The following is a 56,880-nucleotide window of genomic DNA, read 5'->3' as shown; positions in this document are numbered from 1 at the left end:
CGCTCCGCCTTCATGCGATCTCCTCCGAGCAGGGGTCAGAGCAAGGCGTAAGCCACCCTCCGCGATCGGCCTTCTCCCGGGCAACTGTCGATGTTCTGGTTTATTCCCCGGCAAAATGTCGCCTCCGCGCGGAGGCCTTTGTCAACGTGACAGGGCGGCCGGCGACGGCGCGACGACTCGGCGGCGCGCGCGGGCCCCGGGCCCCGGGCGCGCGCGGGCATGGCTCGCATGCGGCGGGCCGCGGCTCGCAAGGCGGCGGGCGGCCGCTGGTGGCCGCTGGTGGCGATGGGGGCGACGGGCTTGCGCGATGCGCGCGGCAGCCGCGCGCGGGCACGTCAGAGCTGTGGTAGGAGAGCAGCGCCGCCCCGCACCGCCGCGCCCGCCATGCAGCCCCTCACCGCACCGCCCAGCGACGCGCCTCCGCCGGGCACCGTCGAGCGCTGGGCCTGGGACTACATCCTCTCGACCGACCTCGAGCACAAGCTCGCTCCGCCGCCCGTGCCTTCCGCCTGGGAGTCGGACGCCGCGCCGCCCCCGCCGCGCCGCATCGAGCGACCTGGACGGCCCGCCACGCTGCGCATCTCGGCGCGCGCCCAGAAGAGCCCGGGGCCCGAGGCGCTGCGCAACCCCGCGCGCCGCGCGCAGCTCTTCCATGCGTTCCTGCACCACGAGCTCCAGGCCGCGGAGCTCATGGCCTGGGCGGTGCTCGCCTTCCCGGAGACGCCGCGCGCCTTCCGCGGCGGCCTCGTCCGGATCGCCCTCGACGAGGTGCGCCACATGCAGCTCTACGCCCGCTACCTCGCCGCGCTCGGCCACCGCTTCGGCGAGTTCCCCGTACGCGACTGGTTCTGGTCGCGGGTGCCCGCCGCCGCGTCGCCCGCGCAGTTCGTGGCGGTGATGGGGATGGGCCTCGAGGGAGGCAACCTCGACCACACGGCGCGCTTCGCCGAGCGCTTCCGCGCCATCGGCGACGTCGAGGGCGCCGCGCTCACCGAGCGGGTCTGCGCCGAGGAGATCCCGCACGTGCGCTTCGGGGTCCGCTGGTTCCGCCGCTTCACGCAGGCGAGCGGGAACGCCGCGCGCGGGGCGCCGCCGGGGCAGAGCGAGGGCGCGCCGGCGAACAGCGAGGGCGCGCCGCGAGACCCGAGCGAAGGCTCGCCGCGGGGCGGCCCGATCGACTTCGACACCTGGGTCCGCCACATCCCGCCGCCCCTCTCGCCGCTGCTCATGCGGGGCGAGCCGATGAACCGCCGCGACCGCAGCCGCTCGGGGCTCCCCGAGCCGTTCCTCGACGCCCTGGCCTCATGGACCGAGCGAGCGCCTGGGTCCTGAACTTCGACGCCGACGAGGAGCTGGCGCGCCCCGCGGGGTACACCCCGCGCGCCGCGGTCTCCGGCCGCGCCCCGGAGCTCGCCGGCCGGGTCTCGGCCTTGCTGCGCCCCGGCGACGTCGTGCTCAGCCCTGCCCTGCCCTCGCCGCTCGTGCCGCCGGCCCCGCCCGGGGTCCCGCTCGTCGGCCGCGCGTGGTGCCCCACACCGCGCGCCCTGCGCCTCCTCGGCCGCGCCGGCGTCGCCGCGGCGGAGGCGCCGGCGCTCGACGTGCTCCGTCGCGTCAACCACCGGAGGTTCTGCGCGGACCTCGGCCAGACGCTGCCCGGGGCGCGTTACCTCGTATCCATGACCGAGCTCGAGGTCGCCATCGCGGAGCCCACGCCGACGGGCCACTGGCTGCTCAAGCGGCCGTTCGGGTTCGCCGGACGCGGCCGGCGCCGGGTCGCCCGCGGCGCCCTGCCGCCCGACGCGCGGCCCTGGGCCGTCGCGTCGCTCGACCCCGCCTCCCCGGACAGCGGCCTGCAGGTCGAGCCCTGGGTCGAGCGCCGCGGCGACTTCTCGCTGCACGGCCACGTCGCCCGCGGCGGCGCGGTGCGCCTCGGCGCCCCGTGCGTCCAGCGCTGCGACGGAAACGGCGCGTACCTCGGGGCCGCCCTCGCCGAAGGCGGCGATCTCGACGGCGACGAGCGCCGGCGGCTCGTCGAGGCCGCGCTCGAGTCGGGAGAGGCGCTCGCCGGCGCCGGCTATTTCGGGCCCTTCGGGATCGACGCCTTCCGCTGGGAAGACGAGCGCGGCGCGCTGCGCTGGAACCCTCGTTGCGAGATCAACGCGCGCTACACGATGGCGTGGGCCATCGGCATGGGCAGCCTGCGGCCCGACATCGACTGACCCGATGAGCGGGGCGCGCGGCGATCGCCTCGTGGCGGCACGCACCCGCGGTCGACGCAGCGCCCTCCGACGAGCATCGCTCGCCAGCGCCCCCGCGCACCTCATGGCCACATCGCCGACTGGCACTCAGCGCGAAGTCTCCGCCCCTGTCCCGACACCGACTTGTTGCACACCCGGGCGGCCGCTTCCTCTATAGCGGTGCCCAGACGAGAACGACACGAGCCGGGCCTGGGGAATCCCCTCATTCTGCAGCCATTTCCAGCGGAGAAATTGAACAGGGAGGCGGGGAGACGGGGAGGATTTTGAAGATTTCACTCCCCGTCTCCCCGCCTCCCTGTGAATTTTTCCGAGAATTTGAGGGGATGCCTCGGGAGCCGGGCACCAGGGACTCCAGGAGAGCCGTCAGCTAGCTTCTCTTTCCCTTTCTCTTTGCTCATTCTCCTGGCGTCCCTGGCGTCTTGGCGTCTTTCTCGATCCGGTTCGCTGTACCCGTGCAGGGAGCAGAGAAGACTCGAGAGACGCGGCGCCGCTCCCGCGCGCGGTCCTGCGCTGTCCGGGCTCGGCCGATGATCGTGTGTGCGTGAGAGGAGGAGGAGGCATGAGCCTGCCGGCGAGGAGAGAGAGGCGACGGTCAGCGCGGCACCACGAGAGGCACCGGAGCAGGCACGGCGCGGCGGCGGTCGCGGGCGCCGCGGCCCTCGCCGCGCTGCTCGCGGCGTGCGGTCCAGGCGATGGCGCGGAGGGATCCGCGGAGCCTGGGTCGTGCGGCTCGGAGACGTGCGCCGCGGACCAGTACTGCGTCTACCCGCCGGGCGACTGTGGCGAGGGAGGCGTCGTCCCCGGGAACTACGGTGTGTGCCAGCAGCGCCCCGCGTCGTGCGACACGGCCACGCCCACGCAGGTCTGCGCCTGCGACGGGCGCGTCTACCCGAACGCCTGCGAGGCCGCGCGCGCCGGCGTGAGCATCGGCGGCGGCGAGGAGTGCGCCGGCGCCGCGCCGCCCGGGACATCCGCCTGCGGCAGCTATTTCTGCAGGTCGGACGTCGAGTATTGCCGGATCGTCGAGGATCCTCACGTCGAGCTCTTCAAGATGCCGACGCAGCGGTCGTGCAAAGAGATACCGTCGTCCTGCGTGGCAGAGCCGTCCTGCGACTGCGTGACCCTGGCGGCCAGCGCCCCTGGCAAGGGCGGGTGTTCCAGCGCGCCGGCCTGCGCGCGAGACGCCTCGGGGAGCTTCGCCGTCGAGTGCACAGGAGATCTCTACTGAGACGCCGCACGCGCCGCGCGCGCCCCTGACCCGCGCGGGCCCCACAGACTCACCTCCTCCCCTTCCGCTTCCCTGTCGCCGCTCTCGCCGGCGGCCGCGCCGTCCCTCGCCCTCTCCCCCTTGCTTCATGACACCAGCGCCGCGCCGCTCGGGACTCGATGCTCCCCGGGCGGCCTGGTCACCGGCGTCGACGGCGCGGACAGGTCATCTCCGTCGCGGCGCTGCGACGCCGCGACCATGGGAAAGAAACAGAATCATCACCGAAACGTGGGGTTTGCTCAGCAGCTCTTCCCATAGCTTGCTCGCGCAACGCTCACCTCAACGTCCGACTCCAGAAGAAAGAAGGCACGCATTCATGCAGAATTCGCGCGCGCGAGCTGAATCACCCGTACACGAGCGGCTCATGACGGGCTGGTCCCGGCTGTCGAGGGGCGTCCTCTGCGCCGCCCTCCCGGCGATCGCGGTCGTCAACGCCTGCGGAGCAGAGGACGACCTCGAGGAGGTCTCGGAGGCGCAGCAGGCGCTGACCACGGTCTCCTTCCAGCAGGGGTCGCTCCCGAGCTCGTCGTACGCCGGCTCCACCGACGCGACGATCAAGCAGGGCGCCGCGACGACGAACTTCGGCGCCGCGACGACGTGCGAGGCCGACGGCGACGACGGCTCGGGCGTGGACAAGTCCTGCCTGCTGAAATGGACCCTCTCCGGCATCCCCGCGGGGAGCACCGTCCAGTCGGCGTCGATCACCCTCCAGGCCACGGACGGCTCCTCGAACACGTACAACCTCTACGAGGTGAAGCGCGCGTGGAGCGAGTCCGCGGTCACCTGGAACAACGCGACCGGCACGACGACGTGGGCCACCGCGGGCGCGCTGGGCGCGACCGATCGCGGCAGCCTCGTCGGCAGCGTCACCGGCAGCGCCGGCTCGAAGACGATCACGCTGAACGCGGCCGGCGTGGCGCTCGTCCAGGCGTGGGTCAACGGGACGTCCAACGAGGGCATCCTCATCGCGAGCCCGTCGAACACGGACGGCATCGACTTCGCCTCCTCGGAGCACGCCACCGTGGCGCAGCGGCCCAAGCTCACGATCACCTACGGCGAATCGAGCGGCACCGGCCCCTCGACCGACCCAGGGCTCCTCGTCGCCTTCATCGGTGACCAGGGGAACAACAGCAACGCGGATGCGGTCCTCGAGCTGATCAAGGACGAGGGCGCCGTCGCGACAATCCACAACGGCGACTTCGATTACGCCAGCAACCCGGCCGCCTGGGAGAGCCGCATCAACGCAATCCTCGGCGCGAACTACCCCTATTTTGCCGTCATCGGCAACCACGACGCCGCGGCGTGGGGCGGCGCCAGCGGGTACGCCAGCTACATCCAGGCGCGCCACGCGCGCGTGCCGGACATGAACTGCACCGGCGAGCTCGGCGTCAAGGCGACGTGCAACTTCCGCGGGCTGCACATCGTCGAGTCCTGCATCGGGACGGGCGAGCTCCGCTCGACCTGCGCCGCCAACGCGTCCGACCAGGTGAACTTCATCCACGACTCGCTCGCCAACGACAACTCGATCTGGTCGGTGTGCGCCTGGCACAAGAACCAGCACGACATGCAGGTCGGCGGGAAGTCGAACGAGGTCGGCTGGAGCGCTTACCAGGAGTGCATGAGCGCCGGCGCGATCGTCGCGACAGGGCACGAGCACTCCTACTCGCGCACGCTGACCCTCACCGACGTGGGCAACGCCGGGACCGGCCACGGCAAGACCGGCGCCTTCAACCTGGTGGAGCTCGCCCCGAACCGGAGCTTCGTGTTCGTGTCGGGCCTCGGCGGCGTGGGCCTCCGCGACTACGAGGCGGCCAGCCACGACGACGACACCTGGTGGGCATCGTACATCGCGAGCAACAAGTGGGTGAAGAACGGAACCTTGATGTCGGGCACCGCCGACTACGGCGCCCTGTTCATCCGGTTCAACGTCAGCGGGGACCCGAAGCGCGCGACAGCGTACTTCAAGGACGTGGACGGCCGCCTCGTGGACGAGTTCACGATCCAGGTCCAGTAAGGCGACGCGCGCCATCGCGCCGGCAGGCCCAGAGGCCGCGGAGTCCGCTCTCCCTCTCGGCCCAGCCCGGTGCCGCGGCGACGGCGCAGCCTCGCCGTGGTCACCGGCTGCGACACGTACCCGGACGCGCCCCCGGTCGTGCTGACGTCGGCCGGCGGCGTGGCCGACTCGTCCTGGATGGCATTCGGCCCCGCTCCCCCACGATGCATCTATTCGGGAGTGAGCGCCCTTCTAATCCATTGACCACCCACTGACTCGCGCTCTGCCTCGGCTTGGTCGGGCAGATCAAGCGTGCCTGTTAGCGTTGAACCAAGTGCGCGAAGCCTGGTGAGCCGGACGAATCGCGGACGAAACCGGCGGACCCGCGGACGGTGCTGCTCGGCCAGCTCGCGGAAGGCATGCGGGCGGCGCTCGCCGCGGGCGACGTCGAGGCGGCTCGCATCGCCCACGAGACGATCGGGCGGCTGCTCGGTGCGCCCTCGAGCGCATCCCGGTGCACGTGCACGCGCTCCGACGTCACGCTCCCTGACCGAGGACCCTCGTTCAGCGGAAGCCGAAGCGGTCGACCGTAATCTTGTAGCTGAGTTGTTCGCCGCGCTCGATGCGGCCACCGAGCGATATGTTGTGCTCCTCGCCGCTCGTCGCCACGTACTTCGCGTCGGCCGCCACGAACGTGCACGCACCCTCGATCGGCTGCGGGCGCTCGAAGAGGCAGCCGTAGCCGTCCTCGGCGACGGGGCGACAGATGCGGGTGTCGATCTTCAGCGCCTCGACCTCCTCGCGCGAAAACAGGCGCTCCTCGTAGGTGATCTTCATGGGCTTCTCGCAGCGAACGTAGATGGGCAGGTACTGGTGCTGCGCGTCCCTGTACACGACGCCGTCTTTGATCTCCTCGCGCGTGCCCGCGGCCACGTCCAGATAGCCCTTCAGGCGGACCGGCGCCTCGACCGCGGCGGGGAGACCCTCGGCGGGCATCGCCTCGGCGTGCGGGTGATCGCCGGCGTAGACGAGGACGTTGAGGAAGCGTTGCCGCGCGCCGTCCCCGGCGGGGTCGAAGATCTCGCTGACCGCGTCGCATCGTGCGGCCTGCTCGGCGGAGCGGCTCTCCATGTTGTCCCCGCTCGACTCGAACCCGAGCTCGTAGACGCCCACGCTCGCTCCCCAGCCATTGTCGTTCTTGGACGCGGCCATGCCGGCGGCGTCGTTGTCTGGGGCGATCCAGAGGTTGTTGGTGGTGAGCGCGGGGACGTGCGTCAGCGAGCGAACGAGGGAGCCGTTGTCGCCGCAGCCGCGCCCGATCTGTTCATAGGTGGTGTCTACCTCCGCCGGAGTCGACGGGGTTGCCGGCGCCGCGGTGGGCTCGGCGATCGTGTCGCCGTCCGATCCGCCGCAGCCCGCGACGAAGATGAAAGGAGCCCCCACGAGAACCAGCGAACGAAAGTAGTTACTCATGACGGCGGTGGGAAGCAAAGCACGTACCTCCCCCGATCCATGCGGATTTCCGCCCAAATCGCGGCGCGAGACGCGACGCGTGGACGGGGCGTCACACCTCGGCCGCTTACGACGCGGCCGGCGTCATCGACCTCGCCGCCGAGCGCACCCGGCGCGGCGGGTAGCCCCGGCTGGGTCCGCGCTCGCGGCGGGCGACGTCGAGGCGGCGCGCATCGCCCACGAGACGATCGGGCGGCTGCTCGGCGCGCAGGGGGCCGACGCGGGCGGCGTCATTGACCTCGCCGCCGAGCGCGTTCGCCGCGGCGGGTAGTGCCGGCCGGAGCGGCGCTGGCCGCGGGCGACGTCGAGGCGGCTCGCATCGCCCACGACACCATCGGGCGGCTGCTCGCTGCAGCAGAGACAAGGAGGTCGAGCATTCTGGCGCGTGAGCGGCCTAACCCCGGCGCTAACCTGCAACCGGTCGCCAACTGTAACACGACGAGGCCAGCACCGAAGCACGACAACCGGCCGTGGCATTCACCACGGCCTGGGCAGCGATGACCTGTACGCGCAGCACGGTTGTCAGGTGCAGCGGCTCGTCAGGCAGCCTCGCACACCCGTCGTCCGCCAAAGTAGAGCAACAGTTGTAGGGACAGCTCACAGGGTGTGCAGTAGCAACTCCAACGATCCAGGCGAACTGCGTCACAAGATGCGGCGTGTGTGGATGCCGCGGCGTAGCGGGCCCGGGTGATACACCCCAATCTGCTTTCCGAGGACGAGCGCGACCATGCCAGGCACTGCGGGACCCGTCGCTTGAATGCTCACCATGCCGACCTCCGTTGACACGCGCCAGACCTGGAGCGTCCCGTGGGGCCTGCGGACCGTGCCGTCGCTGATCGTCGCGGGCAATGGCACGCCGCCCATCGCGAGCCGCAAGGCGTGAACCAGGTTGAACGTCGTGTATACGAAGAAGAAAAACAACGGCACCGTTGCGACCAGACCATAGCGAGCTAGCTCGTAGCCATGCGCGTCGCCCCAAAAGCCACCGACCACGATGATGACCAGCAGGAGCACCGTTCCAAGGCAATTTTCGATCTCGGGACGTGCATGGCGGCAGGTCGCAAACCGTCGCGGCGTTGGTTCGCGCAGGTCCTCGGGGAGGAACTCGACTAAGCTGGTCGACGTTGCTGGCGCTGGCGAGGTCGGTCGTTCGACGTTCGAGGTCATTTGACTCCCCATTTCGTCCCCTGCACCCCGGTCAAGCAGGCGAAATCCGGCGACCTTGGTTCGCGAGCGCGCGCCACGTCCGGTGGGCGAACTGGTCTGCCTAACGATTTGGCGGCGTGCCACGCCGCGAAGCGGCGTCGGCACCAGCGCCTTGTTGGGCTGCTCCTCAGCCAATCAAGACAGCACGAGGAAGGCTGCCGTCGGGTCCGCTTCGAAGGCGAGCACGTCGTCGTACCGCGCTCGGAGCAAGGCTGCAACTGCGGCTGTCGTGCAGTTCCCTAGGCGCACCCATATTATCTTGGGCGGATGGCCGTAGAGGAATGCCCGCTGCTGGAAGTCTGAGTCCTTCGAAACAATTGTAAATCCGTTCTGGGCGGCAAAGCTCCAGACGACTTGATCATCGGCAGCGCTGAGCCCGACATTCCGGACATGAACGGATGCGGGATAGTGCTCCGCCAGCAAGGCGACGAGCCGATGCGACAGGTTCTGATCGAACAGCAGCTTCACGTCGGCGGCACCGCCCAAAGCCTACGCTCTCGGTCGGCCGCGAACGCCAGGCAGGCACGCACGTCTTCCGCAGTCAGATCCGGAAAGTCGGCAAGGATCTCCTCTACCGACATGCCAGAAGCGAGATACTCCAGAACGTCAGTCACTGTAATCCGCAACCCGCGGATGCACGGCTTACCGCCGCGCTTGCCTGGCTCGATCGTGATTAACTGCTGGTAGTTCATGCCAGCAGGATAATCGGGCGCGCTCCCGGCGTCAACATGGCCAGCTGCGCAGGCGCTCAGCTGAGGGTCGGGAATCGTACGAGACGCAGATGCCCGGCGGGGGCGGGCGCAGTCGGTTCAGCGTCGTGATGGCGGCCAGCAACAGTTCGTCCACCGTTTCCGCTGCAAGCGGCCGCCGCTCCCTGGCGGGTGCGGTGCAGGAATTGTCCGACAGGCCGTTGTGTCCGCCGTTCCGGTAGGGACCACCTTTTCAGGTGGCCCCCCGGACAGAACCCGGCGAGCGGATTTCCCGCACCGGGCTCCCACCTTGGGCAATTCGAGCAGCGAAGCGCTCTGTCGGCCAGGGGTGCCGGATTGTGGGCGTAGGAAGTGGAAAGCGCTCGGCGAAGCGGCTGATTTGGCCCGGACGCCACCGACCGCGCTGGCTCCGTCGCGCGAGCGAACGATACCAGAGACGTTCCACCTCGTAGTGGAACCGCTTCAATGCGTCGGTGTTCGTCGGGACCGCGTAGTAGTTGGCGTGCCCGACGACGACCCGTCGTAACCAGGCATGTTGATCCACTACGCGTGCATGTCGCCTCTTCCGGCACTCGTCCTTGATATGGGAAAGCTTCGCCCGCATCTTCTTCCCGGACGTGTGGCGTCGGAGTTGAAACCTACCCTGCCGATCCTTCGCGGCGATGTGCAGGAACCCAAGGAACTCGAACGTCTCAGGCTTCCCCAGCCCGCGACGCGCGCGATCCTCCCGGGCGTACCGCCCGAACTCCAGCACCCGGGTCTTTTCCGGGTGCAGCTTCAGGCCGAACTTCGCCATGCGGTCGGATAAGGCCTCCCGCATCGCTCGCGCGTCCCGCTCGCGCTGGAAGCCCATCACCAGGTCATCCGCATAGCGCACGACATACACGTCGCCGAACGCATGCTTCTTCCTCCAGGATTGGACCCACAGGTCGAGCACGTAGTGGAGGTAGATGTTCGCCAGAAGCGGGCTGATGACCCCACCCTGTGGCGTTCCTTCCTTCACCTCGTGGAGCTCGCCGTCCTTCATGACGCCTGCCTTCATCCACTTCAACAGAAGACGAACCAGACGTCTATCCCCAATCCGGTGCTCGACGAACTTCTGCATCCACCCATGGCCGATGGTGTCGAAGAACGCCAGGATGTCTGCGTCGAGCACCCAGTTGACCCTCCTGTACATGGCCGTCCCCCACGCATCGAGCGCGTCGTGCGCCGAGCGCTTCGGCCGGAACCCGTACGAGAACCCGAGAAACCAGGCCTCGTAGATGGGCTCCAACAGCCATCTCACCGCCTGCTGGACGATCTTATCCTCCAGCGCCGGAACGCCGAGCGGGCGAGTCTTACCGTTCTCCTTCGGTATCTCCACCCGTCTCACCGGCTGCGGATGATATCGGCCACTGTGGAGGCGATCTACCAGGTCCCGAAGGCGCTCGTCGACACGTTCGCCATACGCTTCCCAGGTGACCCCATCCACCCCGGTCGCCGCTCCCCGGCGCAGGCTGTGATACGCCTGCAAGAGGAGCGGTTCCCGAAGGTGACCGAACAGGTTGGTCCATCTGCCCTCTGGTCTTCCTTTCGCTCGCTGCCGTATCCGCTGCAGGGTCGTAGGCGCGCCGTCCCCGCTCTGTGTCGGGAGCGCGTTTCGTGCAGCGGACTGTCCCTTGGCCTCGGCCCTTCCCTCCATCGACTCGACGGGCGTTACCCACGTCTTCGCCGATCTCCTCGGTACTATGGCCTCGTCCGACTTCTCGAAGGCTACCGCCGCGGCTTGTCGCTTGTCGCTTTCCCGCGGCTGCCTGCCACCCACCACAGACGGCGAGGCACCTTCGAGATCTCCCAGCTTCCGTGCGAATGACTCTCTGAACGTGCCGAACTCCTGGGACCCCGGCGGGAGCACCCTCTCCACGTCCATTCTTCGGAGGGGTGCGGTAGCCTTCGACGTCGTTAACCGGCTCGGCTCCCGCGTTGATGCCAATTTCGGGGCTCTATCGCCCGGCCCGTTCATACGTCCCTCTACGCTTCGCCCCGTGGGTCGCCCCACGCAACGCAAGAGATGGACTTCCCGTGGATGGACTCCTTTCGGGGTAGGACTTGCTCGACTCGTAGTTCTCTACTCATTTCGCTCACCTACTGTCATTCGCCAGCTTTGGCTGGCGCACCAACGGCTTGGGCTTCAGCCTCAGGGCGTGCTGGCGAGCGAAGCTACCCTGGGTGCCCCGTCGTGCTGTAAGCCCTTGTTGGGCAGCCTTGGTCATGGACGACCCTTACTTCGCTCAGGTCGGGGAAGCTGGACAGCGGAGATCTGAGCCGGCGCGTTCGCCGTCTCGCGCGCGACAACGCGCACTTCGCCCTTCTCGAACTGTGCTTCAGCAATGCTGGTGACCGCGTCGTTCCAAAGAACTGAGCGGGTATCCAAGGCGGCGGTATCCGTCTGCGTCGCCATCGAGAAGATCACTCGCCGCACACCCCCGGTCTCACCGGTTGGACCGACAACACAGCAGGGAAGCGGCGGCGTGAAGACGGCGTGGAAGTCGCCGGCGCCATTCTTCGCATGATCGAGCACCGCGGTGCGCAAGTGGGGGGTAACCTGGTCAAGGATCGCCCCTACTGTCGCGGCGCGGGTTCCAACCTCGTCCGTCAAGATCGTCTCTCGGCCCGCCTGCCACCGCGCGCCGGCGCCGTCAGCGAGCGTTACATCGATCACAGTGTCAAACTGGACGTGCACGAGCTTGATGAAACCGCCCACGAGGTTGCGCGCGAAACTGGACCACGGGACGGCGGTGCTCTCGACGGGATCAACCGCTACCGCTTTCAATGCTTCGGCCTTGCGTCTCGCCGCATCGGTAAAGCCGTTCGCCGACCAGAGGATCAGCTTGTTCGTTGGAAGGTCGGCATGTTTCTGGGCCATGCTTTCCACCCATGTGACGTCGGCGGGGCGACTTCGGTCCCGCACCTCGATCCCTAACATGATCGAGTACCCACCGATGGACGACTCGGCAACGACGTCCACCTCACGATCTTCGCCAGTGCGTGCGTCACGCAAAAGGCGGGACTCCGTAACGGTCCAATCAGGACCGAGATCCTTGTGAACCTCGAGCACCAAGCGTTGCAAGATGTTCGAACGCGCTGGCATCGCTACCGTTTCCTTGGGCTATTCCGGGGGCTGCCCAACGACCGCGGGTCTGCCGCCGAGCGAAGCGAGGTCGGCAGCAGCCGCTTGTTGGCCTGTCATGTACGCGTCGCTTCTGCATACGCACGTCAGTGAAGGTTGCCCAGTTCGCCGCAGGCTGGGCATGGAACGGTGAGGACCGTTGCCGGTGCGGCAACCATCCCCTCCTTGCAGTGCCCGCACTCACCTAACTTGATAACTCCACGCTTCTGGAATGCAGTTCCAGTCTCGATGTAGGCAAAAGCCAAGGAGAATGCCAGCTTCTCGAGGTCTGGCACGAGGCGCCGAACATCCTGAAATGTCCGGGCTCGGCTGCTTTGGGTGAGCGGGCGGTCCAATTTTTCTTCGTACCGGATGAGAGACTTGCTGGCGTCAGCGTAGGTGCCGTCGAGAGACACCGGCAATTTGAGAAGTCGGGCCATCAACTCCAATGCCTTCTGACCCATGTGATGCAGGAGAGGGTTCGCCGCGAGCTCAGGTACCTTGTCCAATCGCACTCTGACGATTTCAAAGCGGAACTTGAAGTGAGCGATGCTGTTGCGGAGCTTTGATAGGCCGTCCAAGTCGTAGTCGCGGAACACCTGCGCGAGTCGTGGTGCATCATGAGTAAGCGCCGACTGCGCGTGAGTTGCGAGAAACTTAATGGCAGGGCCAAAGTTCTTCTGGGCTCGCTCGGCATCGTCGTATCGGCCGTTGGCAGCGCGCGGTCCTTTGTGACCGCTGTCAATTGCGAGAGCAATTAGCGGCTGAACGTGGGGCATGATCAAACCCTCACATAGGGTCACCAAGTAATACAGCATCGCCGAGATCACCCCTTCTGCTTCAGTTGTGTACAGAAGGAGACTGTTTGACAGTGCACGAATTCCTGCAGCTGGCGCAAGACGATCTTCAATCTTGGGACCGTTGAGCAGGGCTGTTGCATACTCGCAATATCGCTCAACGGACAACCGGCCGTAGAGGCGCGTGGCTTCTTCGAGCAGTCCTTGATCAACTACGCTAAGTGCAACACGGCCATCAAGATCTGTCTTACTCATACAGTCGCCTCAAGTGGAGGATGGCGCCTCGGCGCAACCGTGCCACGTTGTAGAGTCTCAGTCCGCCACCACAGTTTGTTATCGTTGTGGTTATGCAGCCGTCCGTGGTTGCTGGTCTGGCCAACGTCGCAATCAGTTGCGTCGCGGGGCCTAGCGGCGGTTTATAGCATGTAGGCGGCGAGGCGCCGCGGCCAATCGCCGTATTCCCGCGAATAGGTCGCGACGTTACGCGGAATATCTGCGTATTTCCGTGAATAGGCAGCGACTTCCGCGACCTATCTGCGCATCTCCGAAGATAGGCCGCCGCTGCGGAGACCCGGAGAGGGCGGGCATCGGCAACCTCGCGGAACCTGCTACGGTCATGCTTGGAGTCCAAAACGTTCGCGAAGATTGACAACGAGACGACCGTCTCGTTGTCAGATACCCGAACGGCGCGCTTTGGTTGTCGCCGAGCATGGGTATCGGTTGCCGTTCTCGTGCTGACCATACAAGCTCGCCGGATAAGCAAACTGACGCCCGCGGGTGCTGGTAACACCACGGGCGGCGTGGCCGAACCCCGACAACCCGAGTCCGACATGTCCGTTGTATACTTACGCCCTCTGACGGGCCAAGGAACCGAGCCGTCACGGGTCCCCCGCCCGTCCGCTTCCCCCTCCGCAGACGGGCCCGCCGGACTGCTGCGGGCGGTGTAGGTGACGCGCCCGCGGAAGGGCGCCTGGGACGAGGCCTGGGCCGAACGGGCAGTCGATGCGCTCGCGAAGCCATCGACACGGGCGGCCCTCAGCGCAGCCGCTCCCGCTCCCACCGCACCTGGTCCGCGATCGCGTCGTCCGCGGCACGTACGCCCTCGACGAAGAGCTCCGCGTGGGCGGGGTTGTCCAAGTCGAGGCCGATCCGGAGCAGCAGAGCGCGGTCGTGCTGCGGCACGGAACGGAGGATCACGGCGGCGGAGCGGGGGTAGCGAGCGGGACGCACGCTGCGAGCATACCAGACGCCGCGGGCAGGCCGTGCCGCCGCGCAGCTGGCTCGTGCCTCGGGCAGGCCGGCAAGAGCGTGTCCAGGCGACCGTGATGCGCTGTGGCTTGAGCGCGCCACGGTCGGCAAGCGGCGCGGCTCAGTCGGCTTGGATTCCTTCGGCGCAGAGCCGCGCTCCTCGTCAAGCTTGGAGAGCTCCCGACCGTGCCGAGGCGGCTCAGCGCGCGCGGCCGTGCTTCGGCCCGGCGGAGCGCCTCAGCCCCCGCCAACGGCGGAGCGCCTCGCAAAACAGCGTTCTACCGCGGTGGAGCCGCTTGAGCGTTGTATGAGGGTTCTTGTGCAGCTCCGCGGCTCCTGTCCCGCGCGATCGAGCTGAACAGTACGCGGACTTCCACGTCTGTGTACGTTCCCAGCCAACGGCCGTTGCAGCAGCTACGCTGCTCCATGGCTTCCTACGCCCGGCAGCGTCGTCTTCAGGGCCGACCCCTCGATGTCCTCCCAATCGGCGCCGCGCGCAATGCTGGACCCGCCGTCGTCGCGCTGTACGGGGAAGCTCGTCAGCCTGGCAGCATGCCGCTCGGGCTCGGCCCCCGAGCTTGCGCGGGACGGGAGCGGAGACCGAAGCCGCGGCTGTGGAGGCGACGGGAGCTTGGCCCGCGGGCTCCTGGCGATCAGATCGGGGATCGCTGCCACAGGCGGAGGGACATCGGGCGCGCGTTCGGGAACCGCAGCTGGACCCGGCCGCGCGGAGGTCTGCGCCGGTGCGGCCGGCGCACGCGCCGAGCTCTCGCGCGTGGTGGCGGGCTCGCTGAGCTGGATCAGCTGCGTCTCCTCCGCGTCTGTTCGATAGTCGTCATGCAGACACCAGAGGAACTCCCAGTACCGAGCAGGCGTGCCCGTGAAGGCCTCCAGCTGCCTCGCGAGGACGGGCGTGATCGGGAGGTCGCTCTTCAGCAGCCGCTCCAGGTCCCTCGGAACCAGCCCGGTGCTCTCGGCCAGCTTTCGTTGCCAGCCGGGGATGGTGACGCAGAATGTCTCGAGGACGCGGCCTGGCAACGGCACCGGGCGCGCGCGTGGGCTGGTTATCGCCGCGATGAGCGCATCCACGTGGCAGTCCAGCAGGCGCTGGTGTCGCCGCAGCTCGCGCTCGGCGTCCTCCTTCGCGTCGGCGAGGGCCGACTCCTCGTCCTCGTGCCTCTGCTCGCCGGCCGCGCGCAGCCCGCGCTCTCGGCCTAGCGCTTCGCGCGCCGTGACAGCGAAGCCGATCGCCACACAGGCCATCATCGCGAGACCGAGCGGTGAAGCGAGCCACATCGCACCGAGAATGTCCTCCATTGTACGTTGCCTCCTCGTCGTGAGCGTGCGTGTCCGACGCAAGGCGGATCTCGGCCTTGTGCTGCCCGAAGGCATCACCAGCGCCGCCGCCTGCTAGCTGTCGATCGACAGCCGATGAGTCAGCGAATCTGCTTGAGCAGCGCTTCGCGCTCCAAGGCGAGCCACCCTTGCGGGAACTCCTGCTTGTGCATCTCCAGCAGCTGGCGCGCCTCCAGGTCATCGAGGGCGGTGTGGGCGTCCAGCGCCTGGCGGGCGTCGCGGATCAGGCGTCGCTCGCGCTCGCTGACGGCGGGGTGCACGGCGCTCCTGGGCGTCGCGCTTTGGCGCACGACACTCCCGGGCACCTCGCCACGAGGGGGAGCCTCGGCCGACGCCGCGGGCCTATCCACGGCGACCAGGGCGCTAGCGTCGCCTTGCTGCGCGGACGGCTCCACCTTGCGCGCGGCTGGCGCACCGATCTCGGCGGTGGCGCTCGCGCCGCCCTCTCGGGCAGACGCGTTGACCTCCGGCGCGGCTGGCGCGGAGCCGGGCGCGCGAGCCGCCGCGGGCAACAGCCAGGGTTCCAGTCTGTGCGACAGCCCGGAGATCAGCGCGCCCGTCAGGATGACGAGCGCGCCCTGTGCCAAGATCCTGAAGACCAGGCGCCGCAGCGTGGCCAGCCACGACTCGCGACGGTAGAGGCCGAGCGCCACGGGGACGCACGCCTCTGCGTCCCGTCCCCTTGCAGCCTGCTCGGCCGTATAGCGGCGCTTCTCCACGGCGAGCTGTTCGAGCGCCCGCTGGTGCTGCGTCTTCACCGCCTCCGTCGTGAGGCCAAGCTCGCCGGCGATCTTGGCGAGCGGGATCTCCTCAAGGTCATGCTTGATGAGGAGGTGTCGGTACTTCGGGCCGACCCGGTTGATCAGGCGGCGCGTGAGCGCGTGCCGCTGGCTCCCGCGCACCAGCTCCTCTGGGTTCGGGCACTGGGCTCGGAGCTCGCTCTCGTCGAACGATGTCAGGACCTCTCCGCGACGGCGCGCGGTCCGCACATGGTCGCGCGCCTGGTTGATGGCGATCGTGACGCGGTACGCCGCCGCGTCTCCGCCCGGAGCGATCCGCTGGTCCGCTTCCAGCCCGCGCAGGAGCGCGTCTTGCGCCACGTCCTCGGCATCGCGTGCCGGAACGCCGAGACGCCTCGCGAGGCGCCGGAAGAGCTCGAAGCTGCTGGAGATGCTCGACGGGTTGCCCACGCCGGTAGCACGTCTGAGCGACCCCCTCGGGGTCAGCAAAATGCACGACCGCGATCACTTTGGTCGGACAATGTAGCACAAATCGCTACATTCCACCCGGGTCAGCTGGAATATCGCCGACAAATGGGACGGATGATTCGATTCCGCCATTCTCCTGTGAATTCTCTCCTGAGGCGCTGCTTTTTAGCATTTTCTCCCGGTTGACGTCGCGTGCTCGGCGTAAGTACCGTCGTTGCATGCGTTGCGGTGCGCACCTGTTGTTCATTTTGCTTACGCTTGGCGCTTCAACGGGCTTGGTCAGCTCGGCCGATGCTCAGCAGCGGTCTCCGGCCTCAAGGAGAAGCGACGGGTTGACGGTGAAGGACCTTGTTCGCCGTGCTCGGAAAGCGCGCGACCGCGGCAACTGGGTGGAGGCCTCCGAAGCCTACAAGGCGGCCCTCGATGCCGCAAACGTGCCTCCCGGCATGAAGCTCGACCGCGCGGACGTCGACCGCGGGGCGTTCGATCCCGCCGAGATCGCCGGTGAGCTCGGCCTCTGCGAGCTTGAGCTGCGTAAGTACCGTGACGCCGCGGAACACCTGACCTGGAGTCTCGAGCGGGATTGGGCGCTGCCGAGTCAGCTACAAGAACGATTCCTGATCGGCCAGCGGAAGGCCGCATTTTACGTTGTTGAGCTCGTGCTCTCCGTCGACCCGCCGGACGCCGAGGTCCTCATCGACGGCCAGAAGATCGGTCGGACCGCGCGGACCTACAAGCTGTTCCTGGAGCCCGGACGACACATGGTGCGGGCCCGGGCGCCGGGTCGCGAAGATGGCTTTCACGCGTTCAACGGCGAGCCGGGTGATAAGCAGGAGATCTCGATGAAGCTTCCGGGCCCGCCGGTGAGCAGCGCCAAGGAGGCCCCGGCGGTGCCGAAGACCGCGCGCGTTGTGCCCACTGCACGCGCGAAAGAGCCCGACCCGTGGGCTTCCTGGCCGGGGACGCTGCGCGTCACCGGGATCGCCGCTGCGACGGCCGGCGTGTCGATCGGCGCCATCCTCATGATTCGGGCGGACAGGCTCGACGACGGCCTGACCGCCCGGCGTAACCGGCTCCTGGGCGAGCCGTCTTCGAGCTCGTCGTTGTGCTGGAAGGCGCCGCAGAACTCGGCGTGTGCCGAACTGGCGCGCCTGCAAGACGCGCGCAACCTGTCCGGCCGCGCGGGGGTAGCCACGGTCATCGCGGGCGGTGTCGTCGGCGCGGTGACCGCCGCGTCCTTCTTCACGGACTTCTCCTTCCTGGCATTCTCGCCGGCTCGGGATCGGATCCATGTCTCGCCCGTGGCGACGAGGAACGAAATCGGTGCGCAAATCGAGGCGCTGTGGTGAGCGTGCAGGAGGCCAAGGGGATGGGGTCGCTGTCGCGCCGATACGCGGTTAATTCGGTCGCTGCTGTCGCAGTCTGCGTGTGGGGAGCCAGCGTGCTGACAGCATGCAGCTCCTACTCCGACGACTGCTGGGAAAGGCTGGAGTGTCCTCCCGATCCGGAGCCTCCGCCCGACCCGTGCGAGGGAGACCCCGCTACTGCGCCGGCGCTGGACATGTGCGGGGTGTTCGTCAGCGAGCACGGCGACGACAACCACCCCGGAACGAAGGACGCTCCGGTGAAGACCCTGCAACACGCGATCGGGCTCGCCGCGCATGGGCGAGCCCACGGCGAGGCAGCGACCCGGCGCGTGTACGCGTGCGGCGGGGAGTTCGCGGAGACGATCACGCTGCCGTCGGGGGTAGACCTCTGGGGCGGCCGTCTGTGTGACGGCGGGGATTGGTCATATGAAGGGTCGTTCGGCGGGCCGGAGCATCCGACGATCATCGCTCCGCCGAGGGGGATCCCGCTGCGGGTCTTCGGGGTGGAGGGTACGGCGCTCGCGGGGGACGATACGACGTCGGTGATCGCCGGCGTGCGCGTTGTCGCGGCGGACGCCTCGGCGCCGGATGGCAAGTCGTCGATCGCGGTGATTTTGAGCACGGGGGCCACGGCGATCGTGCAGGACAGCGTGATCGTCGCGGGCAACGGCAAGGACGGGGAGCCGGGGCAGGACGCGGACACCGAGCGGGCGACGGACGGCGTGGAGGGGAACGACGGCGCGTCCGCCTGTACGGCGGATCTTGTGACGGGCGCCCTCCCGGTCGTCACCGTGTGCGACGACGGCATCGAGTCGACGGGCGGCTACGGCGGTGACGGCGGACTCGACGCCGGCGGCGATGGCGCACCGGGGCAGCCGGCGCTCGCGGAGGATCCCGTGCGCGACAGCCACGCGGGGCGCGGCGCGGATCAAACGCGATGCGAGGACGGGGGCGATGGCGCACACGGCGCTGACGGTGGTCGCGCGGATGGCGCCTTGGGCCCAGGCTTCCTCAGCGACGAGGGATGGATCGGTATCCGTGGTGAGGACGGGACGAAGGGCGGCGTCGGCTATGGCGGCGGCGGCGGTGGCGGCAGCAAGTCGCGCGGGGAAATGTTTGCGTGCCCCGCACGTCTCCCCCAGAGTGGTGCGGCCGGCGGCTCGGGGGGAAGCGGGGGCTGCGGCGGCAAGGGAGGCTGGGGCGGCGGCCATGGCGGCGCGAGCATCGGCATTGTCGCGCTGGAGGGCACGGACCTGACGGTCGCGAACACCGACGTGCGCACGGGCAACGGCGGCCACGGCGGGGTCGGCGGAACGGGCCAACCGGGCGGCGTTGGGCGGAACGGCGCCTACGGCGGGCTCGGTTATACCGGAGCCGGCATGTGGCATGCGTGCAAGGGCGGCAGGGGAGGCAACGGCGGTCGCGGAGGTGATGCCGGCGGCGGGCTCGGCGGCGCATCCGTCGGCCTCGCCTACGTGGTGCCCAACTTCGCCATTCGACCCGGGACCACCATTGTTCCCGGGGACCCCGGGACTGGCGGTCTCGCGGGGAACGCCGGCACGGGGGACGAGGTGGGCAAAGGGGAACGCGGCCCACAAGGTGCTCTGGTTGCCTTCCCCGCGGCAAGCGAGCCGCTCCATTGAATCGTGCCGCGCGACACGCGGCCATCGAGGGATACCCATGAACCTGAATTCCGCGATCCTCCTCGTCGTTGCGCTGCCGCTCGCCTCGGCCGGCTGCGGGACCGCACCGGGGGTGGACGACCCGAACGGTGGGCCGCCGTGCGACGGACCCTCGACGTGTGCAGGCGATCCGGTCCCCGAGTCCGTCTGCCTGGAGCAGCTTGCGAAGGGTCAGCTGGTCGACGGCTGCGGCGTGTTCGTCAACATTCCGTTTTTCGGCGGCGACGACGCGAACCCCGGCACGAAGGACAGGCCGGTTCGTTCCCTCCAGCGCGGCATCGAGCTTGCGCGCACCGAACGCGGTCGCGTGTTCGCCGCGAGCGATGGCTTCGTGGAGTCCATCACGCTCCCCTCCGGGGTGGATATCTACGGCGGCTTCAATGTCGTCGATTGGGAACCCCTGAGGGAGACTCCACTCCCGACGCAGGGCATGAGCAAAGTCCTTCCCTCGGTCGGGCAGATCGCGCTGATCGTCGAGCCGGCCCGCGCCGGCGACACGGGGGCAGCGGACGGGGTCTCGATCATCGATCACATGCTCTTCAGCAGCCAAATGCATGTCGGGATGATCGTTCGGTCGGGCACCGCGGTGGAGATCGTCGGAAGCTGGATCGAATCCGACTACGGATTGGGGGGCCACGATGGGGACAGATGGCCGGGCCGGGCAGCGGAAGGACCGGACGGGCAGTATGGGGGAGACGCGTGCTCCGCAGCGACGGTCCCGGGCGGGGCTCCGCCGGTGAACTCGTGCGAGGGAGGGATCCCGAGCGTCGGTGGCAAGGGAGGTGACGGGCTCGCCGACGGCGCCGGAGATGGGGAGGACGGCGAGCCCGTACCCGAGCCGAACCCACAGCACCAGGGGAATGGAGGACGTGGCAGCCGGGCAGACGAGGGTTGCAACAGCGGCAACACCGGCAGAAGCGGCATGTGGGGCGCTGCCGGCGCACCGGGCAAGGGCCGCGGGCGGGTCGATGAGACCGGATGGCACGGCGACGGGGCCGGCAACGGCGCCCGGGGGATGCCGGGCCAAGGCGGCGGCGGGGGCGGCGGGCGTCGCGGTGGGCTCGCGGTGTGCGGCGTGGCCAACAAGGGCGGCGCCGGCGGCGGCTCCGGAGGCGCGGGCGGTTGCGGGGGGCGGGGCGGTCGAGCGGGCGGGAACGCCCAGCCGAGCGTCGGGATCCTGGCGCTCCACGCAAAGGTGACGGTGCGCGACAGCTTCATCGTCAGCGACGACGGGGGCCAAGGAGGCGACGGCGGGGAGCCGGAGGAAGGCGGCAAAGCCGGCCGAGGCGCTCCAGGAGGGGCCTTGGGGGACGGCATGTGGTCCTGCGAGGGTGGCAGCGGCGGCCCCGGAGGCGACGGCGGTTACGGCGGCCCCGGGCGCGGCGGGGACTCGATCGGCATCGCCTACCTCGACGAGGACCAGCTCACGCTGGAGGGGGTCACCTTCGAGATCGGGCTGCCGGGCCCAGGTGGCACGAGCTGGGACTGGTCTGGCGAGGTGATCACGGGCGAGGACGGCATCGCCGTCGAGACGCAGCGCTTCCCTGAGTAGGAGCGGCGCAATCACCACATCGTCACGCGAGCCCATGGCCAGTCTATCCGTTGGGCTGCGGGGGGATAACAATAGAGGAACGCCGTGGGGACGAAGTCTTCGAGCGACGAAATTTCCGGTTTGCGACCTAAAAAAGCACCGCGACCGGTGACGACTCTCATTCTTCGGAATTGGGACTCTCCTGCGCAGCCTCGCCGCCCCTCCTGCGCAGCTTCGCCGCCCCTCCTGCGCAGCCTCGTCGCCCCTCCTGCGCAGCCTCGCCGCCCCTCCTGCGCAGCCTCGCCGCCCCTCCTGCGCAGCCTCGCCGCCCCTCCTGCGCAGCCTCGCCGCCCCTCCTGCGCAGCCTCGCCGCCCTCCTGCGCAGCCTCGCCGCCCCTCCTGCGCAGCCTCGCCGCCCCTCCTGCGCAGCCTCGCCGCCCCTCCTGCGCAGCCTCGCCGCCCTCCTGTGCGCCCAATTCAGTGAACTGCACTACAATCGCGCGACTCCTGCGCAGCCCCGCCGCCCTCCTGCGCACCCCTTTCTGTGGCCTGCGCGACTGATCTGCGGCTCCTGCGCACCCCCACCAACCTTCCTGCGCCGCCCGCCGCCCTCCTGCGCAGCCCCGCCGCCCTCCTGCGCACCCCTTTCTGTGGCCTGCGGAGGACGAAGCCGCGCCGGACGAGGGCGAAACGGACGGCGGCGCGCCCGACGAGGGCGATGAGGAAGACGAGGCGCCGGAAGACGTCGCATCGGGTGAGGACGAGGACGAGTGATCACCGCCCTGAACCGCCGCCGCACGCCCGAGGTCCGCGGCGCGAGCGAATGCCGCCCTTCGCGCCGGCGAGCCGCTGAACGCGCCGCGCGCGGGTAGGCTGGCCGCGCCATCGAGGCGCGCGGCGCCGCCAGCGCCCGCCGCGGCCTGGCCGCGGAACCAGCCTTCTCGGCTCCGCGCGGTGGCGCGGCCTCGACCCCCGCGGTGGCGCGGCCTCGCCCCCGCGCGGCGACGCGGCGCGCGACGCCGCCGTGCGCAAAGCAAAGAGCCCTCGTGCGCGATCGAAGACGTGGTGACCGGCGAGGTCGACGCGCTCGCCGCCTCGTCAGCGAAGGCGGCGCTCGAGCGCTCGAGCGACCTGCTCGCGCGTCTCCTCGATCAGGCTCCGGACCGTTGAACCAGCTGCGCGACGGCGCGCGCGCTCGCCTCGTTCGCGGGTGACAGCACGAGCATCGAGAGGCCGTCGCTGCCTTCGACGTAGAACACCGACGACTCGAGCACGATCTCGCCGACATCGGGACGGACGAGCCGCTTCTGGAACCCGCCGTGCGACCGGATCTCGCCTTCGTCCCACAGGCGGCGAAAGTCGGGGCTCGTCTCCATCAGCTCGTCGATCAGCGCCGTCGCCTCGTCAGATTGGCCAGCACGCGCGATGTCGACGCGAAACGACGCGAGACAGGCACGGCGAACGTCTTCGACGTGGTGCACCTTGTTTTCTGAGCCCGGCTGGAAGACCCGGCGCAGCACGTTGCGGTCGCGCTCCGGTACCGCCGCGTAATCGCCGAGCACCGCGACCGCCGCGCGATTCCACGCGACGATCTGGAACGTCGGCGTCTTCACGAACGCGGGGACGGAGAGGTTGTCGAGCACGAGCTGGAGTGACGGCGTGACCGCCGCGGGCGGCGCGGGCTTGCGCGGCGGCGGACGGCCGTGCGCGAGCAGGAACAGCATCTCGCGATTCACGTCGTCGAGCTCGAGGGCGCTGGCGAGGCGCTCGAGCACGTCGTCCGACGGCGCGCCGCCGCGACCTTGTTCGAGCCACGTGTACCAGGTGACGCTCACGCCGGCCCGGGCGGCGACCTCCTCGCGGCGCAATCCGGGAGTGCGTCGGCGCGCGGTGGTTGCGGGATGGACGCGCTCGCGACGGTCGCGCAGGAACGTGGGGAGGGTGGTAGCCGCCATACCAGTATAGCTGCCCGTCTTTTCGGACGAGCGCTCCGAGGCTACGGTCCTCGCATGACCAAGTCAATGCGAGTGTTCGTCACAGGCGCGACTGGCTGGATCGGCACGGCGGTGCTGAAGGAGCTGCGCGGGGCCGGCCACAGCGTCCTCGGCATGGCGCACAGCGATGCGGGCGCCGACAAGCTGAAGGCGCAGGGCGTGGAGGTGTATCGCGGCGACATCAGGGACCCGAAATGCCTCGTCGAGGGCGTCCGTGCGACCGACGCGACGATCCACCTGGCGTTCCACATGGACTTCTCGGACTTCCCGACGATCTACCGGATCGATCGCGACGCGATCAGCGCGATGCTCGATGCGATGGCGGGCACGAACAAGGCGTTCGTCGGCACGAACGGCACGCTGGTTGTCTCGAAGCCCGGCAAGGTCGCGCTCGAGACGGACGAGTCGCCGGCGAGCTCGCCGCTCGCGGTCCGGTTGCAGGCCGAACGTCTCGTGGTCGACGCTGCGAAGCGCGGAGTGCGCGGCAGTGTCATCCGGCTGGCTCCGACGGTGCATGGCGCTGGTGACAAGGGCTTCATCGCAATGCTGATCAATATGGCGCGCGAGAAGAATACCGCCGGTTACGTCGACGATGGCAACCATCACTGGCCCGCGGTGCATCGCGACGATGCGGCGCGGCTCTACCGGCTCGCCGTCGAGAGCGCACCGCCGGGGACCGTGTTGCACGGCACCGCCGAGGAAGGCATCACGATGCGCGCGATCGCGGAGACGATCAGCAAGGGCACCGGCGTGCCGACGAAGAGCGTGCCGGCCGCGGAGGCAGGCGCGCACTTCGGATGGATGTCGATGGTCGTCGGGCTCGATAACCGGACCTCGAACAAGGCGACGCGCGAGCTGCTCGGCTGGAAGCCGGAGCAACCGGGCCTGCTCGACGACATGCGCGCTCACTACTTCTGATCTACCGTGCAGCCACAACCGGGCGCCCTCCGCGTCCGCGCCCCCGGCGTTGCGCGGCGGCGCTCCGTGGTTTGCGCGATCGAGCAACCGCTTGCCCCGGAGGTCCCGGAGGGCGCCTGCCCACCGCACGTCGCGCCGTCGCTCGCGACGCGTCGCCCCCGCGGTTCGGCCGCGGTCGAGGCAACGCAAAGCCCGTCAGGCACGCCATCCGGGCGGTGGCACGACCGCTGCTGAAGGTGGGAGCGCAACGCCACCATCCATCGACGTGCGCGGTGCTCCTTCATCATCGAACCGTGAATCGGAGACAATCATGAACATCAAGTCGACCATCGCAACATCGGCCGCCGCGCTCGCGCTCGGCGCCGTCGTGGTGAACAGCTCAGCGGCTCCCGCGCTCGCCAGCGAGGAGCCCTCTCCGTCGCACATCGCGCAGATGGCCGCAGCGACCGAGGCGGTCGAGGCCGAGCGCCTCGCCTTCCCTGGGCTCGCGAGGGCCGCCTTGCAAGGCGCCGCGTGGGGCGTCGGCTGGGTCGCCGGACAGAGGATTGCACGCGGGCGGGCTGTGGATTCCACGTCGGCCCTCGCCGCGACGAGCGATGCGCTCTTCGATTACCGCTGATCTCGCTCGAGCCCCAGAGCCGCGCCCGTGCACGCCGCACGGGCGCGGCCTGTCCTCCACCCTACCACGAGTGAGGCAAGCTCATGACGGATTCCCCCTCGGCCCGCCCGCGCTCCCGCGGCATCGCCCAGCGGGCGCGGTCACTCGCTCCAGGAGCGCTCAGGCTGGTGCCCGCGCTGCTGGCCGCCACGCTGGCCATCCACTTCGCGATGACGGCGATCTACCTCATGCCGGTCAGCCCTGCGAAGCTCAGGCTCGCACCGCTGGCGCAGGCCTACATGTCCCCGCTCTTCGTGCAGGACTGGCACCTCTTTGCCCCGGACCCTGACAGTAGCACGCGCGTGTGGATGGTCTCCTGCCGCATCCGAGGGCCGGACGGCGCCACGCGCGAGACGCCGTGGGCCGACATCACCACGCCCTACCGGCAAGCGCATTACCGCAGCCGGTTCGGCTCCGCCGACCGACTCCTGCGCACGCTGACGAGCGCCGGGCGGCTCACCTACACGATGCCCCCCGCCCTGGCGGAGATCATCGCCCACCCGGCGAACGAGGGCAACGGCGAGCTGATGAAGGCGGTCGACATCGCGCAGGAACGGAGTCGCCAGGACGGCGTTCGCGCCCTCAATCGCGCCGCGTCGGCCCACTGCGACGAGCTGCATGGCCCCGCGGACGTCGAGGCCGTGCGGGTGCGAATGGCGATCTTGAGGTTCCCGCGCTTCTCGCAGCGCCACCTGCCGGACGCCGCGGGCGAGCTGAGCGTCCACGACTACGACTGGGCGCCGCGCGAGGACGTGGCCCCGCCGGAGATCAGACGGTGATCGCGCAGGAGACAACAATGAACCAGACTCTCGTCGGGAGGCTCTGCCGGCGCTGGGACCGGCTCGTCGACGACGCCGGCCGCCCGCGGTCCTTGATCGGCGCCAGCGTATTCCGTGTCCTCGCCGCGCTGGCCATCCTCTATCAGTACCTGAGCAGCTACCATCAGCGTCACTACCTCTTCGGCCCCCGCGGCGCCTGGCCCTTCGCTGCCCCGGTGGAGCAGGCGACCGGGGAGGGCGCGCTGTCGCTCTATTTGCTGAGCCCCTCGCCCGTGGTGTTCGAGCTGATCTTCCACGCCGGGATCGTCGTCACCGCGCTGTTCCTGCTGGGCTGGCACACGAGGACGATGACGCTCCTCACGCTCGTGCTGTTCTGGTCGCTGCACCAGCGCAACCCGCTGATAAGCGACGGCGGCGACAACCTCGTCAGCATCATCTTGATCTATGGTGTCTTCGCGAAGCTCGGGGCCCATTTCTCGCTCGACGCGTCGCGCGCGCAGCCCACCCGCGGAGCGACACGGCAACGGCTCGGTGGGATGTTGCACAACGCGGCCATGCTCGCGTCCGCCGTCCAGCTGTGCCTGATGTACGGCCTCGCAGGCCTCTACAAGGTGCAGGGGCAGATGTGGCAGAGCGGGACGGCCATCTACTACGTCCTCCGCAACGCGGATTACGGCTGGCCTGGCGTCGCCGAGCACGTCTACCAGGATGCCTGGCTGGTCAACGCGCTCACCTACGCCACCGTGGCGTTTCAGGTGAGCTTCCCGTTCTTCTTGTTCCTCAACCGCCACACGCGCCGCCTCGCCCTGCTTGGCGGGATCATGTTTCACATCGGCATCGCGACGTGCATGGGGCTCGTCACCTTTGCGGCGTTCATGGTCAGCGTGGATCTGATGTTCGTCACCGACGGCGAGTACCGGGCGCTCGGCGCCTCGATGGCGCGGGCGCGCGCGGCGATCACGCGGCGAGCGCACGTCTTCCAGCACCGGCGAGCCCCTTCGTGACGGCCAGCCGAGCGTCCGGCTCCCGCGACGACGCACAAGGGACAGGCCACGCCGCTCCGACGCCCGCGCGAGGCGTCCCGGCTGGGCCGGCGTGAGCGCAACCAAGGACTTCGAGGTGACCATGACAACGAAGAGCAAAGAGCGGAAATACGGGCTCGCTGAATATTCACGCCTTTTTGTATCCAGCTTCGCCGGGTCCATTCTGAACCCGAACCTATTCCTCCAGAGCCAAGCGCAAGGCTTCGGTCAGCTCATCGCCGTGGCGCTGCGGCTCCTGGAGGGTCCGGCCGAGGCGATCCCGCCGCGCAGGGTGCGGACACCTTTCGACGGTCGCTGGAAGGTCTTGAACGGTGGCACGACGAAGCAAAGCTCGCACTCCTGGGATCTGCTGTCACAGAGGTACGCCTATGACTTCGTGGTGGAGGGGGACGACGGGCGCACCTATCGTGGCGACGGGCGGCGGCTCGAGGACTATCACGCGTATGGCCGCCCGGTGCTCGCCCCTGCCGACGGCGTCGTGATCCAGCTCGTCGATGGCATCCGTGATTACCACAGACCCGGGCATGGATGGGTGGACTGGCGCACGCGGGACATTCGCGGGAACTTCGTCGTCATCCAGCACGACGAGCATGTATATAGCCTCATCGCTCATCTTCAGCCTGGCAGCTTCCAGGTTAAAAAGGGAGATCGCGTGACGCAGGGCTGCGTCATCGGTCGCTGTGGAAACTCGGGCAACTCCACGGAGCCGCACATCCACTTTCAGCTGCAGGACCGGCGCAGCTTCTTCCTGTCCATTGGCATCCCGGTCCAGTTTTCGAGGTCCATCGTCGAGCGGAGGGCGCCCGGCGTCGAGCAGGTGGCCGAGAGGAGATATGCAGGCGTCGTCGAGCAGGGGGACTACGTCGAGGCGGCGTCGAGCGCGGATACCGGTGAGGAGGACCATGGCGCGCCTCCGCTCACGCGGGTTGGCGTGCGCGATCTGTTCTCGAGCCTGGGCTCCTGTGGCGCCGGTGTGGTTCTGGCTGTGGTGTTGGCTCGATTCGTGGCGCAAGTCCTGGGGTTCGTTCAGAGCTAGCGCCGCGTCGCCGAGGTTCGTCCCTGGCGGGGTTTCTGCCCCGCGGCAGCAGCCCTGCCCGCCGCGGCGACGTCGAACCGGCGTCTCCTCTGCGGCACGTCCCGGTGGGCGGGCGCCCGGGCCAGGGCGGGCTGCAGGATGCAGCGGCCGCCCGGCGCCCCCCGATCGCCCGGCGCTCGAAGGTGGACCGTCCGTCGGGTACGCTGCGCCCCGGACATGAAACAGCACGCGCCGCGCTCCCCTGAAGCCTCGGCCCCCGAGGCCCACGCGAACGCGCCCTCGCGGCCGTCGCCGCCGTCCTCCAACGCCACGACCCTGGTCCAGAAGCCGCGCGTCCCCGACTCCTTCGGGGAGGCGCCGACCATCGTGTACATGCCGAGCGACGAGCCCGGCCGCGCGTCGGGCGACCCCCCGCCCGGAGGGCCGAGCGGCGGCGCCGCGGCGCCGGCGAGCCGCGACCGCGGCGCCATCGACGAGGTCACGCTGCGCATGCCGGCCAGGGCCGCCGCTTCGGGCGCGGAGCCCGAGGACCGCACCCTCAAGATGCCCGCCCGGTCGGCGCGCTCCGCGGAGCCCGAGGACCGCACGCTCAAGATGCCCGCCCGGCCAGCGCGGTCCGCGGAGTCCGCCGAAGACGATGCCCCGACCGTCAAGGCCGAGCCCCAGGCGTCCTTCGTCGACCTGAACACCGGCGCGGACGAGGGGGAGGAAGGCCGGCCCAAGGATCTCAAGTCGGCCGCCCGCGAGTTCCTGAAGCGCCACCACAAGAAGCTCTGGTGGCTGCACACCGCCTACGCGCTGAGCCTCGGCGCCTTCGTGGTGAGCTTCGCGCAGAAGGGGTTCCAGCACGCCCGCTTCCTCGCCATCTCGGTCAGCGTCGCCTGGCTGCTCGTGCTCCTGTTCTTCCGGCTCTTCGGCACCGGCACCCGCCAGGACTTCGCGACGGCGTGGCGCGGCGCCCGGCTGCGCTTCCTGGTGATGACCTATGTCCTGAAGAACCTCTATCAGGGCATGCTCTTCTTCCTCCTCCCGTTCTACTGGAAGAGCGCCAGCCTCGACGCGCCGAACCGTTGGTTCGTGCTGCTCCTCGGCGCCTGCGCCGTGCTCTCGACGCTCGATCTCGTCTTCGACCGCGTGCTCATGCGCTGGAAGACGCTCGCCTCGGTGTTCTACGGGGTGACCATGTTCGCGTGCCTCAACCTCGTCATCCCCGCGCTGCTCCCCGACACCCGGACGCTCTACACGCTGCTCTCCGCCGCCCTCGTGTCCGTCCTCGGCTTCTGCACGCTGCACCTGCCCTTCGGGGCCCTCTGGAGCCGCGTGGGCATCGTGTTCCTCGTCGTCGCGGCGGCCGCCGGGGTCGGGCTCGCCTACGGGACGCGGGAGCTCATCCCTCCGGTGCCGATGCACCTGTCCTCCGCGGCCGTGGGCCCCTCGGTGCTCCCGGATGGCCGGCTCGCCATGTCGGTGAAATCATTGCATTATTCGGTGATTCGCGAGCTCCGCGCGGTGACCGACGTCGTGGTGCCGGGGGGCGACGGCGACCGCCTCCTCCACGTCTGGCGCCACGAGGGGCGCGAGGTGCTCCGCGCGCCGGAGGAGACGCTGCGGGTCCCGGGCCCGGAGGGCGCGGTGCGGCTCAAGTCGCAGCTCGTGGGCGGGGGCCTGCCGCGCCACCTGGCCGGGCACTGGACGGTGGACGTCGAGACCCAGGACGGCCAGCTCGTCGGCCGCACCGCGTTCGAGGTGACCGAATGAAGGGGGCGCTGCGGGTCGATCCGGCGGCCACCGTGCAGCGCGCGCGCTGGGTCGACGCGGGCAATGTAGCGAACGGGTTCCTCGTGTTCGGCAACGTCGTCACGGGCTTCATCGCGATCGGCAACGTCGCGCGCGGGTTCATCGCGATCGGCAACGTCGCCGTCGGCGTCGTCGCGATCGGCAACGTCGCGTTCGGCGTCGTCGGCGGGTTCGGCGCGACGATCGCCGTCGGCGCCTTCGCCGGCGCGGGCGTGCTCGCCTTCCCGGTGCTCGACGGGGCGGCGGGCGTGGTCAGCGCGCTCGAGCTGAACCCGGTCCTGTCGGTGTTCCCGATCGTGCTCTGGGTCCTCGCGGCGCGCCTGTTCCGCGGGCAGCGCGCGCCGCGCCTGGGCCCGAGCCCCGACCTGACGCCGCTCCGGGCGCTGCTCCGCGGCGAGCGCGCCGAGGGCTGGGTGCGCGCCCGCGTCGAGCGCGCGGGCGGCGGCGCGCTCCGGGTGGAGCAGGGCGGCGCGGCGGTCGAGCTGCCGGCGACGCCGGAGGCGCTCGGCGCGGGCGGCGCGCTGATCCCGGAGGGCCGGGGGGCGCGGCTGTTCGCGTACCTGCGGGCGGAGGAGCACGTCGGCGGCGGGGGCAGCGGCTACCGCGAGGCGCAGCAGCGCGAGCGGGTCCTCGCCGTCGCCGACCTGGTGGAGCCGCCGGCGTGGGTCGCGCCGTGGAGCAGCGGCGCCGAGGCGCAATGGTGGCTGGCGCGCGCGTGGGACGTGGGCGCTGTCGCGGCGGTGGTGCTGAGGGCGGCGCAGCTCGTGGCGGGCGCGATGGGGTGAGCGCCCCGGCGTGCCCGGCCCGGCGCCCGGCTCCCCTTCCCTTGCCGTAGCGCCATCCCGCAGCGCGCACGTGCCCCTCAGCGCTGTCCAGCGCCGGGAAGGCTCTGCGCCACCACGTCGGAGACACGGCCGTCGAACGGGCTCGCCACCGTCACGTGGGGTGTCAGCCACGAGAGACGCTGCTTGAGCCGATCGCTCCGTTCCTTTTGCCAGACCTCCCTCTTCTTGAAGGGCTCGGCCGCGCGAAGCTCCGCGTCCTCGATCCACGCGATCACGAACACGCACGGCCTCGGCTTGACGACGAGCCTGGCGCAGTCCTCAGCCCAGAGGGCTTTGCCCAGCCTGCTCGCGCCGACCAGGCCGGCGATGGTGTCGCGGACCTTGCACGCGATGCGGAGAGGGAGCTCGTGGAGCTGCCTCCGCTTCGTCTCGATGGGATACCCCCGATAGTCCTTCACCTCGATGAGGTACAGCCGGTCTTCGCGCACCCCGACGATGTCGACGGCCTGCGATCCCACGCGGACGAGCTCGCCCGTGGTCTCATCCGGATACTCGCCGTGAAGCTTTCCGATGCCGTCGCGGAAGGCACGGCTGTCGTCCCACTTCTCCGCCACCGTCCAGCTGTCGCCGAACTCGAAGCGGATCCTCTCCACCTCGAGAGCCTTCACCGCGGCGCCTCGTCTGGCGCGAAGAGGGCCTGCTGCTCCCGCTCGTGCAGCGACGCGACCGCGTCCAGGATCGCGTTGTGCTGGAGCTCGGCGAGTCGCTCGCCGCGCTCGAGGCTGCCCCCACGTTCGTCACGGCGAAGCGCGAAGAACGCGGCCTCTCCGGGGCGCAGCGCGCCGGTGTCGACCCTCAAGGAGATCTCCGACGTGAGCGCATAGCCGTGCGTGGCGAGGAGGACCTGCACGCCCGCGTGAGCGAGCGCGGCGACGATATCGCTGGTGAGGCGGGCGCGCTCCGGGTTGAGGTTGGCCTCGGGCTCGTCCCAGAGCAGATATGCGTTCTCGGAGAGCGAGCCGTTCATGAGCAGGTAGGCGATCATCGCGATCTTGCGGTCGCCTTCGGCGGCCATCGGCATCTCCATGTCGCCTCCCGGGTAGCGAAGATAGAAGCGCCCTTCCCTCATCACGACCTTGCCGCCGAGCTCGCGCTCTATGGGCTCGAGGAGCGCCGTCGGTCCACCGGACCGGAGCGGCTTCAGCCCGAGCGCGACGCAGAGATCAAAATAGGTCCGGTCGAACGCCGATTCGCGATGGAGCCACGCTTCGACGAACCCAGGGAAGATCGAGAGTACCTCCCGAGGAGGGATGAACAGCGGCCTGCCGATCTCGGAGATGGATCCGGTGACGTTGGCCGTCAGCGCGTCGCCCGGGCCCAGCGTGACCTCGATCCGGGCGTCTTCCAATTCGAGCGATATGGCCGCCTGCCCCGGCCTGAGCGCGGGGAAGCTGTCCAGGGAATCGGGCTGGAAGACCCCCATGAGCATGCCTCGAACCAGGTTGTCCAGCTTTGGCTCTACCCCACCCTCGAGCCCCTGGCCCGCGGCGAACCGGCGCGCTGCCTCGGTCAGCGCATAGACGAGCTTGAGGATGTGGGACTTGCCCGCCCCGTTCTCGCCGATGAGCACGTTGACCCCCGGCGCAAAATCGAACGTCGCGTCGGAGAATACGGTGAACTCGCGGAGGGTGAGGCGGGTGAGCTTCATCGCGCGCGGAGTCTACTGGCCCCCGTGCGCGCCTGCTAGCCGACCGCGGTTCGGTCGAGCGAGCGCGAGATCCCTGCCCTCACCCCTCCACGATCGCCGGGCTCCCGCTGTACACCACCGCGTCGAGCAGCCGCTCCTCCGGCACCAGCGCGAGCGCCGGCGCGTCCCGGCGGATCGCGAGGGTCCCGCCCGCGTCCGCGAACCCGCACGCCTCCGCCCCCCGCTGCGAGCCGATCTCCCAGAGCGCCTCGGACGGCGTCGCGCCGCCCTCTCCGCGCAGCGTCACGCGCTTGCCCGTCCGCAGCCGCTCGCCCAGCTCGACGCCCCGCAGGTCCTCGAACGGGTCGGTGATCACGTGGCTGTCGATGCCCACGCACAGCCGCACGCCCGCCGCGCGCAGCGCGCCCACGTCGGGCAGCCCGTCGCCGAGGTCGCGCTCCGTCGTGGGGCACAGGCACGCGAACGCCCTCGCCGCGCCGAGCAGCGCCGGCTCGTGCGGCGCGAGGTGCGTCGCGTGCACCGCCACGAAGCGCTCGCTCAGCACCCCGCGCTCGGCCAGGAGCTCCACCGGGCGACGGCCCGTCTCCGCGAGGCACGCCTCGATCTCGGCCGGCTGCTCGGCCACGTGCATGTGCAGCATGAGCCCGCGCTCCCCGGCGTACCGCGCGATCTCGCCGAGCCACGCCGGGGGCACCGCGCGCACGCTGTGCGGCGCCACCCCGACGCGCACGTCCTCGCGGCCCGCGTACCGCGCCCTCAGCGCGTCGACATCCGCGAGCGCCGCGTCGAGCGAGGCGTCCGAGAACCGCCGCTGCGCCCCCTCCGGCTCCCGGCCCGCGCCCGCGCGCGCGTAGACGACCCGCAGGAGCGCGATCCGGAGGCCCGCCTCGCGCGCCGCCTCGATCACCGCGTCCGCGAGGACGGTGCGGTCGGCGTAGGGCGCGCCGTCCGGCTGGTGGTGCACATAGTGGAACTCGCCCACCGTGCGGACGCCCGCGGCGCGGAGCTCGCGATAGGCCACCTTCGAGATCGCGTGAATCGACTCCGGCGTGAGCGACCCGGCGAGCGCGTACATGGCAGTGCGCCACGACCAGAAATCATCCGCCCCCGACGGCCCCGGCCGCTGCGCCTCGCCGCGCATCCCGCGCTGGAACGCATGGGAATGAGCGGTCGCCAGCGCCGGCAGCTCGATGGCTCGCGCGGTCAGCCTCATCGCCGCACGCCCTACCACGCCGGGGAGACCGGCGAAAGGCGCGGGCCCGCCGCGGCGCCGAGCGCGTCCGGGCGAGCTCGCCGCGCGCGGAGGATCCCCTCATTTTGCAGCCGTTTTCAGCGGGGAAATTGAACAGGGAGGCGGGGAGACAGGGAGTATTTTGAAGATTTCCCTCCCCGTCTCCCCGCCTCCCTGTGAATTTTCTGGAAAATTCGAGGAATGCCTCAGCGCCGCGTCGGGTCCTCGCCGTGCGCCACGCCGCGCGCCGTCATCATCGCCCCCGCGGCGTCACCCCGCCCGTCACTCCTCTTTCGGTACCGCGAAGATCGGCACGCAGCCCTGGTCGAGCTTGCTGCAGGCCGCCGTGACCGCTTCGTCGGTGTGCGCTTGATCGTAGAACTCCACGATGAGCGCGCTGCACTCGGGGAGCACGTTGCGCGAGCGCTCGCCCATCGCGGCGGCGCACGCGTCGATCTCCGCGATGGTCGCCGTGCACGGCATCCGCTCGAGGCAGGGCGCCGACTCGATGTCCGCGATGGCCTGCTCGAGCAACGCCTCTGCCTGGCTCGGGTCGGCCATGCAGCTCTCGTACTGCTCGGTGCACCTCGCCTGTAGCCCGGCGTCGTCGGTCCCTGGATCGTCGCCGAACTCCGCGCCCAGCACGCCCAGCATGCGGCAGATGTACTCGACGCTGATCGCGCCAACGCTGCACTTGCGGTATCCCCTGCACGCCTGCTCGACCTCGGCATCCGTCAGGTCATCGACCACGGCCGACGGATCGAGCCCCGAGCAAGACGCCTCGCCCGCTCCGCCGCCCCCGGACGCCTCACCCGCTCCGCCGCCCCCCGCCGCCTCGCCCGCTCCGCCGCCCCCCGCCGCCTCGCCCGCTCCGCCGCCCCCCGCCGCCTCGCCCGCTCCGCCGCCCCCGGCCGCCTCGCCTGCCCCGCCGCCCCTGGCCGCTCCCGCCGGCTCCCCGGCCGCTGCTGCTTCATCATCCCCCCCGCAGCCGAGCCCCGGGAGACAACAGGCCAGACACACCCCCACCACACCAGCCCAGAACGTCGATCGCATCGATTGCACCCTCCCTCGAGGAACCAGGGTCCGGCTCCGCCCACCGGCGGAACCACCTTTCCCTACGGAGGACGGGTGGCGCTCCTTCCTCCGAGCTCGCCGTCACGATGCTTCTGTCGTCGCCGCGCGGGGCGCGCGCGGCCGCGTCACGCCTTCTGCTCGACCTCGAGCTCCGGCAGCCCCTCCAGCTTCACCTCGACCTCGGCGGCGGGGGGCGGGGCGGGCACCGCCTCGCGGCGGGGCGCCATGACCGTCAGGGCGCGCGGCAGGCACTCGATCACGAGGGGCGTGGTCCCGACCTCCTCGCCGTCGATGAGCACGTGCTGCGGCGGATCCGTGGAGATGCGGACCCTCCGGGCGGCGAGGAACCCGATGTTGTCGCGCTCGGCCGGCTCGCCGTCGAGCGCGGTCCTCAGGAGGTGCAGGCCGGTCGCGACCGCCTCGACCAGCGTGGTGGCCGACACGATGGTGACATCGAGCAGCCCGTCCTCGGGGGAGACGACCGGCGGCCCCTGCGCCAGCACCGTGCGCACAGGCGCCATGTTCGCGACCGTCACCGCGACCGCCCGGCAGTGGATCCGATGGTCGTCCGTCTCGATGTCGACCTGGAAGGGCTCGAGGCTCATCAGCTTCTTCAGCCCGGTGCTGATGTACGCGAGCACGCCCCAGCGCTGCTTGGCGTCCTGCGGGGTCTCGCCGACCGTGTCGGCGTGGAGCCCGACCGCGGAGAGCAGGATCATCGTCCTCCCGTTCGCGCGGGCGGCGTCGATGCGCGTCGGCTCGCCGTGGACGAGGACCTCGATCGCCCCCTCGAGCGCGTCCGGGATGCCCAGGGTAAGCGCGATCGAGTTCGCGGTCCCGAGCGGGAGGATGCCCAGGCATGTGTCCGTCCCGAGGAGCGCCGACGCCACGCTGGAGATGGTCCCGTCGCCGCCCGCCGCGATCACCAGCGGGGCGCCCTCGCGGCGGGCCGCCTCGGCGCACGCGGCGGCGCTGCGATCCGCGCTCGTCTCGTACACGGTCAGCGCGAAATCGCGCTCGAGCCGGGAGGGCAGCGACTCGACCGCATCGCCTGCATGGCCAGCAGCAGGGTTGAAAATCAGCGCGGCCCGTCGTTCGGTCATCCGCGTATCCTAGAACGCGGAACCGTTTGAAACCCCAAGAAAAATCGGCAGGGAAGCGAGCGGCGCGCGCGCTCCCACCCACGCCGCGCGCGGCCCCGCGGCTGTGCCTGCCTGCGCCACCCTCGCGACATGGATGCCCCGCCGCGCAGCCCTCAGGCGCGATGAACTTTTGCGAAGACGCTGGCACGGTAGTTGTAGTTCGGTAGTGACCATGAGGCTTCAACGAATCGGTCGACTGGCTTGCCTTGCGCTGGCGCTGCTGGGCGCAGGGAATCTCATCGCGTGCGGTGACGGCTCGTCGGGGGGCTCGGGCGGCAGCGGCGCCGCGGGCGGCGAAGGCGGCAGCGGCGGCGCGGGCGGCGAAGGCGGCAGCGGCGGCGCGGGCGGCGAAGGCGGCAGCGGCGCCACCGGCGGAGCGGGCGGCACGGGCGGCGAAGGGGGAGGCGGTGGCTCGTGGCCCGTCGACACCTACCCGATCGAGATCACCCCGTCCGAGGACTGGAAGAACGAGATCACTTTCCCGTTCGACCCCTTCCTCGCTTATTCGACGTACGACGCGCCGATGTGGGTGAAGTTCACCGTGCTGATGCACGACCCCACCAAGGTCTATTACCAGGACAGCAACAAGTTCCCTTTCCACGGCGAGTTCGCCACGGCGCGACTCGACCCCTTCTTCGGCATGTCGCAGGACGAGTTCGACAGGGTCTCGCTCCACGAGGAAGGACAGGAGGCGATCCTCGGCGCCGTGCTCATCTCCCCGAACGCGTACGTCGATCCGGAGTACGGCATCCAGCTGGTCCGGCAGGACGCCTACGATCCCGAGGTGGCGCGCGTCGTCCTCCAGCTCGTGAAGGACAGCATCGACGCCCCCGACGGCGCGCAGCCCTTCTACTTCCCGACCTACGAGCAGACCGCATCGGCCGTGGAGAACAGCGCGTTCTTCGCGGAGAGCGGGTTCCCCGTGAGCTCGGTCGATCGGTGGCTGAACGGCGACCAGTGCTATTCGACCGGCTGGGCCCTGGGCCGGCTCCGGTACGTCCCGCCGGACATGATCGACGCCGCCTACGCGAGCGGCGAGCTCCGGGCCGAGGACATCCTCCTCACCGACTCCATCCCCGCGGAGGTGCCTTATGTGGCGGGCATCATCTCGCTGTCGCCCTCGACCCCGAACGCGCACACCGCCCTGCTGGCGACCTCGTTCGGCATCCCGTTCGTGTACATCGGCGATCCGGCCGCCGCCGAGCGGGCGAAGGGGCTCGACGGCCAGGAGGTCGCGCTGCGGGCGTCGCTCCAGTGGGGCGTCGTGTGCCGCACCGCGCTCCTCGACGCCGAGGGGAGGATCGCGCCGGCGGACCGGGAGCAGCTCCTCGCGCTGAAGCAGCCCGGCGATCTCGGGCTACAGCCCAAGCAGCCGCTCGGCGCCTACGCCGGCTCCACGGAGGATCTCGGCCCCGCGGACATCGTCCACTTCGGGGGCAAGGCCGCGAACTACGGCCTGCTGCGGGACGCCATCCCGGAGAGCTCCGACGTCGCTGTCGCGCTGTCCTTCGATCTCTGGGACGACTTCCTCGACCAGGTCATGCCCGGCGGCGGCACCCTGCGCGCCGAGATCGCGGAGCGCCTCGCTGGCCACAGCTACCCGCCGGACATGCAGGCGCTCAAGGCCGACCTCGCGGCGATCCGGGATCGCATCACCAAGGAAGCCGACTTCACCACGGCGCAGCGGCAGGCGGTCGAGGCGGCGCTCGAGGGCTTCACGCCCACGAGGAAGATCCGGTTCCGGAGCTCGACGAACGTGGAGGACAGCGCCGTCTTCACGGGCGCGGGCCTCTACGACAGCTACAGCGGCTGCCTGGCCGACGACCAGGACGCCGACGCGGCGGGGCCGAGCCTCTGCGAGGCCGGCGAGGAGAACGAGCGGGGCGTGTTCCGCGCGATCCGCAAGGTGTACGCGAGCTTCTACAACGACAACGCCTACCTCGCCCGGCTCCTCTACGGCGTGGACGAGGACGAGGTCGGAATGGGGGTCCTCGTCCACTACTCCTATGCTGACGAGGACGAGCTGGCCAACGGGGTCGCCACGCTCTCGCGCGGCGTTTCCACCTTGGACCAGATCAAGCTCGTGACGCAGGTCGGGGCGACCTCCGTCACCAACCCGGAAGGCGGCGCGCTGCCCGAGGTCGTGAACGTGACCAGCCTTGACGGCGAGACGTACGTCGAGCTCCGCTCCGGCTCGACGCTCTTGCCGCTCGGCGCTCACGTGATGGCGTGGGAGAGCGACTACCGCGAGCTCGCCGACCTGCTCGGCCGCGTCGAGCGGCGGTTCGTCGAGGCGCACCCGGAGAAGACGTCGTACCTGCTCGACTACGAGTTCAAGAAGATGAGGCCGGGAGAGCTCGTGGTGAAGCAGGTGCGCGAGGTCTCGCTGCCGGACACGACGCCGAGCCTCACGCCGTTCTTGCTCGACGAGCCGCGGGAGCTCTGCACGTTCCAGGGCGAGTTCGGCGACGTGTTCGCGAACCACCGGCTCAAGGTGCGCGCGCGCCTCTCGACGAAGAGCGCGTTCCTCACGCCGGCGGCCCTCGCCAGCACGCTCTTCGACGACGTGGGCCTCGACTACGTCTCCGGCGGCGCGGTGGCGACGCTGACGGGGAGCCCGGCGACGTGGCCGGGCGCGTCGTACGCGTACGCCGAGGGGACGGCCACGGACTCGTTCGTGGACGGCGAAGGGGCCGCGGGGGTCACGTACGCGCTCGCGACCTCGCCCGTGCCGGAGCTGCTGCCGCCGTCGGTGGGCCCGCTCGTCTCGGTGAGCGATTTCGAGCTGGTCCTCAGCGCCGCGTACACCACGCCCGTGCCGGCGCTCGAATGGGACGACACGCCGCTCGCCATCACGTCGGAGGCGGTGCGGCTCGACGCCTGCCCGGCGGACGGTCCGCCGGTCGAGGGCGCGTCGCTCCAGGAGCGCTCGCTCTCGCCGGAGTCCGGCGGCGTCGTGGTGCATACGTCCTTTTACTGGCCGCCCTACCCCAAGGGCCCGACGGCGGGGTACACGGCGCCGCTGCACAAGTGGGTGGAGACGCGCATCGAGGGGCTGACGAGCAGCCCGATCGTGCTCAAGGGCTATCACGCGCAGACGTACCGCCCGGCGCACCACAACTTCTCGGAGGACTTCATCTTCGAGCCCCGCCTCGAGCCCGGCATCGACCCGGCGCTCCTCGCCGAGCTGGAGGAGAAGGGTGTCCGGCTCATCTTCATGCGGACGTCGGATATCCCCGGGGTCCCCCCGCGGATGTGGACCCTCGACCCGGCCGGCGTGTTCCACCTGGTCGAGTGAGCGCCTCCGGGCGACCTGCGGAGCCCCGGGCGACACCGCCGCTCGGGGCTCCGTGGCGGGCGTCACTCGTCCTCGCGCTCGTCCCCGAAGAGCACGCCGACCTGGAGCTCGATGGCGCCGAAGGGCTCCGCCCTGACGCGCTCGCCCCGCTCCGCGCGGAGCGCGACGAGGTATCCCTCCGGGGTCCACCGGTACACGGTCAGCGTCTCCTCCCGGGGATCGACGATCCAGTAATGTGGGAGCTGGCAGCGCTGATGGGCACGCATCTTCTTGACCGTGTCGTGACGCGCGTTGCACGGGGACAGCACCTCGCACACCCAGTCGGGCCGGAGCCGGACAGGGCTCCCGCTCGGGCGCTCCGGCGAGCTTTCGTGGCGCCAGCCGACCACGTCGGGCCGGTACACCTGGTCTGGCGCGAGCTCGACCTCGACCTCGGTGGCGAACCACCACCCACCGGGCCAGCGCCCCCCGGGACGCCGCTGGAACGGGAACTTCACATGCGCAACGATGGCGGACTGCGCATCGCCGTGCTCGAACGAGGGCACGGCCTTCTGGACGAGCTCGCCGTCGATGATCTCGTGAAAGCGCTGCTCCTCGGGGATGGCCAGGAGATCCGCAGCGGTCGCTGGGCCTGGCTTCTGTGCGGCGGTGGGCACGCGTCGAGCATAGCGCCTCCGCGCGAAGGGTCGCGGCCATTCGATTTATCCTGAAATTTCGTACACTTGCGAGCCGGATCGACCACCTCCCCACGCCGCCGAGCCCGGAGGAGGGGGCCGGCGCGCGCGGGGTTGACGCGCGGAGGCCGCGGGGCGACCAGCAGCGCCGGCTGCACTCGCTGACGAGGAGACGATCATGAGCCTTTACGACAGCTCGTTCCCCCAGATGGCTCGCATGCTCGGCCAGGTGCCGACCTGGTTCGACAAGGCGCAGGCGTATGCCGAGCAGAAGAAGTTCGACCCCGAGGTGCTGCTGACGGCGCGCCTCGCGCCCGACCAGTGGCACTTCAGGCGTCAGATCCAGGGCGTCATCGCCTGGCCCCTGCGGCTGAGCGCGCTCCTCACCGGCGCGGAGCCGCCGGCGCTCCAGGCGGGGGATGAGACCACCGCGGAGCTGCGCGCGCGCATCGGCAAGACGCTCGAGCAGGTCAAGGCGCTGAGGCCCGAGCAGTTCCAGGGCGCGGAGGACCGCACGATCCCGCTCGCCTTCATGCCGGGAAAGGGCTTGAAGGCCACGGACTTCGTGTACGGGTTCGCGCTCCCCAACTTCTACTTCCACGCCACCACGGCGTACTCGATCCTGCGGCACAACGGGATCGACGTGGGCAAGCTCGACTATATCGGGCCGCTCGCGATCCGCGACCTCTGAGCACCCGACCCGGCGAGGCGAGCGGCCGCCGTCCAGCGCCTCTAGATCATCCAGCGCAAGATGGCGGCCTGACAGCCGGTTCCAGGCCTGTCGGCGCTCCGGCCGACGACGAGCGGGTCCGCCGAGCGCTCCGCTCCAGCGTCAGTCGCCGCTGCCGCCGGCGCCGACAGAGCTGGAGGACACCGCCACGGACACGGAGCCTTCCCAGCCGCCGCCCGTGCCGCCTCCCCCGGCGCCACCCTCGCCGTAGTAGTAGTAATCGCTCGGATCTTCGTAGACGTTGACGCCGATGTTCAGCTTGCCGTTGAGCCACAGCGCGCGGTCCCCGATACCGAACTGGTACTGAGCCCAGGTCGTCGAGTGCGGCGAGACGTAGACGTAGAACGATGACGACGACAGCAGCGTGGCCTCGACGGGGGTCGCGACGCCGCCTTCGATCTTCTCGAAGTACCAGCCAGGGAGCAGGCTGACGTAGTACGAGCCCCGCTCCAGGTCGACGGTGATGGAGCTCGCGTCGGGATCTTCGTCCTCGGAGCTGATCGTCAAGAGAGTGTTGCCTCCACTATCTCCGCCGCCGCCGCTGGTGGTGGAGGAGGTGCTGCCGCCGCCGCCGCTGGTGGTGGAGGTGGTGACGCCGCCGCCGGTGGTGGTGGAGACGCCGCCGCTGCCTCCCACTCCCACCGCGCCGTCGCCGTACCAGTAGTAGTCGCTCCAGATCTGGAACGTGGCGTTGCGAAGCTGATAGCGCGCTCCAGAAGGCGCGTCCGCCGCGAGCGGCAGGCTGATCGATCCGAGCTCTGCGTCATCGCCAGCATGCGAGACGCAACCGCTGATACCGACCACGAACAACACACCTGCCGCCGCGATCGCCCCCATACCCCTGAACATCCTGGTCATTCTCGTATCCTCCTGAGCTGACGCTCGGGACCAGCGGCAGCGCGTGCCACGCCTGCCACCTGTCACCGTTGCGAGCTCCGCCCAGGAGCAATTCATGAACCAACCTGGAATCCCTGCGATTCACGCGATCTTGAAGGCGTGCCCCGGAGGCGCGGCTCAGATTGGCTCAGACGATGTGTGCCAGTCCGAGCGCGAGCCAGTGTACCACGGCGCCTCGCGCTTCGCGCGGAGCTGCCAGGCGAGCGTCAAGGGCAAAGCACGTTGATGGCAATCGACGTCGACCGCGGTGCGCGTCGGCGCTGGGCTGACCGCGCGCTTCCGGCCCAAGCAGGCGGCGCTGCTCGCCGAGGAGGTGGACCAGGAGGCTCGAACGAGGAAGGTCTTGCGACGCACAACCAGGCGGCGCTACTTTGCCGGGCCAGGAGCGCCCGCACGTGAATACCGTGGCAAAGGACCCTCTCGTGGTAAGTGCTGCGTCGCCGCGCGGGATCGCGCGAGGCCGAGCGCCGCTCCTGAGCGCCGCCGGCGCCCTGGCCATCGCGGCGGGCTGCGCGCTCGCGGGCTGCCGCTCCTCGAGCTCGAAGAGCGATCAGAGCCCGAAGAGCGATCCGGCGGGCGCGGTGGAGCCGGCCGCCGCCAGGCCTCCCGCGGCGCCGTTCAAGGTGGCGTTCAATACCTGGCTCGGCTACTCCCCGCTCGTCATCGCCAAGGAGAAGGGCTTTCTGAGGGAGGCCGGCCTCGATGTCGAGTTCTCCATCCTGGAGAGCATCGGCGAGAAGAACTCGGCGCTCCTGCGGGGCGCCATCGACGCCGTGGGGCACACCGCCGACTCCGCGGTGACGAGCGCGTCCGCGGGCGTCGACGGGCAGATCATCTATGTCTTCGACCTGTCGAACGGGGCGGACGGGATCCTCGCCCGGCGCTCGATCAAGGGCATCGCCGATTTCAAGGGGCAGAAGGTGGCGCTCGAGCCGGGCTTCACCGGACACTTCTTCTTCCTGTCGCTGCTCTCCGAGGCTGGCCTCACCCCGGCCGACGTGACCATCGTCCCGATGGACACGGGGAGCGCGGGGAGCGCGTTCGCGGCGGGGCAGGTCGAGGCCGCGGTGACGTGGGAGCCATGGATCGGCAAGACGAAGACGATGAAGGACGCCCACGTCGTCGTGACGAGCGCCGACAGGCCGGGGCTCATCGTGGACGTGCTTTACATGAACCGCGCCGCGATACAGAGGCGCCCGGAGGACGTGAAGGCGATGATCCTGGCGATGGGCCGCGCGGTCGATTGGTACAACGACCACACGGCCGAGGGCGACGAGGTCATCGCTCGCTTCTGGAAGCTGCCGCTCCCCGAGGAAAAGGAGACCGTCGCCGGCATCAAGTTCATGTCCCTGCCCCGCAACGCCGAGCTCTTCGGGACCGAGTCCGCGCCGGGGCAGCTGCTCGATACGGTGCGGAGGGCGAACGACGTCTGGCTCAAGGCGGGCATCACGAAGAAGCCCGTCGAGCCGGCCTCCGTGATCGACTTCGCCTCGGTGAACAGGGCCGCGAAGGAGAAGCGCTAGCGCTCCGTCATCTGGCCATCTGGCCAGCTGGCCAGATGACCGGCCGACCGAGCGCCGGCGCCGACACACGGCACGATCGCATGAAGCTTTACCGCGGGATCAGCCGACAGGCCTACTGGGGGCTCGCCGCGCTCTCGTTCTCGACCTTCATCGCTGCCTGGGTCGTGCTCTCGAGGAGCATGGAGTCCGCCGCGGTGTTCCTCCCCTCCCCGCTCGACGTGGTGGAGGCGGGCCTCGCGCTGTTCCGGGAGCGCGACTTCGCGAGCGACGTCCTCGCGAGCATCTACCGCGTCACCGCGGGGTTCGCGGCCGCCGTCGCCGTGGCGCTGCCGGTCGGGCTCCTGGCCGGCACGGCCAAGCCGGTGGACGCGCTCGTCCAGCCGTTCAACGACTTCCTCCGGTACCTGCCGGTCGCGTCGCTGATACCGCTCAGCATCCTCTGGGTCGGCATCGGCGATGCCCAGAAGATCTCCATCATCTTCATCGGCACCGTCTTCCAGCTCATCCCCCTCGTCGCCGACACCGCCGCGCGCGTGCCGAAGCACCTCGTCGAGCTCGGGTACACCATGGGGGCGAGCTCGCGGCAGGTGCTCCTGCGCGTGGTGCTGCCGTGGTGCATGCCGACGCTCCATGACCACTTCCGCGTCGCGCTGGGGTGGGCCTGGTCGTACCTCGTCGTCGCCGAGCTCGTCGCCGCGACGTCCGGGATCGGCCACGTGATCATCCAGTCGCAGCGCTTCATCCAGACGGGCAACGTGATGGCCTCCATCGTCGTCATCGGGCTGGTCGGGGTGCTCTTCGACCAGCTCTTCAGGCTCTCGAGGCGGGCGCTCTTCCCGTGGCTGTGACGACGAGCTCACCGGGCGGGCCGAGGACCGGGAAGCCGCTCGTCCTGCGCGCGCTCTCGAAGACGTTCGCCGGCGACGGGGGCGGGCGCGCCGTCCTCCGCGACCTCGACCTCTGCGTGGCGGCAGGGGAGCTCGTGGTCATCCTCGGCCCCTCGGGCTGCGGCAAGACGACGTGCCTGCGGATCGTGGGCGGGCTCGAGGCGCCCGACCCGCGCCCCGGGACCGAGCTGCTCCTCGGCGGCGAGCCGATCCGCGGACCCGGGCCCGATCGCGGCTTCGTGTTCCAGTCCTACTCGTCCTTTCCCTGGCTGACCGTGAGAGAGAACGTCCTGTTCGGGCTGCAGTTCTGCGTGCCCGACAGGGCCGAGCGGGAGCGCCGGGCCTCGGCCTACCTGGAGCTCGTCGGCCTGAAGGCGTTCGCGTCGTCCTACCCGCGCGACCTGTCCGGCGGACAGCAGCAGCGGGTCGCCATCGCGCGCACGCTGGCGACGCAGCCGAGCCTGTTGCTCATGGACGAGCCCTACGCGGCGCTCGACGCCCAGACCCGCGAGGCCCAGCAGACCGAGCTGCTGCGCATCTGGCGAGAGCGCAGGCCGACCATCCTCTTCGTCACGCACGACATCGCGGAGGCCGCCTTCCTCGCCGAGCGCGTCGTGATCTTCGGGGAGCGGGGGACCGGCATCGTCGCCGACGTGCGCACCCAGCCGGAGCTCGAGGAGAAGATCGCGCGCAACGCGCGGAGCCTCGCGGCGGCCGGGGATCGCGGGCGGGCAGACGCGCTCGCCGCGCTCCTCGGAAGGCCGGTGGACGCGGCGACCATCGAGCAGCGCGGCCCGTGGATCCGGGAGCAGCCGGAGTTCTACGAGCTGACGGCGCGCCTCAAGGGCCTGCTGCCGGCGGTCCGCGCCGGCTGACGCGGGGCGCGGGCGCTCGCTCGTCGGACAGCGCCGGTTGTTCCGCTAGTCGCCCCCGCGGGCCGGAGCCAACATGACCCTCGTGCTCGACGTCGATCTCCGCTCCCGCCTGACCCGCTACGTCGCCGCCGTCCTCGGCTTCTGCCTCTCGATCTTCTTCGCGGCGCTCGCCATCGGCATCCTTGCGGCCTCCATCGAGGCGCCGCCCCTCCTGGCGTGGACGCTGCGCGGCTTCATCCTGCTCCTGTTCGGCGGCATTGCCGTGGGCTCGGCCGTCGGCGCAGCGCGCGCGCTCTCCGGCGAGGATACGAAGGCGCACGGCGTGCCCCCCGAGGTGCTCGCGCGTTGCCTGACGTGCGGCGAGGTCACGCCGAGCGACGCCCCCTGCCCCGCGTGCGCCGAGCCTCCGCACGATCGCGCAGGCGCCATCAAGGTCACGCGTCAGGGCATCCTCGGCGCGGCGTTCGGCGTGGGCCTCTTCGGCGCCCTCGTCTGTCTGGGCGTCTTCATCCTGGCGGGTCCCTACTACGACGGCGAGCGCCGCGTCTGGGCCCTCATCGCCTTCGGCGCGCTCGGCTTGCTGATCCTCATCGTCGGTGTGGCCGGGCTCTGGGGCGCGCTCGGCGTGCTGCGCGGAGCGCTCGGTCGCACCTCCAGCCTCTCGTTCAGCGTGCACGGCCCCGAGCGGACGGCATGGGGCGCAGGCGCCTCCGCGTGGGGCAAGCTCGTCTGGCTCGAGGGGCAGGGGCGCGTGGGCGCGCCGCCCGGGCCGGTGGCCGTGCCGGAAGGCGGCTATCGCGCGTCGGCCGGCGACGTCGCGTTCGCCGAGATGATCGCCACGCTGGACGCGGCGGGCATCGTGCGGATCGAGGACGAGACGACCATCGAATGGCGCCTCGGGGACAAGCTTGCCGAGGGCGGCCCTCGCCTCGTGCGCAGAACCCCGCTGCGGTTCGAGCGCAAGAAGACGCGGGATACGACCATCTCGCTCACGCGCGAGGCCGCTCGCTCGCCCGAGGACGACGACCTCGACGAGGTCATCTCGGTCGAGGCGCTCGAAGGAAGCTCCCCGGCGCAGGAGTACGTGGCCATCGTGGGCCGCTTCTTCGCGCGCTGGCTCCGCGAGCCCGTGAGCCTCGTGCACCTGCGTCACGCGCTCGACGCGGATCCGGCACACCGCGCGCAGGCCGAGGCGCATGCTCGCGCGCTGCGGGAGCGCGGCGTGCCCGTCTCGAGCGAGCTCGTGGAGGCGATCCTGGGGCGAGCTTCCGACCAGCCTACTTTCGCGAAGCCGACAGGGGTCGGAACGGAAAATAGGGCCAGAGGTCATGTCCACTCGACTCGACCCAGAGACTGAAAGATCCCGCCCCCCGGCACGGGTTGCGCCCGTGAGTCCCCGCGCTGTAGCATCGCCCAGCGCCTTCGCGCGACGGAGGAACACATCATGTCGGGATACCGTGTCTTTGAAACGCTCCAGCGCTCCGATATCGAGGCCCTGTTCGACGTCGGCGCCCATGTCGCCCTCGTCGGCGACGCGTCGCACACGCACGGAGCCTCGGACTTCAAGGCATTCCACCTCGAGCTGAACCTCGGCATCTCCGACGAGCAGATCCGGCTGCTCCAGTCTCGCCACAACTCCACCTACATCAAGCTGAAGCCCGGCCTGATGCTCGGCGGCGGCAAGGTGGATCTCGAGGTCTACACCTACGAGCAGGACATCCTCCAGCTCCTCGACAGCAGCTCCCAGTTCGCCCTCCGCACCGGGCGCGCCGCATTCGGCCACGGCGAGACGATCGGGATGATCCCGCTCAACTTCGACAAATGACGAGACGCCGCGCGGCGCGCCCGGTGATTGCGCCGGGGGCGCGCGGCGCCCGTGCTCTGTCAGCTCGCTGAGGGGACTCCGGCGCTTCGCAGGGGCGCAAAGAATCCATGATACCGGACAAGCGGGTACCGCGGCGGGGGAACACGTGTGGAAAGCCGCGCAAGCAGCTCTACAGGCGTCATGATCAGGCGCGCGCTCCGCTTTCCCGCCGGCTCGCCTGGGGAGCGCCACGCCGAGGCCCGGCAGAACTTCGTCGCCTGCTGCGAGCGCATGGCGGCAGCGCGACGACGCCGACGGAAACCCTCCCGCCTGACCGGCCGCAGGGAGTATCCTCCGCGCCCTCATGACGAGCGCTCTCCGCGCGCCACGCTCCCCAGCCCGGCCTTCGCGACGCACGGCGGGCCCGCGGATCACGCTGGCCCTGGTCCTCGGGTTCGCCGCGGCGGGGTGTGCCCGTCCGGACGGGGCCGTCTCCGCCCGGCCGGCCGGGGCCGCCTCCGCGGGGCCCGCCGCCGCCGCCGTGCCTGCCGTCTCCGCCGCGCCGGACGCGGGGGCGGCCGCAAGCTCCCGCCCCGAGGCGGCCTCCCTCCGCGCCGGCACCAGCGGCGACTACCCGCCCTTCAGCGTCTGGAAGGACGACCACGCCGAGGCCTTCTCCGCCGCGCTCCTCGGCGGCTTCGCCGCAGAGCAGCGGCTCGCGCTGTCCTGGACACGCTTCCGCTGGTCCGAGCTCGTCGGGGACCTGCGCGCCGGACGCTTCGACCTCGCGGCCGACGGCATCACCGTACGCCCGGAGCGCTCCATCGCCGGGCGCTTCACCGTGCCGGTGGCCCGCGGCGGCGCCGTCCTGCTCCTCCGGCGCCCGGCGTGGGCCGCGCCCGCGGGCAGCCCAGGGCTCGGACTCGAGGGCGCCCGCGCCGCGCTGCGCGCGCTGGACCGGCCCGAGCTGCGCGTGGCGGTCAACCGCGGCGGTCACCTCGAGCGCGTCGCCCGGAGCTTCCTGCGCCGCGCCCAGGTCGTCGCCATCCCCGATAACGCCGCGGTGCGCGAGGCGTTCGCCCGCGGCGACGCGGACGCGGCCATGACCAACACCTTCGAGGCCCCGCGCTGGGCCGAGGGGCTCGACCGCATCGAGCGGATCGGACCGCTGACCCGCGACGTCGTCGCGCTCTACGTGCGCGCCGACCGGCCCGAGCTCGCCGCCCAGCTGGACACCTGGCTGCTCGCCGAGGAGGAGCGCGGCGCGCTGGGGCAGCTGCGCGCGCTCCACCTCGGCCCCGGCGGAGGCGGGCCCACCGCGCTGCCCGTGGACGCGCTCCTCTGCGCCACCGCCGAGCGCCTCGCGCTCATGCCCCTGGTGGCCGCCGCCAAGCGGCGCGCCGGGAGGGCCATCGAGGACACCGCGCAGGAGGCCCGCGTGCTCGCCGCCGGGAGGGCCGCCGTCCTCCAGGCCGCCGCCGCGCGCGGCGCGCCGCCCCCGGCCGACGACGCCATTCACGCCTTCTTCCGGGCCCAGATCGAGAGCGCCAAGGCCGTCGAGCGACGCGCCCTGGCCGCCCCGGAGACGAGCGAGCCGGTCTCCTCGCTGGACGACGACCTGCGCCCGGCCATCGCCCGCATCACCGCGCGGATGGCCTTTCTCCTCGTGCGCCTGCCCCGCGGGCTCACGCGCGAGTCCGTGCTGGCCAAGGCCCGCGACGACCTGGCGGAGAGCGGGCTCGCGCCCGAGCAGCTCGAGCGGCTCGTGGCGGCGCTCGTGGCCCTCGGGGGCTGACGAGGCGGCGGCAGCGGCTCGGCACGAGCTGTTCGATGTGACGGCTTCTGCGGCGATGGGGTCACGCCGCACATCCTCGCACGGCCGCGCCGCTGGCCGCGTGAGGCCGACGCCTGGCCGCCGGCCCTCAGGACCTCCGGCGGGATCGCGCGAAGAACGCCGCGACCGCCAGCGACACCCAGGCGGCGCCCCCCGTGCTCGTGCGGCCCGGCGCGAGGCTGCACCCGCCCTCGTCGTCGCTCGCGCCGGGCTCCGGGGTCTGCCCCGTGGGCTCGCCGCCGCCGGCCCCCGGCGTGCCCGCCGCCGTGCTGCCCCCGCCGCCGGTGCTGCCGGTGCTGCCGGTGCTGGTGGAGGCGTCCGCCCCGCCCGCGCCGGGCTCGGTCGGAGCGCCGCCGGCCCCTTCCCCGCCCGCGCCGCCGCCGCCCGCGCCCGGATCCGCGGGCCCCGGCGGGACATACTCGCTGCCCGGCTCCACGACGGTCACCACCATGCGCACCCGGGTCGGCATGAACCGCGCGGCCCGGTCTGCCCCGACGTTGTCCGCGGAGGGCTTGCCGTTCTCGGTGTCCTTCAGGATGACCGCGATCTGGCGGATCCCCTGGCTCCAGTCCACCGACTCGCCGTCCGGCGACCAGAACCCCGAGAACGGCGACGCCCAGTCGACGACGCCCGTCGTCGTGTAGGTCGGCGACTGCTCGGTGCAGGCGTACGTCGGCGTCGCCTCGAAGCAGACCTGGAACTTCGTCGGCTCGTCGGTCGGCTTGGTGAGCACCTCCAGGTGCAAGTAAGCCGTGCCGGACGTGTAATCGACCGGGCTGCGCCAGTTGGTCGGGGCCGACTCCGGCGGATCGACGCGGTAGTGGGAGTCCGCCAGCGTGGGCAGGTGGTCCCATGTCTCATCGAGCACCACGAACTGCTCGGCGAGCGCCAGAGAGCTCGACAGCGACATTGCGGCCGCCGATGCCGCGAACACCCCGGCGCGGCGCCACGCCGCGCCCGACCTGCGCTGCCGCGCACCCAGGAGGGACAACGTTTCAAGGTTGATCATGGGTGAGCTTATACACCCGTTCTGCCCCGCCCCGCCCAGCTGCCTGACCTCGGGCAGCTGTGCCCAGGTCGAGACTAGCGCAGCTCGGGCGAGCGCCGCTCCCACAGCCGCGTCACCTCGGCGCTGCTCGTGATGTACGCGAACACGTCGCTCATGCACAGGAGCGCCGCCTCGTGGTGCGCGGCGGAGATGCCGGCCACCGCGTCGGCGGGCAGGAGAACGCGGTAGTCGAGGTTCCTGGCGGTGAGCACGGTGCTCATCACGCAGACGCTGGTGGATACGCCGCAGCAAATGAGGTTCTCGATTCGCTTGCACCGGAGCAAGAGGTCGAGGTCGGTGCCGAGGAAGCAGTCGTAGCGTCGCTTCGCCACGATGCGGTAGTCGCTCGCCGCGACCGCGAGCCCGTCGGCCAGCTCGCACCCCCGCGTGCCTTCGTGGCAGTGCAGGGGGTCGAACTCCAGCTCGATCCCGTAGTCGCTCCGGTCCGGCCGGTGCATCTCCTGGGTGAAGAGGATGGGCAGCTGCCAGCCTCGCGCCCAGCCGATGAGCCGGTTGATGATCGGGACCAGCCCGCGCGCCCCCGGCGTCTCGCCCGGAGCGCCTTCGTCCACGAAGTCCCGCTCCATGTCGATGACGAGCAGGGCCGTGCTCTCCGGGTGGATCTTGTCGAGCGGCAAGGGACGGATGCGCGGAGTCATCCCGGCGGCGTCCCGGCGACGAGGAGCCTCGTACGCGACCCCGGAGCTCGGCCGAAGCAAGGCACGATCACGATGCTATCCAGCGCTGCCGCGGCCGGCAAGGCGCCTCGGAGGGGCGGAGCCTCCGGGGTCATCGCCGAGGCGAGCGCGGCGATGCCGCGGGGTCGACCTGACGGCTCAGCCGCCCCAATCGACAGGCTTCCTCCCGGGCGGCGTCACGTTCGGCATCTCGTGAAAGAGCGCCCGCCCGAGGTCGGGCAGCGGCGCGCACGCCTGCTCTCCCAGGTTGGTCAGCTCGAGCGGATCATCCAGCACGTTGAAGCAGTGGAACTCGCCGTCCCACTCGCGCGCCTCGATCTTCAGCGGCCCCTGCATCATCCCCCAGTTGCGGAAGGAGCAGCCCCATACCCACGTGCAGTTCGTGAGCGGCACCGGCGCGACAGTGCGCTCCGGCCGCGTCAGCGGGTGCCCGATCATCCGGGCGCGGAACGCGCGCGAGCAGAAGAAGCTCGACCCCGACTGCCTCGGGCCGCTCGCGATCCGCGACCTCTGAGCCCTGCGGTGCGGGAGGCGCTGCTCGCGGAGGACGGCGGTCCGTGAACCGCCGGTCCGCCCTCAGGGGAGCGCGCTCGCGCCCTGGCGCGGCGTCGCGCAGAGGCGGAAACCGACGCGCGGGTGGCGAATCGATCGCTCCAGCACGTAGCGCCGATCGAGGCGGGCGTGGCCGGCTCCCTGAAACCACGTTCCGGAGCGCTGCGCGATCGCGCCGCGCTCGATCATCGATAGCGTGTACTCGGCCGCGTTCCCCGACAGGTCATCCACGCCGAAGGGGCTCCGCGAGGCGGGGTAGCTGCCGACCTCGCGTGGATCGAAGCCGTCGGGGTCGTGCCCCTCGACGGGGCTGATGTTCGCCATGTCGTACGGCAGGCGCTCGCCCATCGGAAACAGGCGGCCATCTGCGCCCCGCCCGGCGCGCTCCCACTCGCGCTCATCACAGAGGCGCGCGCCCGGCGTTCGCCCCGTGGCGTCGCGCCACGCCGCGTACGCCGCGGCATCCTCCTGGGAGATGCCCACGACGGGGAAGCGCTCCCATCGGCCCCTCCGCCCGCCGCGACCGACATAAGGCTCGCCCGTCACGGCCGAGTAGCGGACCCGGCCGTCCTGGAAGGTCAGGCGCCACCTCCCGGGCGCGATGGGGTCCAGCGTGAGATCGTCGGAATGGTCCCTCCCGCGAGGCGTCCGGCGAGCGCGCTCGCCGGCCGAGAGCGCCTCGAGATACCGGATCCAGTCCTCGAACGTCACCTCCACGCGCGCGATGAGGTACGCGCCGGTCTCGGCGCGGTGGATCGGCATGGCGAAGTAGCGCTCGCTGCGTATCGTCGGGTCGGGCTCGGCGCTGCCGAAGAGGAAGGGCCCCGGGGGGACGTAGACGAAGCCTTCGAGCACCTGCTCCGGGCGCGGCAGCTCGAGATCGATCGCGACCCGCTCGGCGCGTCCGACGAGGAAAGGGTACCGCACGGGGGCCCGATCCGGGGCGGTGAGCTCGAGCATGTAGGAGCCCTGCGCGAGCGCGAGCTCGGCGATGGGCGTCTCGCCGAGCGCGCGGGGCGCGTCGAGCGTGAGCTTGCCATCCTCGCCGCGCTGATAACGGCGGAGCACCGCGGCGGCAGGCGGCGCCGTACGCAGCGTGAGGTGACCGCCCAGATCGAGCGAAGCGCGCCGCGCGCCCCCGGGATCGAAGAACGAGAGCCGGAACATGAGGGTGTCGCGGTCGGCGAAGCGCCTGTCGCGCTCGGCGGAGAGGAGGCGCGCGAGCGTCACGTCCCCGAGCCGCGCGCGCATCGCCGGGCTGTCCTCGCGGGCGAGGGCGGCCTCGATCTCGCGGCTCGCCTCCTGGTAAGCCTGCTCGGCCCCGAGCACGCGCGTGTGCGCGTGCGCCCACAGGCCCTCGCCGGCCGCGCTCCCCTGCGAGACATAGGTCGCGAGCGCCTCAGCGCGGAGCGCGTCGACCTCGGCGTCGGTGCGCCTCGCCGCGCCCGCGGCGAGCTCTGCGGCGACGACGTGATCCCCCAGGCGCCGCTCGAGGTCGGCGCGCGCCTTCAAGAAGGTGCTGGTGTACGCGCCAGCCACAGCCACCATCGCGGCGGTCGCGACCGCGATCGCGCTGAAGCGCCGCCGCCGCGCGGCCCGCCGCGAGGCGGCGAGGAAGCGCCGCTCGCGCTCGTCCAGCCCCCCTTCGGGGAGCTCACGCACCTCGGCCAGCTGCACGCGACCCCAGAGCGCCGCGGGGTGCTCGCGGAGGCGCTGCCACTCCAGGGCGGCGCGCTCGAGGCGCTGCCGGAGCGCGAGCAGCTCGGCGTCGCGGCTCAGCCAGCCGCGGAGCGTATCCCAGCGTTCGAGGAGCGCCTCGTGCGCGATCTCGAACGCGGCCCGGCCGTCGTCTGACTGGCGCGCCACGAGCAGCCGCCCGCGCACCATCGCGTCGATCGCGGAGCGCACGGCGGCGCCCTCGGCCTCTCCGCCCCGGCGCACGAGCTCCTCGACGGATCGCCGCGCGCGCGTCCCCTCGGCCGTCACCAGCGCCATGAGCACGCGCTGCGCCGCGCGTCGCTCCGCTGGCAGGAGCGCCTCGAGGACGCCATCGGCGTGCTTGGCCAGCGTCCCGGTCACGCCGCCCATGGCCTCGAGCGCCGACGCCGGCAGGACCTTGCGCTCGAGGTCGCGCCGCTCCCAGAGCTCGGCGAGCGTGAACTGCAGGAGCGGCAGGCCCCCCGGAGCGCTCCGCGCGGCGACAACGAACTCGTCGACCGTCTCGTCGCGCTCGAAGCGGAACCCCGCGGCGAGGGCGGGGCCGACGATCGCCTCGCGCAGATCGGCCTCGCTCATGGCCCGGACGAGGAAGAGGGAGCGCGCGACATGGTCGCCGAGCTCGGGCAGCGAGGTGAGCCGCGTCAGGAAATCGCTCCGCGCCGTGGCGACGAGCCGCACGCCAGACGCGCGGATCGCGACGCCGCCGAGGGCCAGCGCGGCGAGGGCCGCCTCGGAGGGCTCAGGGAGGGTCAGGATCTCCTCGAGCTGGTCCACCAGCACCAGCGTCGCGGTGTCCGAAGGGCGCTCGCGCAGGCGCCTGCCGAGCTCCGCCGGGTCGCGGTGCAGAGCCCGAGCGAGCTCGCCCTCGGACGTGTCCAGGAGGGCCGCGAACGCGCTCGCCAGGCTCAGGAGCGGCTGCTTGCCGGGCACCAGCTCGATCGTCGCCCAGCGGGGCCTGCCGTCGAGCCGCTCGAGCGCAGCGGCCGGCAGGAGCCCGGCGCGGCAGAGCGACGATTTGCCGACCCCCGAGTCGCCGGTCACGAGCACGAACGACTCCACGCGGAGCCGATCGAGGAGCGCCCGCACCTCCGCGCTCCGCCCGTAGAACATCGCGCTGTGCTGCGCGTCGAAGGCGAGCAGGCCGCGGTAGGGGCGCTCGCCGGAGGAGGTGCGCCTCGGCGCGACGAGCGCCTCGAAGGCGCTGCAGAGATCGTCGCCGGACGCGAAGCGCTCCGAGGGGCGCCGCGCGAGGCAGCGCTGGATCACGCCCGCGAGGGCCGCGTCTACCGTGGGGGCGACCTCGATGAGGGGCTGCGCGTCCACCTCGCAGGCGACCCGGGGCAGGTCCGCTGCCGCGACGCCCTCGTGCGGAGCGGCGCCCGCGCAGAGCTCGTAGAGGAGCGCGCCGAGCGCATAGATGTCCGATCGCGGGGAGGCGGGCGCGCCGCCCCAGAGCTCTGGCGCCATGTAGAGCGGCGTCCCCGCGATCCGGCGCCGCCGCGAGAACGTGCGCGGCGCGTCGGTGTCGAGGGTGCTCGAGGTCTGCCGGTCGGAGAGGCCTGAGCCCGTCGACGAGAGCGAGACCGTCGCGCCGGCGCTCGGCGGCGCCCCGGGCGATCCGAGGCGATGCGCCGCCGTCGCCGCCGGAGCGCCGTCCGGCGCGAGCGGCTCGGCCAGCGCGGGCAGCTGGGCGACGGCGTCTTGCTGAGCCCTCGGATCGGTGAGCTCCGCGAGCCCGAAGTCGAGCAACTTCACCGTGCCGTCGTGCTCGAGGACGGCGTTCGCGGGCTTGATGTCGCGGTGCAGGACGCCTTGCCGGTGGGCAGCCGCGAGGCCGCGCGCGAGGCCGCAGGCGATGGCCAGCGCGCTCCGGGGCGGCACGGGCTTGTCCAGCGCGTCGAGCCCCGTGCCGGCGACGTACTCCGAGACGAGGTAGGGGCGCCGGCGCACCTCGCCGATGCGGTGGATCGCCACGACGTTCGGGTGCCGGACGCGGGCGATCGCGCGCGCCTCGAGGAAGAAGCGCTGCCGGGCGCGCGCGTCGGGTTCGATGCCGGCGATGAACTTGATCGCGACAGGGCGGTCGAGGGCGGTGTCATGCGCGAGGAAGACCTCGCCCATCGCGCCGCGGCCGAGCAGGCGTATCAGGCGGTACTCCTCGAACTCACGCGGGGGAGCACCGGGGAGAGCGGGCTCGTGCAACGTTGTCATCCGTCGTCGAGGCGACCGGGATCCAGGCCGTGCTGGCGTAGCTTGAGCCGGAACGTGCGCTCGGGCATCGCGATGAGGTGGGCGGCCCGCACCCTCACGCCGCCCGCGGCGGCGAGCGCTTCGCGCATGCGCTGCCGCTCGAGCGCCTGGATCTCGTCGGCGAGCGGCCGGAACTCGTCGGCCCGAAGCGGCGCCGGAGCGCTGCCGTCGACGCCCGCGCCAACGCCGCCGCCGCGGGTGACCGCCGGGGGCAGGCTCGACGGCTCGACGACGCCGCCGTGGACCGAGGCCGCGGCGTACTCCATCGCGTTCCGGAGCTCACGCACGTTGCCCGGCCAACCGTGGCGCGACAACGCCAGCATCGTCGCGGGAGCGATGGCGAGCGGAGCCTTGCCGGCGCGCTCGCGCGCGGACGCCAGGAAGCGACGCGCGAGCACGGGGATGTCGGCCGGCCGCTCGCGCAGCGGCGGGATCATGACCACCGCGCTGCTCAGGCGGTAGAACAGGTCCTCGCGGAAGCGGCGGGCCTTCACCTCGGCCGCGAGGTCCCGGTTCGTCGCGGCGACGAGGCGCACGTCGGCCTCGCGCTCCCTGGCCTCCCCGAGCCGGGCGAAGCGGCCGTCCTCGAGCACCCGGAGCAGCTTCGCCTGCGCGGAGAGGCTGAGCTCGCCGACCTCGTCGAGGAAGAGCGTGCCGCCGTCCGCGCGCTCGAAGAGGCCCGCCTGCGCCGCGTGCGCGCCCGAGAACGCGCCTTTCTGGTGACCGAAGAACTCGCTCTCGAAGAGCGTGTCGGGGATGGCGGCGCAGTTGACGCAGACGAACGGACCAGCGCGCCGGCTCGACCCGTGGTGGACCGCGAAGGCGGCGTGCTCCTTGCCGGCGCCGGTCTCGCCGACGACGAGCACGGGCAGGTGCGCGTCCGCGAGCCGCTCGATCAGCGAAAAGAGCTTCATCATGGCCGGATCGGCGAGCACGACGACCCGGTCCCCGAGCGCGAGCGACCGCACCCGGTCGGCGCCGCCGGCGACGGCGCCGGGCTCGGTCGCGCGGCAGGTGTCGCGGGCGGCCGCGAGCAGCGTCTCCGCGTCGCAGCCGTCCGCCGGGTAGGCCGCGACGCCGGCGCGCGCGCCCGGCGAGCGCGCGGCGAGGCTCTCGAGCGCGAGCACGGCCGCGGCGCGCGCCTCGTCTGCGTCGAGCTCGGGGAAGACGATGCAGAGCTCGCCGCCGGCCGTCCGGCCGACGATGTCGACGGCGCGGATCGCGCGCTCGCGCAGCGCCACGACGGCGGCGTCGTCGAGGAAGGAGGCGAGCGCGGGAGACGAGCCGGCGCGGGCCCTGGCGTGCACCCCGGAGCGCTCGGCGATGGGGCGCTCGGCGATGACGGCCACGCAGAGCGGACGGGCATACTCGATCCCGCGCTCTACCTCGTGCGCTAGCCGGTCCAGGAGCGCTTCCTCATCGAGGAGCGCGCCTGCGTGCCGGGGCTTCGGGCGGCCGCGGAGGATGAGCGACACCTCGCCGATCGAGACCACGTCGCCGGGGACGAGGGCGCACGCCCCGTCGATGGGGGCGCCGTTCACGCGCAGCCCGTTGCGGCTATCGAGATCCATGATGCGGACGGCCCCGCCCTGCAGCATCACCTTCGCGTGCCGCCGCGAGGCGGCGGGATCGTCGAGGTGGATGTCGGCCTCCGGGCTCCGGCCGACGAGGAGAAAGCCCGCCGGGGGCAGCCCCACGATGCGCGACGAGGTCTGCTCCACGACCATGAAATGAAACGTGTCTGGCTCGGGCTGCTGGTCCGCGGCCAGCGAATGCGTGGTCTTTACCCGATCTTGTGGGCCGAGCATCACCGCCGATTCGGCCACAGGCGCGCTGTGGATTCAACGGCCAGGCCACGAAGCGAGTGTGCGCATTATCCAGCCACACTACAATTCCACCGGCTCGCTGTTGCCGGGCTGCTCGGCGGCGCGGCGATAGCGGCAGCAACATCCGGCAAGACGTGCCGCCCGGCAAAGAATGCCGGGTGGGTGCTCTCGCGCGCTCGCGCCGCCGAGCCGCGGAATCCGGCCGAACAGGAGGTCAGCCGCGATCATGACCGCTGGCACCTGGGTTGCTCTCTCCTCGGCGAGCTCTGCGGGACCGTCGAACAACGCGACGACGACGCGCCGGGCTCGTACACGCGGGCGCCGTGGAGCGGCGCCATGCGAGACCAGGAGAATCTCTCGATGTTGCGACATAGCCTAGCGATGACTTCGATGGCCTCCGTCACGGCGCTGCTTCTGGGAGCGTGCGGCGACACGAGCGCGCCGGATCCCGAGGGCGCCGCCGGCGCCGCGGACATCGGATCCGCCTCTCAAGCCGCCACGATCACCCGGGTGATCCCGCTCCGGTTCATCCACATGATGGATTGCTCGTCCGGTCCTTCCTGCACCGCGAACGATCCGTGGGAAGTGATCCAGGCAGCCGTCTACCGGGCGAATGATGTCTACAATGCTGCCGGCGTGAAGTTCTGGATCAAATCGAACGAGATCCTCCACATGCCGACCGTGCGGCTGAACGAGGGCAGCGTCAACAAGCAATGGTCGGAGGTCCGGGCGGATCTGCAGAAGGCGTTCCCGAGCATCCCCAGCAACGCGTACGCAAACACCGAATCGAAGTCGATCTCGCGGTGGTTGGCCGCCG

The 56,880-nt window shown here is 70.7% G+C and carries 50 protein-coding genes and 1 pseudogene (2 of these 51 running past the window's edge); 25 read left to right on the top strand and 26 right to left on the bottom strand.

Going from position 1 to position 56,880, the window contains the following annotated elements; translation table 11 throughout:
* On the bottom strand, window positions 1-14 hold the start of the coding sequence (locus WME89_RS08030) for a DUF2325 domain-containing protein (RefSeq protein WP_437624523.1). Its footprint begins 316 nt before the window's first position; only the first 14 of its 330 coding nucleotides appear in the window; it begins with the start codon at window positions 12-14; the stop codon falls past the left edge of the window.
* Between the two features lie 370 nt (window positions 15-384).
* Between WME89_RS08030 and WME89_RS08025 the strand changes: the two genes are divergently transcribed.
* From WME89_RS08025 to WME89_RS08010, 4 genes are all read left to right on the top strand, one after another.
* A complete protein-coding gene (locus WME89_RS08025) occupies window positions 385-1,332 on the top strand; it encodes a DUF455 family protein (RefSeq protein ID WP_438008638.1) in 948 nt (315 codons plus the stop codon).
* On the top strand, window positions 1,305-2,219 hold the full coding sequence (locus WME89_RS08020) for a hypothetical protein (protein WP_438008637.1): 915 nt from the start codon (window positions 1,305-1,307) through the stop codon (window positions 2,217-2,219). Before WME89_RS08025 ends, WME89_RS08020 begins: the two co-directional genes overlap by 28 nt.
* A 598-nt stretch (window positions 2,220-2,817) precedes the next feature.
* A complete protein-coding gene (locus WME89_RS08015) occupies window positions 2,818-3,486 on the top strand; it encodes a hypothetical protein (RefSeq protein ID WP_438008636.1) in 669 nt (222 codons plus the stop codon).
* A gap of 403 nt (window positions 3,487-3,889) precedes the next feature.
* Window positions 3,890-5,539, top strand: coding sequence for a DNRLRE domain-containing protein (locus tag WME89_RS08010; RefSeq protein WP_438008635.1), 1,650 nt, complete (start codon window positions 3,890-3,892; stop codon window positions 5,537-5,539).
* A 543-nt stretch (window positions 5,540-6,082) separates the two neighbouring features.
* On the opposite strand, the gene WME89_RS08005 is transcribed toward WME89_RS08010, so the two are convergent.
* Window positions 6,083-6,961 carry a hypothetical protein gene (locus WME89_RS08005; RefSeq protein WP_438008634.1) on the bottom strand — a complete coding sequence of 293 codons (879 nt, stop codon included), beginning with the start codon at window positions 6,959-6,961 and terminating at the stop codon, window positions 6,083-6,085.
* A 109-nt stretch (window positions 6,962-7,070) separates the two neighbouring features.
* On the opposite strand from WME89_RS08005, the gene WME89_RS08000 reads away from it, so the two are divergent.
* Window positions 7,071-7,301 (top strand): hypothetical protein, encoded by a 231-nt coding sequence (locus WME89_RS08000; RefSeq protein WP_438008633.1) that lies wholly within the window; start codon window positions 7,071-7,073, stop codon window positions 7,299-7,301.
* 371 nt (window positions 7,302-7,672) lie between these two features.
* On the opposite strand, the gene WME89_RS07995 is transcribed toward WME89_RS08000, so the two are convergent.
* The 9 genes and pseudogenes from WME89_RS07995 to WME89_RS07955 all read right to left on the bottom strand — a co-directional run bounded on the left by WME89_RS07995 (window position 7,673) and on the right by WME89_RS07955 (window position 16,685).
* The gene (locus tag WME89_RS07995) at window positions 7,673-8,197 is read right to left on the bottom strand and encodes a hypothetical protein (protein ID WP_438008632.1); all 525 of its coding nucleotides are present in this window, start codon (window positions 8,195-8,197) and stop codon (window positions 7,673-7,675) included.
* A 174-nt stretch (window positions 8,198-8,371) separates the two neighbouring features.
* Window positions 8,372-8,704: a DUF5615 family PIN-like protein gene (locus WME89_RS07990; protein WP_437297540.1), complete on the bottom strand. Its 333-nt coding sequence runs from the start codon at window positions 8,702-8,704 to the stop codon at window positions 8,372-8,374.
* Window positions 8,701-8,928 (bottom strand): DUF433 domain-containing protein, encoded by a 228-nt coding sequence (locus tag WME89_RS07985; protein WP_437297539.1) that lies wholly within the window; start codon window positions 8,926-8,928, stop codon window positions 8,701-8,703. Before WME89_RS07985 ends, WME89_RS07990 begins: the two co-directional genes overlap by 4 nt.
* 290 nt (window positions 8,929-9,218) lie before the next feature.
* Window positions 9,219-10,750: pseudogene (ltrA, locus tag WME89_RS07980) on the bottom strand (group II intron reverse transcriptase/maturase); the annotation flags it as partial.
* A 444-nt stretch (window positions 10,751-11,194) separates the two neighbouring features.
* Window positions 11,195-12,076: a restriction endonuclease gene (locus WME89_RS07975; RefSeq protein ID WP_438008631.1), complete on the bottom strand. Its 882-nt coding sequence runs from the start codon at window positions 12,074-12,076 to the stop codon at window positions 11,195-11,197.
* Between the two features lie 125 nt (window positions 12,077-12,201).
* The gene (locus tag WME89_RS07970) at window positions 12,202-13,146 is read right to left on the bottom strand and encodes a hypothetical protein (RefSeq protein WP_438008630.1); all 945 of its coding nucleotides are present in this window, start codon (window positions 13,144-13,146) and stop codon (window positions 12,202-12,204) included.
* Between the two features lie 780 nt (window positions 13,147-13,926).
* On the bottom strand, window positions 13,927-14,121 hold the full coding sequence (locus WME89_RS07965; RefSeq protein ID WP_438008629.1) for a hypothetical protein: 195 nt from the start codon (window positions 14,119-14,121) through the stop codon (window positions 13,927-13,929).
* 432 nt (window positions 14,122-14,553) lie between these two features.
* Complete coding sequence (locus WME89_RS07960) at window positions 14,554-15,402, bottom strand: helix-turn-helix transcriptional regulator (protein ID WP_438011911.1); 849 nt, start codon at window positions 15,400-15,402, stop codon at window positions 14,554-14,556.
* 173 nt (window positions 15,403-15,575) lie between these two features.
* Window positions 15,576-16,685: a sigma-70 family RNA polymerase sigma factor gene (locus WME89_RS07955; protein WP_438008628.1), complete on the bottom strand. Its 1,110-nt coding sequence runs from the start codon at window positions 16,683-16,685 to the stop codon at window positions 15,576-15,578.
* A gap of 464 nt (window positions 16,686-17,149) precedes the next feature.
* On the opposite strand from WME89_RS07955, the gene WME89_RS07950 reads away from it, so the two are divergent.
* From WME89_RS07950 to WME89_RS07940, 3 genes are read left to right on the top strand one after another with little or no spacing between them, the layout of a single operon-like run.
* Window positions 17,150-18,052, top strand: a complete 903-nt coding sequence (locus tag WME89_RS07950) for a PEGA domain-containing protein (RefSeq protein ID WP_438011910.1) — start codon at window positions 17,150-17,152, stop codon at window positions 18,050-18,052.
* 20 nt (window positions 18,053-18,072) lie between these two features.
* Window positions 18,073-19,713, top strand: a complete 1,641-nt coding sequence (locus tag WME89_RS07945; protein ID WP_438011909.1) for a hypothetical protein — start codon at window positions 18,073-18,075, stop codon at window positions 19,711-19,713.
* A gap of 37 nt (window positions 19,714-19,750) precedes the next feature.
* Window positions 19,751-21,304, top strand: coding sequence for a hypothetical protein (locus tag WME89_RS07940; protein WP_438008627.1), 1,554 nt, complete (start codon window positions 19,751-19,753; stop codon window positions 21,302-21,304).
* A gap of 1,130 nt (window positions 21,305-22,434) precedes the next feature.
* Here the strand turns inward: WME89_RS07940 and WME89_RS07935 are convergent.
* Complete coding sequence (locus WME89_RS07935; protein WP_438008626.1) at window positions 22,435-23,238, bottom strand: helix-turn-helix transcriptional regulator; 804 nt, start codon at window positions 23,236-23,238, stop codon at window positions 22,435-22,437.
* A 54-nt stretch (window positions 23,239-23,292) separates the two neighbouring features.
* Between WME89_RS07935 and WME89_RS07930 the strand changes: the two genes are divergently transcribed.
* The 7 genes from WME89_RS07930 (at window position 23,293) to WME89_RS07900 (ending at window position 30,293) form a co-directional block, all read left to right on the top strand.
* Complete coding sequence (locus tag WME89_RS07930; protein WP_438008625.1) at window positions 23,293-24,195, top strand: SDR family oxidoreductase; 903 nt, start codon at window positions 23,293-23,295, stop codon at window positions 24,193-24,195.
* Window positions 24,196-24,505: 310 nt separating this feature from the next.
* Window positions 24,506-24,814, top strand: a complete 309-nt coding sequence (locus WME89_RS07925) for a hypothetical protein (protein WP_438008624.1) — start codon at window positions 24,506-24,508, stop codon at window positions 24,812-24,814.
* A 167-nt stretch (window positions 24,815-24,981) separates the two neighbouring features.
* A complete protein-coding gene (locus WME89_RS07920) occupies window positions 24,982-25,632 on the top strand; it encodes a DUF5819 family protein (RefSeq protein WP_438008623.1) in 651 nt (216 codons plus the stop codon).
* 17 nt (window positions 25,633-25,649) lie between these two features.
* Window positions 25,650-26,636 carry an HTTM domain-containing protein gene (locus WME89_RS07915; protein WP_438008622.1) on the top strand — a complete coding sequence of 329 codons (987 nt, stop codon included), beginning with the start codon at window positions 25,650-25,652 and terminating at the stop codon, window positions 26,634-26,636.
* Between the two features lie 121 nt (window positions 26,637-26,757).
* Window positions 26,758-27,711, top strand: a complete 954-nt coding sequence (locus WME89_RS07910; RefSeq protein ID WP_438008621.1) for a M23 family metallopeptidase — start codon at window positions 26,758-26,760, stop codon at window positions 27,709-27,711.
* A 216-nt stretch (window positions 27,712-27,927) separates the two neighbouring features.
* Window positions 27,928-29,469, top strand: coding sequence for a DUF5924 family protein (locus tag WME89_RS07905; protein WP_438008620.1), 1,542 nt, complete (start codon window positions 27,928-27,930; stop codon window positions 29,467-29,469).
* A complete protein-coding gene (locus WME89_RS07900) occupies window positions 29,466-30,293 on the top strand; it encodes a hypothetical protein (protein WP_438008619.1) in 828 nt (275 codons plus the stop codon). The genes WME89_RS07905 and WME89_RS07900 overlap by 4 nt, the downstream gene beginning before the upstream one ends.
* 77 nt (window positions 30,294-30,370) lie before the next feature.
* Here the strand turns inward: WME89_RS07900 and WME89_RS07895 are convergent, their stop codons facing one another.
* The 5 genes from WME89_RS07895 to WME89_RS07875 all read right to left on the bottom strand — a co-directional run bounded on the left by WME89_RS07895 (window position 30,371) and on the right by WME89_RS07875 (window position 35,409).
* Window positions 30,371-30,961, bottom strand: coding sequence for a hypothetical protein (locus WME89_RS07895; protein ID WP_438008618.1), 591 nt, complete (start codon window positions 30,959-30,961; stop codon window positions 30,371-30,373).
* Window positions 30,958-32,001: an AAA family ATPase gene (locus WME89_RS07890; RefSeq protein WP_438008617.1), complete on the bottom strand. Its 1,044-nt coding sequence runs from the start codon at window positions 31,999-32,001 to the stop codon at window positions 30,958-30,960. Before WME89_RS07890 ends, WME89_RS07895 begins: the two co-directional genes overlap by 4 nt.
* Before the next feature lie 79 nt (window positions 32,002-32,080).
* The gene (locus tag WME89_RS07885) at window positions 32,081-33,214 is read right to left on the bottom strand and encodes a formimidoylglutamate deiminase (protein ID WP_438008616.1); all 1,134 of its coding nucleotides are present in this window, start codon (window positions 33,212-33,214) and stop codon (window positions 32,081-32,083) included.
* Window positions 33,215-33,514: 300 nt separating this feature from the next.
* The gene (locus WME89_RS07880; RefSeq protein ID WP_438008615.1) at window positions 33,515-34,285 is read right to left on the bottom strand and encodes a hypothetical protein; all 771 of its coding nucleotides are present in this window, start codon (window positions 34,283-34,285) and stop codon (window positions 33,515-33,517) included.
* A 146-nt stretch (window positions 34,286-34,431) separates the two neighbouring features.
* Complete coding sequence (locus tag WME89_RS07875; RefSeq protein ID WP_438008614.1) at window positions 34,432-35,409, bottom strand: YegS/Rv2252/BmrU family lipid kinase; 978 nt, start codon at window positions 35,407-35,409, stop codon at window positions 34,432-34,434.
* 211 nt (window positions 35,410-35,620) lie between these two features.
* On the opposite strand from WME89_RS07875, the gene WME89_RS07870 reads away from it, so the two are divergent.
* Window positions 35,621-38,746 (top strand): PEP/pyruvate-binding domain-containing protein, encoded by a 3,126-nt coding sequence (locus WME89_RS07870; protein ID WP_438008613.1) that lies wholly within the window; start codon window positions 35,621-35,623, stop codon window positions 38,744-38,746.
* A gap of 62 nt (window positions 38,747-38,808) precedes the next feature.
* Here the strand turns inward: WME89_RS07870 and WME89_RS07865 are convergent, their stop codons facing one another.
* Window positions 38,809-39,402, bottom strand: a complete 594-nt coding sequence (locus tag WME89_RS07865; protein WP_438008612.1) for a Uma2 family endonuclease — start codon at window positions 39,400-39,402, stop codon at window positions 38,809-38,811.
* A 196-nt stretch (window positions 39,403-39,598) separates the two neighbouring features.
* Here WME89_RS07865 and WME89_RS07860 point away from each other — a divergent pair, with 196 nt between their 5' ends.
* Window positions 39,599-40,111, top strand: coding sequence for a DUF1993 domain-containing protein (locus WME89_RS07860; protein WP_438008611.1), 513 nt, complete (start codon window positions 39,599-39,601; stop codon window positions 40,109-40,111).
* Between the two features lie 141 nt (window positions 40,112-40,252).
* Here WME89_RS07860 and WME89_RS07855 read toward each other — a convergent pair whose 3' ends face one another.
* Window positions 40,253-41,008, bottom strand: coding sequence for a hypothetical protein (locus tag WME89_RS07855; RefSeq protein WP_438008610.1), 756 nt, complete (start codon window positions 41,006-41,008; stop codon window positions 40,253-40,255).
* A gap of 434 nt (window positions 41,009-41,442) precedes the next feature.
* On the opposite strand from WME89_RS07855, the gene WME89_RS07850 reads away from it, so the two are divergent.
* The 5 genes from WME89_RS07850 to WME89_RS07830 all read left to right on the top strand — a co-directional run bounded on the left by WME89_RS07850 (window position 41,443) and on the right by WME89_RS07830 (window position 46,157).
* On the top strand, window positions 41,443-42,570 hold the full coding sequence (locus WME89_RS07850) for an ABC transporter substrate-binding protein (protein WP_438008609.1): 1,128 nt from the start codon (window positions 41,443-41,445) through the stop codon (window positions 42,568-42,570).
* 80 nt (window positions 42,571-42,650) lie between these two features.
* Window positions 42,651-43,418, top strand: a complete 768-nt coding sequence (locus WME89_RS07845; RefSeq protein WP_438008608.1) for an ABC transporter permease — start codon at window positions 42,651-42,653, stop codon at window positions 43,416-43,418.
* On the top strand, window positions 43,409-44,332 hold the full coding sequence (locus tag WME89_RS07840; protein ID WP_438008607.1) for an ABC transporter ATP-binding protein: 924 nt from the start codon (window positions 43,409-43,411) through the stop codon (window positions 44,330-44,332). The genes WME89_RS07845 and WME89_RS07840 overlap by 10 nt, the downstream gene beginning before the upstream one ends.
* Window positions 44,333-44,405: 73 nt before the next feature.
* Window positions 44,406-45,689, top strand: coding sequence for a hypothetical protein (locus tag WME89_RS07835; protein ID WP_438008606.1), 1,284 nt, complete (start codon window positions 44,406-44,408; stop codon window positions 45,687-45,689).
* A gap of 87 nt (window positions 45,690-45,776) precedes the next feature.
* A complete protein-coding gene (locus WME89_RS07830; RefSeq protein WP_438008605.1) occupies window positions 45,777-46,157 on the top strand; it encodes a hypothetical protein in 381 nt (126 codons plus the stop codon).
* Between the two features lie 59 nt (window positions 46,158-46,216).
* On the opposite strand, the gene WME89_RS07825 is transcribed toward WME89_RS07830, so the two are convergent.
* Window positions 46,217-46,429 carry a transposase gene (locus WME89_RS07825; protein WP_438008604.1) on the bottom strand — a complete coding sequence of 71 codons (213 nt, stop codon included), beginning with the start codon at window positions 46,427-46,429 and terminating at the stop codon, window positions 46,217-46,219.
* Between the two features lie 71 nt (window positions 46,430-46,500).
* Here WME89_RS07825 and WME89_RS07820 point away from each other — a divergent pair, with 71 nt between their 5' ends.
* Window positions 46,501-47,931, top strand: coding sequence for a transporter substrate-binding domain-containing protein (locus tag WME89_RS07820; protein ID WP_438008603.1), 1,431 nt, complete (start codon window positions 46,501-46,503; stop codon window positions 47,929-47,931).
* Window positions 47,932-48,058: 127 nt separating this feature from the next.
* Here WME89_RS07820 and WME89_RS07815 read toward each other — a convergent pair whose 3' ends face one another.
* The 3 genes from WME89_RS07815 to WME89_RS07805 all read right to left on the bottom strand — a co-directional run bounded on the left by WME89_RS07815 (window position 48,059) and on the right by WME89_RS07805 (window position 50,109).
* The gene (locus tag WME89_RS07815) at window positions 48,059-48,979 is read right to left on the bottom strand and encodes a hypothetical protein (RefSeq protein WP_438008602.1); all 921 of its coding nucleotides are present in this window, start codon (window positions 48,977-48,979) and stop codon (window positions 48,059-48,061) included.
* 74 nt (window positions 48,980-49,053) lie between these two features.
* Window positions 49,054-49,677 carry a cysteine hydrolase family protein gene (locus tag WME89_RS07810; protein WP_438008601.1) on the bottom strand — a complete coding sequence of 208 codons (624 nt, stop codon included), beginning with the start codon at window positions 49,675-49,677 and terminating at the stop codon, window positions 49,054-49,056.
* Between the two features lie 177 nt (window positions 49,678-49,854).
* Complete coding sequence (locus WME89_RS07805; RefSeq protein WP_438008600.1) at window positions 49,855-50,109, bottom strand: hypothetical protein; 255 nt, start codon at window positions 50,107-50,109, stop codon at window positions 49,855-49,857.
* On the opposite strand from WME89_RS07805, the gene WME89_RS07800 reads away from it, so the two are divergent.
* Window positions 50,099-50,230, top strand: a complete 132-nt coding sequence (locus tag WME89_RS07800) for a hypothetical protein (protein ID WP_438008599.1) — start codon at window positions 50,099-50,101, stop codon at window positions 50,228-50,230. The two genes, WME89_RS07805 and WME89_RS07800, sit on opposite strands and share 11 nt — an antisense overlap.
* Window positions 50,231-50,292: 62 nt before the next feature.
* Here the strand turns inward: WME89_RS07800 and WME89_RS07795 are convergent, their stop codons facing one another.
* From WME89_RS07795 to WME89_RS07785, 3 genes are all read right to left on the bottom strand, one after another.
* A complete protein-coding gene (locus tag WME89_RS07795; RefSeq protein ID WP_438008598.1) occupies window positions 50,293-54,189 on the bottom strand; it encodes an nSTAND1 domain-containing NTPase in 3,897 nt (1,298 codons plus the stop codon).
* Between the two features lie 5 nt (window positions 54,190-54,194).
* Window positions 54,195-56,045 carry a sigma 54-interacting transcriptional regulator gene (locus WME89_RS07790; protein WP_438008597.1) on the bottom strand — a complete coding sequence of 617 codons (1,851 nt, stop codon included), beginning with the start codon at window positions 56,043-56,045 and terminating at the stop codon, window positions 54,195-54,197.
* Between the two features lie 78 nt (window positions 56,046-56,123).
* Complete coding sequence (locus WME89_RS07785; protein WP_438008596.1) at window positions 56,124-56,291, bottom strand: hypothetical protein; 168 nt, start codon at window positions 56,289-56,291, stop codon at window positions 56,124-56,126.
* A 162-nt stretch (window positions 56,292-56,453) separates the two neighbouring features.
* Here WME89_RS07785 and WME89_RS07780 point away from each other — a divergent pair, with 162 nt between their 5' ends.
* On the top strand, window positions 56,454-56,880 hold the 5' end (the start) of the coding sequence (locus WME89_RS07780; RefSeq protein ID WP_438008595.1) for an FG-GAP-like repeat-containing protein. It continues 1,634 nt past the right edge of the window; only the first 427 of its 2,061 coding nucleotides appear in the window; its start codon is at window positions 56,454-56,456; its stop codon lies off the right edge, out of view.

This window comes from Sorangium sp. So ce321 (assembly GCF_051530195.1).
Lineage (GTDB): Bacteria > Myxococcota_A > Polyangia > Polyangiales > Polyangiaceae > Sorangium.
This window is presented reverse-complemented; position numbering and strand designations above follow the sequence as displayed.

Excerpts from the sequence above, each read along its gene's own strand:
- WME89_RS08020 (WP_438008637.1), top strand. The coding sequence starts at position 1,305 with ATGGACCGAGCGAGCGCCTGGGTCCTGAACTTCGACGCCGACGAGGAG.
- WME89_RS07815 (WP_438008602.1), bottom strand. The coding sequence starts at position 48,979 with ATGATCAACCTTGAAACGTTGTCCCTCCTGGGTGCGCGGCAGCGCAGG.
- WME89_RS07825 (WP_438008604.1), bottom strand. The coding sequence starts at position 46,429 with ATGCGCTCGCAGCAGGCGACGAAGTTCTGCCGGGCCTCGGCGTGGCGC.
- WME89_RS08010 (WP_438008635.1), top strand. The coding sequence starts at position 3,890 with ATGACGGGCTGGTCCCGGCTGTCGAGGGGCGTCCTCTGCGCCGCCCTC.
- WME89_RS07835 (WP_438008606.1), top strand. The coding sequence starts at position 44,406 with ATGACCCTCGTGCTCGACGTCGATCTCCGCTCCCGCCTGACCCGCTAC.
- WME89_RS07830 (WP_438008605.1), top strand. The coding sequence starts at position 45,777 with ATGTCGGGATACCGTGTCTTTGAAACGCTCCAGCGCTCCGATATCGAG.
- WME89_RS07930 (WP_438008625.1), top strand. The coding sequence starts at position 23,293 with ATGACCAAGTCAATGCGAGTGTTCGTCACAGGCGCGACTGGCTGGATC.
- WME89_RS07925 (WP_438008624.1), top strand. The coding sequence starts at position 24,506 with ATGAACATCAAGTCGACCATCGCAACATCGGCCGCCGCGCTCGCGCTC.
- WME89_RS07940 (WP_438008627.1), top strand. The coding sequence starts at position 19,751 with ATGAACCTGAATTCCGCGATCCTCCTCGTCGTTGCGCTGCCGCTCGCC.
- WME89_RS07875 (WP_438008614.1), bottom strand. The coding sequence starts at position 35,409 with ATGACCGAACGACGGGCCGCGCTGATTTTCAACCCTGCTGCTGGCCAT.
- WME89_RS07820 (WP_438008603.1), top strand. The coding sequence starts at position 46,501 with ATGACGAGCGCTCTCCGCGCGCCACGCTCCCCAGCCCGGCCTTCGCGA.
- WME89_RS07960 (WP_438011911.1), bottom strand. The coding sequence starts at position 15,402 with ATGGCCTGTGTGGCGATCGGCTTCGCTGTCACGGCGCGCGAAGCGCTA.
- WME89_RS07885 (WP_438008616.1), bottom strand. The coding sequence starts at position 33,214 with ATGAGGCTGACCGCGCGAGCCATCGAGCTGCCGGCGCTGGCGACCGCT.
- WME89_RS07870 (WP_438008613.1), top strand. The coding sequence starts at position 35,621 with ATGAGGCTTCAACGAATCGGTCGACTGGCTTGCCTTGCGCTGGCGCTG.
- WME89_RS07860 (WP_438008611.1), top strand. The coding sequence starts at position 39,599 with ATGAGCCTTTACGACAGCTCGTTCCCCCAGATGGCTCGCATGCTCGGC.
- WME89_RS07950 (WP_438011910.1), top strand. The coding sequence starts at position 17,150 with ATGAAGCTCGACCGCGCGGACGTCGACCGCGGGGCGTTCGATCCCGCC.
- WME89_RS07790 (WP_438008597.1), bottom strand. The coding sequence starts at position 56,045 with ATGCTCGGCCCACAAGATCGGGTAAAGACCACGCATTCGCTGGCCGCG.
- WME89_RS07905 (WP_438008620.1), top strand. The coding sequence starts at position 27,928 with ATGAAACAGCACGCGCCGCGCTCCCCTGAAGCCTCGGCCCCCGAGGCC.
- WME89_RS07985 (WP_437297539.1), bottom strand. The coding sequence starts at position 8,928 with ATGAACTACCAGCAGTTAATCACGATCGAGCCAGGCAAGCGCGGCGGT.
- WME89_RS07810 (WP_438008601.1), bottom strand. The coding sequence starts at position 49,677 with ATGACTCCGCGCATCCGTCCCTTGCCGCTCGACAAGATCCACCCGGAG.
- WME89_RS07910 (WP_438008621.1), top strand. The coding sequence starts at position 26,758 with ATGACAACGAAGAGCAAAGAGCGGAAATACGGGCTCGCTGAATATTCA.
- WME89_RS07945 (WP_438011909.1), top strand. The coding sequence starts at position 18,073 with ATGGGGTCGCTGTCGCGCCGATACGCGGTTAATTCGGTCGCTGCTGTC.
- WME89_RS07855 (WP_438008610.1), bottom strand. The coding sequence starts at position 41,008 with ATGACCAGGATGTTCAGGGGTATGGGGGCGATCGCGGCGGCAGGTGTG.
- WME89_RS07845 (WP_438008608.1), top strand. The coding sequence starts at position 42,651 with ATGAAGCTTTACCGCGGGATCAGCCGACAGGCCTACTGGGGGCTCGCC.
- WME89_RS07890 (WP_438008617.1), bottom strand. The coding sequence starts at position 32,001 with ATGAAGCTCACCCGCCTCACCCTCCGCGAGTTCACCGTATTCTCCGAC.
- WME89_RS07915 (WP_438008622.1), top strand. The coding sequence starts at position 25,650 with ATGAACCAGACTCTCGTCGGGAGGCTCTGCCGGCGCTGGGACCGGCTC.
- WME89_RS08015 (WP_438008636.1), top strand. The coding sequence starts at position 2,818 with ATGAGCCTGCCGGCGAGGAGAGAGAGGCGACGGTCAGCGCGGCACCAC.
- WME89_RS07975 (WP_438008631.1), bottom strand. The coding sequence starts at position 12,076 with ATGCCAGCGCGTTCGAACATCTTGCAACGCTTGGTGCTCGAGGTTCAC.
- WME89_RS07935 (WP_438008626.1), bottom strand. The coding sequence starts at position 23,238 with ATGGCGGCTACCACCCTCCCCACGTTCCTGCGCGACCGTCGCGAGCGC.
- WME89_RS07995 (WP_438008632.1), bottom strand. The coding sequence starts at position 8,197 with ATGACCTCGAACGTCGAACGACCGACCTCGCCAGCGCCAGCAACGTCG.
- WME89_RS08025 (WP_438008638.1), top strand. The coding sequence starts at position 385 with ATGCAGCCCCTCACCGCACCGCCCAGCGACGCGCCTCCGCCGGGCACC.
- WME89_RS07900 (WP_438008619.1), top strand. The coding sequence starts at position 29,466 with ATGAAGGGGGCGCTGCGGGTCGATCCGGCGGCCACCGTGCAGCGCGCG.
- WME89_RS07970 (WP_438008630.1), bottom strand. The coding sequence starts at position 13,146 with ATGAGTAAGACAGATCTTGATGGCCGTGTTGCACTTAGCGTAGTTGAT.
- WME89_RS07785 (WP_438008596.1), bottom strand. The coding sequence starts at position 56,291 with ATGATCGCGGCTGACCTCCTGTTCGGCCGGATTCCGCGGCTCGGCGGC.
- WME89_RS07880 (WP_438008615.1), bottom strand. The coding sequence starts at position 34,285 with ATGCGATCGACGTTCTGGGCTGGTGTGGTGGGGGTGTGTCTGGCCTGT.